Genomic DNA, 41,379 nt, shown 5'->3' on the forward strand with positions numbered 1-41,379 from the left:
AGCCCCCGGACGTGGATTCTTGTGTCACGACTTGATCAACATCCGGGGGCTCCACCACGTTCCCGTACCGCCGGTACGCAACCCAGCAAACCCCTGCGGCATAACCACAACCCACCCCGTCAAGCACCCAGACCAGCACCAACAGGATGAAAAAACCCCATTGGGGCGCATGACCGCCGGGGACTCGGGACCTCAGCGCGTGGGGCGGCCTCCGGCGTTGGCGAGCATGAAGGTCTGCCAGATGTCCGTCGGCATCGTCGCGCCGGTGATCTTCCGGCCCCGGGAATCACGGAGGCGCCAGTTGTCGTCGTCGCCGCCGATCCACACCGCGGTCACCAGCTTCGGCGTGTAGCCGATCGCCCAGGCCGCCGCGTAGTCCTGGCTGATGCCCTGCTCGAACTGCCCGGTCGCCAGCGCCGCCGGGCGGCCGTCCGGCAACGTCGTGCGCAGCGCGTCCGTCACCGCGTCGGCCAGCCGTGTGCTCGTCGCGTCGTCGCCGCTGAACGGCGACGGCCGCGAGGTGTGCTGCCAGACGATCTCGCCCTTCTCGTCCCGGATCTTCTCGACCAGGTAAGGCATCGCACGCACGCCCTTGGCCGCGAAAGTCGCATACGCGCCCGCCATGTCCAAGGGCCGCAAGGGATACCGCCCGATCGCGATCCCGGCGCCGATGAGATCGCTGTTGTACTCCCGCAGGGTCGCGGCACCATCCACGGCGTCCGGGATGCCGGCGTCGCGGGCCGCGGCGCTCAGCGCGTCCGCGCCCAGCCGCTTCGCCAGGCCGACGAACGGCGCGTCCGCCGCCTTGCGCAGCGCCTGCCGGTAGGTGCACGGATCACCGCAGACGTTCGGATACTTGAACCGCTCGCCGAGGAACTCCGTCTCCGAGGGCGACGCCGCGGGCTGGTCGACCCCGACTCCCGCGCGCAGCCCGGCGAGCATGCTGAACGGGTAGAACGCCGAACCCGCCGGGTGCGCGACGCCCGCGTAGTCACGCAGGCCGTCGTCGCCGCCGTCGTAGACCCGCACCGCACCCGTCCCCGGATCGACGGACACGAGCGCGCCACGCAGCTCACGCGGTTCGCCCGCCAGCCGGTCCTTGACCGTCTTGCGCGCGCTTTCCTGCGCCCGCCGGTCCAGGGTCGTCTCGACGCGCAAAGTCCCCTGCCGCAACCGGTTCAGCGGGAAACCGGCGCGTTCGAGTTCGGCGAGCACGGCCTGTTTGACGTGGTACTGCTCGTAGTCCAGCTGACCCGCCCTGGTCTCCGACGGCGGCTGGATTTCCTTGCCGGGATAGGACATCCTGCCGATCTCGTCGCCCTTGACGTACCCTCGCTCGACGAGCTTGTCCCGTACGTACTCCCAGCGCCTCGCCGCGTGCTCGTCGCCGGAGACGGCCGGATCGTGCACCGACGGCGACTGGATCATCCCGGCCAGGAACGCCGCCTCGCTCCAGGTGAGGGACTCGTCGAGACCGCGGCCGAAGAACGCGTTCATCGCCGCGGCCGGGCCGAAAGTGTTGCGCCCGAAGGAAATGATGTTCACGTAGCTCTCGAAGATCTTCTCCTTCGACTGCTCCTGCGTGATCTTCGTGGCGAGCACCAGCTCGGTGAGCTTGCGCGTGATCGCGTGCTCGTCGTCCCCGGTGGACTTCTTGATGTACTGCTGCGTGATGCCGGATCCGCCGCCGAAACCGGTCAGCAGCGCGCGGCCGACGCCTGTCGGGTCGAAGCCCTGGTTGTCCCAGAACGTCGGATCCTCGGTCGCGACGATCGCGTCCCGCAGCTTGGCGGGGATCCGCGCGTAGGGCACGAAGAGCCGGTCGCCGTCGGGCGGGACGACCTTGAGCAGTTCCGAACCGTCCGAATAGTCCAGTGTGACGGTCTTGTCGAGCCCGGCGAGCACCTCCTGCGGACTGCGCACATCGAGCACCAGGTAGGCGATCCAGAAGGCGAGGAGCGGGATGCCGGCCCCGAGTCCGGCGGTCCAGCAGGCGATCCGGCGGACACGCCGCCACCGGCCAGGCCTCTTCTCGCCGGTTTCGGACTCGGATTCCCCAGAAATCTCATCCACATCACGTCCGACGCTCGAAAGAGTGACGAGGTTGAGGCGGGCCGGATCACTGAAACAGGATCATGACATTTCAGAGGAACGCGCGCAGCAGCGACGCGGTGCCCTCGATGTGCTCGGCCATCGCGCGGCGCGCGGCGACCGGGTCACCCGCCAGGATCGCGTCGACGATCTCCTCGTGCTGAGCGTTGGAGTGCTCCAGATTCGGCTCCAGCAACGGGATCCGGTCGAGCAGCTGGTTGACCCGCGTCCGCGCGTCGGCCATCGCGGTGGTCAGCGAGCCGGACGCGGTCACCTCGGCGATCGCCAGGTGCAGCCGGGAATCCTTGCGCCGGTAGTCGGCGAGGTCCGAGGCCGACGCGTCGGCGAGCGTGCTGGTCAGGTGCTGCCGGTCGGCCGGGCTCAGCGAGCGCGCCGCCGCCAGCTCGGCGGCCCCGGTCTCCAGCACGTACCGCAAGCTCAGCGCGTCTTCCAGCGCGACAACCGGACGCTCCCCCACGGGGTGGCCCGGTTCGGGGAGGTTCTCGTTGACGAATGTGCCGCCGTAGCGCCCTCTCCGCGATTCGACGTACCCAGCGTCGGACAGCGCCCGGATCGCCTCGCGCAGCGTGACGCGGCTGACGCCGAGGCGTTCGGCCAGCTCCCGCTCGGACGGCAGGCGCTCCCCCGCGCCGACCACCCCGAGCCGGATGGCCTGCAGGAGCCGCTCGACGGTCTCCTCGAAGGCGTTGCCCGTCCGCACCGGACGGAACAACGCTTCACCGGCATTCGCCGCCGAGGTCGACTCCACCCAGCGAGTTTATGCCGACTCCGGTGATCAACGCTGTCCATCACAACCACAGAGAACCCTTTGCAAAGCTCCCTCTGCGTTCTAGAGTGTGCCCATGACCGGGAAACGACGGACGCGGCCGATCGACGCGCGGATGCTCCGCGCGCTGGCCCATCCGTTGCGCATGCGGATGCTCGAACTCCTGCACGCCGACGGTCCGGCGACCGCGACAGGGCTGGGCAAGCGGGTCGGCGAAAGCTCGGGCACGACCAGCTGGCATCTGCGCATGCTGGCCGAAGCGGGCCTTGTCGAGGAGGACACCGAGCGAGGGAACAAACGCGAACGCTGGTGGCGTCCGTTGCAGGAGGCGACGCACATGCGGACCGCCGACTTCTTCGGCGACCCGGACCTGGCCGCGCCGCTGGACACCTACCTGCGGTCCGTGGTCGAGCAGCGCTACCAGGCCGAAGCACAGTTCGTCAGCGAACTCCCGCAGTGGATGGACCGCTGGTACGACAAGGCCACCTTCGGTGACGCCCGGCTTTCCCTGACGCCCGAAGAAGCCGCGGCGATGAGCGCGGAAATCCACGAGGTGGTCGACCGCTACCGCCGGGACGCGCGGCCGGGCGACGACAGCGTGATCGCGCACTGGTCGGCGTTCCCCCGGAAGGCACGTCCCGAGGAATCCGACGGCGTTCGCCCGGAGCCGACACGCGATGTTTCGTGAGAAAACCACTGGAATCATCCGGCCACGGTGAGCAACTATTGACAACGTCCAGTGAGACACCGAAGACCGAGTGGGGGCGATCCGGTGCACTTCCTGATGGCGCAGGACCTGGTCAACGAGCGGGAGGCGGAGTTACGCCGCGGCACCCGCAGGCTTCCGCGTAACGGCGGCCGGGCCTGTCTGGGCAGCACCCGGCGGCAGCGCCTCGGCTGGACACTCGTGGAGGTCGGGCTCCGGCTGGCCGTCGAGCCCGATGACCGCACCGAAAACGTTGGCGCGCGGGACTTCCGGGTGTAGAACGGAATCAGCCGGACAGGCCTCCGGCGACTGGGGATTCCATGAGCCGGTTCAGTCCTGAGCCGTTGTCGGATGACGACGAGCTACGCGAATATCGCCTCACCCGCGAGCGCTTCTCGGATTTCACGCCGCCTGTCGTGTTGTTGCTCGTGCTTCAGATCGGCCTGCTGTTCTGGCGGGCCGACGACATCCCGATGCGGATCATCGTCACCGTGCTGGTGGCCCTCCCGCTCGTCCTGATCGCCTGGTACTCGCTGGTGAGCGCGACCCACACCGATCAGGACGGCGTGACGGTCCACGGCTGGTTCCGCGCGAGGAAGACGCCGTGGACCCGGATCCAGGACATCGTCGTCGAACCGAAACACCACCGCCAGCTCAAGTCCGCGCCCTACTTCGTCACGGCGATGTACGACGACACGGGCCGCCGCATCGTCCTGCCGAACCTCAACGACCGCAACGGCCTGGACCTCGAACACGAAACCGAGATCCTGCACCGCATGTGGCTTTCCCGGCGCGGCGTGACCTGGCGATCGATTCCCGCCGTCCGGCAGTCCCACACTCCAGGACGGCCCGCACCGAAGCCGCCGTGGCGTGTCGCTCTGAAGGTGGCGGCGACCACGCTGTTGCTGGACATCGTGGCCTTGTTCGCCATCGCCGCCGTGGTGGCCGACGACGGCCCGTGGGCCGGGTTCTTCCTGGAAGTCGTGCTCCCGTTTCTCATCGTGTTCGGTCCGGCCACCATCGCGTTCTTCGTCACGCTGTACGTCACGCGCGCACGGCGCGCGGCCAAGGCATCGGGCCCGCCTCGGCCGCGCACCAAGAAACAGCGTTAGCTCAGCACTCGATGACGTTGACCGCGAGGCCGCCGCGCGCCGTCTCCTTGTACTTGATGCTCATGTCGGCGCCGGTCTCCCGCATCGTCTTGATCGCCTTGTCCAGCGTCACGACATGACTGCCGTCGCCGCGCATCGCCATCCGCGCGGCGTGGATGGCCTTCGACGCGCCGACGGCGTTGCGCTCGATGCACGGGATCTGCACGAGTCCGCCGACCGGGTCGCAGGTCAGCCCCAGGTGGTGTTCGACGCCGATCTCGGCGGCGTTCTCCACCTGTGCCGGGCTGCCGCCGAGCACCTCGGTGAGCCCGGCGGCGGCCATCGCGGACGCCGAGCCGACCTCGCCCTGGCAGCCGACCTCGGCCCCGGAGATCGACCCGGTCTGCTTGAGGATCGACCCGATCGCGCCCGCGGTGAGCAGGAACGTCACGATCCCGTCGTCCGAAGCGCCGCGGATGAACCGCTGGTAGTAGTGCAGCACGGCGGGGATGATCCCGGCCGCGCCGTTGGTGGGCGCGGTGACGACCCGGCCGCCCGCGGCGTTCTCCTCGTTCACCGCGAGCGCGTACAGGCTGACCCAGTCCATCGCGTACAGCGGGTCCTCGACGCCGTCCTCGGCGAGCAGCTTGTCGTGCAACGCCTTCGCCCGCCGCGGCACCTTGAGCCCGCCCGGCAGGACGCCCTCGTGCGCACATCCATTGTGGACACATTCGGCCATGACCGCCCAGATCCCGAGCAGCCCCTCACGGATCTCTTCCCTGGTACGCCAGGCGAGTTCGTTGCGGAACATGATCTCGCTGATCGGCAGGCCGGTCGACGCGCAGTGCGCGAGCAGGTCGGCGCCGGTGCGGAACGGGTACGGCACCGGGGTCGAGTCCTCGACCACGACCGTGTCCGTCTCGTACGACTCGTCCCGCACGAACCCGCCGCCGACCGAGTAGTACGTCCGCTCGCGCAGCAGGACGCCGTCGCCGTCGAACGCGCGGAAGATCATGCCGTTCGGATGCGCGGGCAGGGATTTGCGGCGATGCATGGTGAGGTCGGTGTCCTCGGTGAACACGATCTCGTGCTCGCCGCCCAGCTTCAGGCTGCCGGACTCGCGGATCTCCGCGATCTTGCCCGGCACGGTGTCGGTGTCGACCTCCTCCGGCCGCTCACCGGACAGCCCGAGCAGCACGGCCTTGTCGCTGCCGTGCCCGAACCCGGTCGCGCCCAGCGAACCGAACAGTTCACTTTGGACACGCGTGGTGCGGCTCAGCAGGTTCTCGTCGACGAGACCGTCCACAAAGGTCCGCGCGGCCCGCATCGGACCGACCGTGTGGGAGCTCGACGGCCCGATGCCGATCGAAAACAGGTCGAAGACGCTGATCGCCATTGATCCGCCCCTTCCCTTAGTTCCGGCCCGAAGTAATTTTTACCGCTGAGGGCCCATTGGATACAGCCAGAAGCGAGCTGGCCTCTTGTGCGGCCGGCCCCTTGTCGGCGAGGTGCCTCAGGTTGTCCGGCAGCTCTTCTCCACGGTAACTCTTCGTCTGCGCGTAGAGGCGTCCGGCGCGGTAGGAGGACCGCACGAGCGGCCCCGCCATGACCCCGGCGAAGCCCATCGCCTCGGCCGCCTTCGAGTGCTCCACGAACTCCTCCGGCTTCACCCAACGGTCCACCGGATGATGCCGCGGCGACGGCCGCAGATACTGCGTGATCGTCAGAATCTCACAACCCGCGTCCACCAGATCCCGCATCGCCGGGGCGACCTCGTCCGGGGTCTCGCCCATCCCGAGGATCAGGTTCGACTTCGTCACCAACCCCGCCTCACGCGCCTTCGTGATCACCTCAAGCGACCGCGCGTACCGGAACCCAGGCCGGATCCGCTTGAAAATCCGCGGCACCGTCTCCACGTTGTGCGCCAACACCTCCGGCCGCGACCCGAACACCTCCGCCAACTGCGCGGGATCGGCGTTGAAATCCGGGATCAACAACTCGACACCAGTACCGGGGTTGAGCGCGTGAATCTGGCGCACCGTCTCGGCATAGAGCCAGGCGCCACCATCCGCCAGATCATCGCGAGCGACCCCGGTCACCGTCGAATACCGCAGCCCCATCGCCTGAACGCTCTCAGCCACCTTCCGCGGCTCGGTGCGATCCAGCGCGGCGGGCTTACCGGTGTCGATCTGGCAGAAATCGCAACGCCGGGTGCACTGATCGCCACCGATCAGGAACGTGGCCTCACGGTCTTCCCAGCACTCGTAGATGTTGGGACACCCGGCCTCTTCACAGACCGTGTGCAAACCCTCACGACGGACAAGACCCTTGAGTTCGGTGAACTCCGGCCCCATCTTCGCCCGCGTCTTGATCCACGAAGGCTTCTTCTCGATCGGCGTCTGGCTATTGCGGACCTCGAGCCGCAACAGCTTCCGACCCTCCGGCGCCGCGGTCATCGCGCGAGGTCGGCGTAGAGGGGGTGCTTCTTGGCGAGCAGCTCGACACGGGCACGCAGCGTCTGCCGCACGTCGTCGTCGAAGTCCGGTTTGAGTGCCTCGGCGATGATGTCGGCGACCTCGGTGAAGTCCTCGGCGCCGAAGCCGCGGGTGGCCAGCGCCGGGGTGCCGATGCGCAGCCCCGAGGTCACCATCGGCGGGCGTGGGTCGAACGGGACCGCGTTGCGGTTGACCGTGATCCCGACCGAGTGCAGCCGGTCCTCGGCCTGCTGACCGTCCAAAGCGGACTGGACGAGGTCGACGAGCACGAGGTGCACGTCGGTACCGCCGGTGAGCACCCGGACACCCGCCTCCGCGGTGTCCGAACGCGACAGCCGGTCGGCGAGGATCTTCGCGCCTTCCAGCACACGCTGCTGACGCTCGCGGAACTCCTCGCTCGCGGCGATCTTCAGCGCGACGGCCTTGGCGGCGATGACGTGCTCCAGCGGCCCGCCCTGCTGACCGGGGAACACCGCCGAGTTGATCTTCTTCGCCAGCTCCTGACGGCACAGGATCAAGCCGCCGCGCGGGCCGCCGAGGGTCTTGTGCGTGGTCGTGGTGACGATGTCGGCGTGCGGCACCGGCGAGGGGTGCAGCCCGGCCGCGACCAGGCCGGCGAAGTGGGCCATGTCGACCATGAGCTTGGCGTCCACCGCGTCGGCGATGCGCCGGAACTCGGCGAAGTCGAGCTGACGCGGATAGGCGGACCAGCCGGCGATGATCAGCTTCGGCTTGTGCTGGACGGCCAGGCGTTCGATCTCGGCGAGGTCGACGATGCCGGTCTCTTTGTCGACATGGTAGGCGACGACGTTGTAGAGCTTGCCGGAGAAGTTGATCTTCATCCCGTGCGTCAGGTGGCCGCCATGCGCCAGGTCGAGGCCGAGAATGGTGTCGCCCGGCTTCAACACGGCGAACATCGCGGCCGCGTTGGCCTGCGCGCCCGAATGCGGCTGGACGTTGACGTGCTCTGCGCCGAAGAGCGCCTTCGCGCGCTCGATCGCGAGCTGCTCGACGACGTCGACGTGCTCGCAGCCGCCGTAGTAGCGGCGGCCGGGGTACCCCTCGGCGTACTTGTTGGTCAGCACCGAACCCTGCGCCTCGAGTACGCCCTGCGGGGCGAAGTTCTCCGAGGCGATCATCTCCAGGGTGGTCTGCTGGCGGGTCAGCTCGTCGGCGACCGCGGCGGCGACCTCCGGGTCCACTTCGGACAGCGGCGCGTCGAACGTGGTCATGGGTCAGGCCTCCTGGGTCAAAACCGCGTAGGCGGCGGCGTCGAGCAACTCCGGCAGGTCACCGCTGGTGCGTACCCGCAGCAGCCAACCCTGGCCGAACGCGTCGTCGTTGATGACCTCGGGGGTGTCCGAAGTGGCCTCGTTCACCTCGACGACCTCACCGCTGACCGGCGAGTACAGCTCGCTGACCGACTTGGTCGACTCGACCTCGCCGAACACCTCGCCCGCGGTGACCTTGTCGCCGACCGACGGGAGCTGGACGAAGACGATGTCGCCGAGCGACTCGGCGGCGAAGGCGGTGATCCCGACCGTGGCGACGCCGTCGGCGACGCTCAGCCACTCGTGATCCTTGGTGTAGGACAGGTCCTGGGGAATGCTGGTCATGAGAAAGCCTTTCGATGTGCCCGGCTGGTCAGGGCGGTCAGGAACGCTTGTAGAACGGGAGGGCGACGACCTCGACGGGCTCGATCCGCCCGCGGATGTCGACGGAAAGCCCGGTGCCGGGCTCGCTGTGTTCCCGGTCGACGTAGGCCATGGCGATCGGGTAACCCAGCGTCGGCGACAGCGCACCACTGGTGACCTCGCCGATCTCGGTCTCGCCCGCCAGCACTCGGTACCCGTGCCGCGGCGCGCGGCGCCCGGTGCCCTTGAGGCCGACGCGCACGCGCGGGACGTCGGCCTTGGCCAGCTCTTCGAGTGCGGCCTTCCCGACGAAGTCGCCGGGCTTCTCGAACTTCACGACCCGGCCCAGCCCGGCCGCGAACGGGTTCAGCGCACGGGTGAGTTCGTTGCCGTACAACGGCATTCCCGCTTCGAGCCGCAGTGTGTCGCGGCAGGCGAGGCCGGCCGGGAGCAGCCCGTGCTCCTGTCCCGCCTCGGTCAGCAGGCGCCACAACGCCGGTGCCTCGGCGGCGGGGACGAACAACTCGAAGCCGTCCTCGCCGGTGTAACCGGTGCGGGCGAGAAGGACCTCATGCCCCTTCACCGTGGCCGGGACGCTCGCGTAGTACTTCAGCGAGTCCAGATCCGCGTCGGTGACGGAGCGGAGGATCGCCACCGCGTTCGGGCCCTGGACGGCGATCAGTGCGACGCTCTCGGAGCGGTTGTCGACCACGGCGTCGAACCCGGCGACCCGCTCGGCCAGCGCCTCGGCGACGACGTCCGCGTTGCCCGCGTTCGCCACCACCAGGAACTTCTCGTCGGCGAGCCGGTAGACGACCAGGTCGTCGAGCACGCCGCCGTCGGCGTCGCAGATCATCGTGTAGCGGGCGCGGCCCGGCTTGACCCCGGACAGGTTGCCCACCAGCGCGTAGTCCAGCGTCGCCGCGGCCTGCGGGCCGGTGACCTCGATCTCCGCCATGTGCGAGAGGTCGAACAGCCCGGCCGCGGTGCGCACGGCTTTATGCTCGGCCAGTTCGCTGCTGTACCGGACCGGCATCGACCAGCCCGCGAAATCGGTGAACAGCGCACCGAGTCCTTTGTGGACTTCGTGCAGGGAGGTTTCCTTCGACACGGGTTCAGCCTTCGTAAGCGTTGAGGGGCGGGCAGGAGCAGACGAGGTTGCGGTCGCCGTGGGCACCGTCGATCCGGCGCACCGGCGGCCAGTACTTCGTCTTGCGCGAAACCCCGGCGGGGAACACGGCGAGCTCGCGGTCGTACGGTTTGTCCCACTCGCCGACCAGCGCGCCGGCGGTGTGCGGGGCGTTGCGCAGCGGACTGTTCTCCGCGGTCCAGCGGCCCTGCGCCACGCCATCGATCTCCTCGCGGATGGCGATCATCGCGTCGCAGAACCGGTCGATCTCGGTGAGGTCCTCGCTCTCGGTCGGCTCGACCATGAGCGTGCCTGCCACCGGGAACGACATCGTCGGCGCGTGGAAACCGTAGTCGATCAGGCGCTTCGCGACGTCGTCGACGGTGACGCCGGTTTCCTTCGTGATACCGCGAAGATCGAGGATGCACTCGTGGGCGACGAGGCCGTCCTGCCCGGTGTAGAGAACCGGGTAGTGCGGGCCGAGCCGCGAGGCGACGTAGTTCGCGGCGAGCACCGCGACCTCGGTGGCCGCGGTGAGGCCGGGCGCGCCCATCATCCGGACGTAGGCCCACGAGATCGGCAGGATCGAGGCCGAGCCGTAGGGCGCGGCGCTGATCGGGCCGACGCCGGTGTCCGGCCCCGCGACGTCCAGCAGCGGGTGGTTGGGCAGGTACGGCGCGAGGTGCGCGCGCACCGCGACCGGGCCGACGCCGGGGCCACCGCCGCCGTGCGGGATGCAGAACGTCTTGTGCAGGTTCAGATGCGAGACGTCGCCGCCGAACTCGCCCGGCTTGGCCAGCCCCAGCAGAGCGTTGAGGTTCGCACCGTCCACATAGACCTGTCCGCCGCCGTCGTGCACGATCTTGGCGAGCCGCTCGATGCCGTGCTCGTAGACCCCATGCGTGGACGGGTAGGTGACCATGATCGCGGCCAGCGTGTCCTTGTGCGCGTCCACTTTGGACTGGAGGTCGTCGAGGTCGACGTTGCCCTCGGCGGTGCACTTGACCACGACCACGCGCATCCCGGCGAGCACCGCCGAGGCGGCGTTGGTGCCGTGCGCGGACGACGGGATCAGGCACACGTCGCGGGCGTCGTCGCCGTTGGCGCGGTGGTAGGCGCGGATGGCCAGTAGCCCGGCGAGTTCGCCCTGGCTGCCCGCGTTCGGCTGGAGCGACACCTTGTCGTAGCCGGTGACCTCGGCCAGCCAGCCCGACAGCTGCTCGACGAGCACGTGGTAGCCCTCGGCGTCGCCGGCGGGCGCGAACGGGTGGATACCCGCGAACTCGCGCCAGCTGATCGGCTCCATCTCGGTGGTGGCGTTGAGCTTCATGGTGCACGAGCCAAGCGGGATCATGCCGCGGTCGAGCGCGTAGTCCTGATCGGACAGACGACGCAGGTACCGCAGCATCGCCGTCTCGGACCGGTGCGAGCCGAAGACCTCGTGGCTCAGGTAGCCGCTCTCGCGGGCAAGCCCGTTCGGCAGCGCCTTCTTGCTCTCCTCCGGCGCGGCTTCGACGCCGAACGCACGCAGCACCTTCGCGAGGACGTCCGGGCGGGTGACCTCGTCGCAGGCGACGCGGACGTGGTCGGCGTCGACGTGGCCGAGGTTGATGCCGCTTTCCCTCGCCGCGGCGTGGATTTCGGCCGCCTTGCCGGGCACGCGCGCGACGACGGTGTCGAAGAAGCCCTCGTGCACGACCTCGACGCCGCCCTGCCGCAACGCCTCGGCGAACCCGGCGGCCAGGCCGTGCACCCGGGCGGCGATGCGCTGCAGGCCGTCCGGACCGTGGTAGACCGCGTACATCGCGGCGAGCACGGCGGGCAGCACCTGCGCGGTACAGATGTTGGACGTCGCCTTCTCGCGGCGGATGTGCTGCTCGCGGGTCTGCAACGCGAGGCGGTACGCCGGATTGCCGTCCGTGTCGACGGAGACCCCGACGAGACGGCCGGGCAGCGAACGCTCCAGTCCACTTCGGACGGACATGTACCCGGCGTGCGGGCCGCCGTAGCCGAGCGGGACACCGAAGCGCTGCGTCGAGCCGGCCGCGACGTCGGCGCCGAACTCACCCGGCGAGGTGATGAGGGTCAGGGCCAGCAGGTCGGCGGCGACGGTGAACAGCGCGCCCGCGGCCTTCGCCGAACCGGAGATCGCGTGGTAGAAGCCGGGACCGCGCAGCACTCCGGACGCGCCGGGATACTGGACGACGACGCCGAAGAACTCCTCGGGCAGCCCGGTCAGCAGGTCGCGGACCTGGACCTCGATGCCCAGCGCCTCGGCGCGGGTGCGGACCACGGCGATGGTCTGCGGCAGGCATTCGGCGTCGAGGACGACGACGTTCGACTTGGACTTCGAGGCGCGCCGCATGAGCGTGACCGCCTCGGCGACGGCGGTGGCCTCGTCGAGCAGGGAGGCGTTCGCGGTGGCCAGGCCGGTGAGGTCGGCGACCATGGTCTGGAAGTTGAGCAGGGCTTCGAGACGGCCCTGCGAGATCTCCGGCTGGTAGGGCGTGTACGCGGTGTACCAGGCCGGGTTCTCCAGCACGTTGCGGCGGATCACCGGCGGGGTCACGGTGTCGTGGTAGCCGAGGCCGATCATCTGCGTCATCGGACGGTTACGCGCGGCGAGCGCGCGCAGTTCGGCGGTGGCGTCCTCTTCGGACGCGGCGGCGGGGAGATCGAGGCCGTGAGCACTGCGGATGGCGGACGGGACCGCGGCGGCGACGAGCGCGTCGAGGCTGCCGTAACCGCATTCGGCCAGCATCTTGGCCTGTTCGGCCACCGATGGGCCGATATGCCGGGTGTCGAACGGTGTCGATGTGATGGGGAGCTCCTCGGGCCGGGCACTGGGTAGACCGGTGCGCTGGAACTCCCCCTCTGTCATGGCACCTGAGAGTTTCACCGTGCGTTCCTGATCGAACACAGCACGGCTTTCACCTTGGGTGAGGCGTGGGTACGCCTGCTTTCCAGAGTGGCCTCGCACGAAGCGGTAGTGGATACCTGAGAGATTCCGGGGAGTTTGCTCCTTCGGTGCCCCACCACGTTCGTGAGGACTCTCCCGCTCCGGCTCGACGGCCCGATCTGTAGTTGTCGCGCATACCGTACCCGGCGGCTTCACCCCCCGTCCACTTCTCCCCGCCCACACCACACCGGCGATCTCACGTGATTGAACGGCGACCTCACGTGACTGAACGGAGATCTCGCGTGTTTGGCCGGGGTCCCCGTCCGATCACGCGAGATCTCCGTCTGATCACGCCAGGTCGCTGTCGGATCACGCGAGATTGCCGTTACAGCGGGGTGACGTAGGCGCCGGAGATGCCGCCGTCCACGAGGAACTGGGAGGCGGTGATGAAGCTGGCGTCGTCGCTGGCGAGGAAGGCGACGGCGGCGGCGATCTCCTCCGGCTCGGCGAACCGGCCGACCGGGACGTGCACGAGGCGCCGCGCGGCCCGTTCGGGGTCCTTCGCGAACAGCTCCTTGAGCAGCGGGGTGTTCACCGGCCCGGGGCACAGCGCGTTGACCCGGATGTTCTCGCGGGCGAACTGGACGCCCAGTTCGCGGCTCATCGCGAGCACGCCGCCCTTGGACGCGGTGTAGGAGATCTGCGAGGTCGCCGCGCCCAGCACCGCCACGAACGACGCCGTGTTGATGATCGAGCCCTTCCCCTGCCGCTGCATATGCGGCAGGACGGCCTTGCAGCACAGGTACACCGAGGTCAGGTTGACCTGCTGGACCTTCTGCCACGCGTCGATGCCGGTGGTGAGGATCGAGTCGTCGTCCGGCGGCGAGATCCCGGCGTTGTTGAACGCGACGTCGACCGAGCCGAACTGGTCCACTGTGGACTGGAACAGGGCCTCGACCTGCTCGGCGTCGGTGACGTCGGTCTGCACGAACACGCCGCCGACCTCGTCCGCCGCGGCCTTGCCCGGCTCCGGCGCGACGTCGGCGATGACGATCTTCGCGCCTTCGCTCGCCAGGCGCCGCGCGGACGCCAGACCGATCCCGCTGGCCCCGCCGGTGATCACCGCGACGCGGCCCTCGAAACGCTGCACCATCCCTATTCCTCCGTGCTCAGAAAGACGTTCTTGGTCTCGGTGAACGCCGTCGCGGCGTCCGGCCCGAGCTCACGGCCGAGACCGGACTGCTTGAACCCGCCGAACGGGGTCCAGTACCGCACCGACGAATGCGAGTTGACCGAGAGGTTCCCCGACTCGACGCCGCGGGAGACCCGGAACGCGCGGCCGACGTCGCGGGTCCAGATCGACCCGGACAGTCCGTACTCGGTGTAGTTGGCCATGTCGACCGCGTCGGCCTCCTCTGCGAACGGGACGACGGCGACGACCGGGCCGAAGATCTCGTCCGTGGCCAGGGGGTCTTGGAGATTCGGCGGGGTGACGACGGTCGGCGCGAACCAGAACCCCGGCCCGTCCGGCGCGCTCCCCCGGAAGGCCACCGGCGTCCCGGCACCGACGTAGGACGCCACCTTCGCGTGATGCGCGGCCGAGATGAGCGGTCCCATCTCGGTCTTCTCCGACCCCGGATCGCCGACGACCACGCCACGCACGGCGGGTTCGAGCAGCTCCATGAACCGGTCGTACACGCTCGCCTGCACGAGGATCAGCGAACGCGCGCAGCAGTCCTGACCCGCGTTGTCGAAGACCCCGTACGGCGCCGTCGCGGCAGCTTTTTCGACGTCGGCGTCGGCGAAGACGATGTTCGCGTTCTTCCCGCCCAGCTCCAGCGTCACGCGCTTCACCCTCGCCGCGCAGCCCGCCATGATCCGCTTGCCGACCTCGGTCGACCCGGTGAAGACGACCTTGCGTACTGCCGGATGCTCGACGAACCGTTGTCCCACAACGGATCCCTTGCCCGGCAGCACCTGGAAGACGTCCTCGGGGATACCCGCCTCGCGCGCCAGTTCGGCGAGCCGGATCGCGGTCAACGGCGTCAGCTCGGCGGGCTTGAGGACCACGGTGTTCCCGGCCGCGAGGGCGGGCGCGAAACCCCAGCCCGCGATCGGCATCGGGAAGTTCCACGGCACGATGACGCCGACGACGCCGAGCGGCTCGTGGAACGTGACGTTCACCCCGCCTGGCACCGGGATCTGCTGGCCGATCAGGCGTTCCGGCGCGGCGGCGTAGTAGTTCAGGACGTCACGGACGTTGCCTGCCTCCCAGCGCGCGTTGCCGATCGTGTGCCCGGAGTTCGTGACCTCCAACCGCGCGAGGTTCTCGATGTCGTTCTCGACGGCGTCGGCGAAACGACGCAGGATCCGGGCACGGTCGCCCGGAGCGACGTCACGCCAGGCGGGGAACGCGGCCTGCGCGCGGGCGATCGCCGCGTCGGTCTCCTCGGCGCTGGTCAGCGCGACCGACCGCACCACCTCTTCGGTGGCGGGGTTGATGACATCGAACGTCATTCGTTCTCCTTACCGGCGGCCGCCACGAGGGCCGCGAAGAGCCGAAGGTCGTCGGTGTCCTGTTCGGGATGCCATTGCACCCCGAGGACGAAGTTCCCGCCGGGCAGCTCGGCGGCCTCGACGGTGCCGTCGGCGGCCCAGCCGACCGGGACCAGCCCGTCGCCGAGCCGGTCGATGGCCTGGTGGTGGTAGCACATCGCCTTGGTTTCCGCGCCGAGGATCTCCGCCGCGCGGGACCCCTCGGCCAAGGTGATCGTGCTGGTCCCGAACGTGGCGGGCGCGGGCTGGTGCTCGCGGCTCCCGGTCGCCTCCGGCATGTCCTGGGTCAGCGTGCCGCCGAGCGCGACGCTGATCACCTGGAGGCCGCGGCAGACGCCGAGCACCGGAACCCCGGCCTCGATCGCCGCGCCGAGCAGGCCGAACTCGAAGGCGTCGCGATCGGGCCTGGTGTAGGTCTTCTCGTGCGGCTCCTGGCCGTACCGCGCCGGATCGACGTCGGCGCCGCCGACAAGCACGATCCCGTCCACAGTGGACACCAGCCGATCGTAGGCGTCGGTCACCGGTGGCAGGAGCACGGGAATCCCGCCCGCAGCGGCCACGCAGTCGACGTAGACCCGGTGCAGGAGCGCGGCTTCGGTGTCCCAGACGCCGAATTTCGCGGGCTCGATGTAGGTCGTCAGGCCGATGACCGGCTTCCGCCGACGTACTTCCTCCCGCGGAGGCGGCGAAGAATCAGAGGCGCTCGAAACCACGAATGCGCTCCCAATCGGTGACGGCCTTCTCGAAGGCCTCGCGTTCGATCTTCGCCGCGTTGAGGTAGTGCCGGTGGACGTCGTCACCGAACGCCCGCTCGGCGAGTTCGCTCGCCGCGAACTCGCCGATGGCCTCGCCGATCGTGGCGGGCACCCTCGGCAGCACGGAGGAATCGTAGGCGTTGCCGGTGAACTCCTCCTCCAGCGGCAACTCGTTCTCGATGCCGTGCAGCCCGGCGGCGATGAGCGCGGCGACGGCGAGGTACGGGTTGACGTCGCCGCCGGGCACGCGGTTCTCCACCCGCAGCGAATCACCGTGGCCGACCACACGCAGCGCGCACGTGCGGTTGTCCGTGCCCCAGGCGATACCGGTCGGCGCGAAGCTGCCGCGCACGAACCGCTTGTAGGAGTTGACGTTCGGCGCGAAGAAGTAGGTCAGCTCGCGTAGCCCGGCGAGCTGACCGGCGAGGAAGTGCTCCATCAGCTGGGAAAACCCGCCCGGCCGGTCACCGGCGAGCACCGTGCCGCCTTCGGCCGAGCGCAGGCTGACGTGGATATGGCAGGAGTTGCCCTCGCGCTCGTCGTACTTCGCCATGAAGGTGAGGCTCTTGCCCTCCTGCGCGGCGATCTCCTTGGCCCCGGTCTTGTAGATGCTGTGGTTGTCGCAGGTGGTCAGCGCGTCGGCGTAGCGGAAGGCGATCTCCTGCTGGCCGGGGTTGCACTCCCCCTTGGCCGACTCGACGTACATGCCGGCGCCGCCCATCTCGCGGCGGATGCGGCGCAGCAGCGGCTCGATCCGCGCGGTGCCGAGCATCGAGTAGTCCACATTGTACTGATTGGCGGGCTTCAGCCCCTGGTAGCGCTTGTCCCACGCGGCTTCGTAACTGTCGTCGAAGACGATGAACTCCAGCTCGGTGCCGACGTACGCGGCGAGCCCGCGCTCGGCGAGCCGGTCGAGCTGGGCACGCAGGATCTGCCGCGGCGACACCGTGACCGGCCCGCCCTGCACCCGTTCCACGTCGGCGAGCACCAGCGCCGTGCCCGGCTGCCAGGGGATCAGCCGCAGCGTGTCGAAGTCGGGCCGCAGCACGAAGTCGCCGTAGCCGGTGTCCCACGACGAGATGTCGTAGCCGTCGACGGTGTTCATCTCGACGTCGACGGCTAGGAGGTAGTTGCACGCTTCGGTGGCATGCGGCACCACCTCTTCGAGGAAGTACTCCGCGGCGCAGCGCTTGCCCTGCAACCGGCCCTGCATGTCGGTCATCGCGACGAGCACCGTGTCGATCGTCCCGTCGGCGACCAGCGTGCGCAGCTGATCGAGGGTGAGCATGCCTTGTCTCCGCGCCATCGGCCACCCCAAAGGTTTGAATCGAATCCTTTGCGGGTTCTTCCTACCGGGTGGCCGCGCACGGGTCAACCGGAACAAAGGTATGAATCTGAACCTTTGAATCCTGCCACGGCAACCCTCGGACATACCGGCCGGAATGTCCGTGATGTCCGGCTGAGAAGAGTCTGTGAATCCCGCCCGCGTGGGACCATTTGGGGAGCGTCGCACGTTGTACGGGGCAGGAGAGGTGAGATCGATGACCACAGCATTCACGCAGAGCTCGGTGAACCCGCAGCAGGCACGTCCGCAGCTGCCCACGATGCCCACCGGCTGGCCGATCGGTTCCTACGAGTCGTACGAGCAGGCCCAGCGGGCGGTCGACCACCTCGCGGGCACCGACTTCCCGGTGACCGACGTGACCATCGTCGGCGTCGAACCGGTGCTCGTCGAGCGCATCGCGGGCCGGATGAACTGGCGCAGGCTGCTCGGCAACGCGGCGATGTCCGGCGCGCTGTTCGGCCTGTTCCTCGGCCTGGTGCTGAGCATGCTGAACCCCGGCGCCGGGCTCATCCCGATCGGGATCGGCCTCGTCGCCGGTATCGGGTTCAACCTGCTGTTCGGCGCGCTGGGCTACGCGGCCAGCCCGAACAAGCGGGGGTTCGTCTCGCAGAGCCAGCTGGTCGCGCGCCGGTACGACGTGCTGAGCCAGCCGCGCAACGCCGAGAAGGGCCGCGAGCTGCTCGCCGACCTCGCCGCACGTAGCGCCTTCGGCCACTGACGCGCCCGCCGGATCACCGTGCTGGGGAGCGGCCCCGACCGCCGCTCCCCAGCACGTCCGCTACCGGGTCGGCGGAGCGGAGCTGGACGGCGGTGTCGCCGGCGCCGAGGAGGACGGAGCCGCCGGGGCGCTGGAGGTCGGCGCGCCCGGGCTCGGGCTCGGCGTCGTGCCCTTCGGGATCGCGGCGCTGAACGGGATGTCGGTCCGTTCCCGGCAGACACCGCGGTAGCCGTTGTAGCCGTTGACGCGCCCTCGGTTGTCGGTGACGCCCTGGTCGAGCCACGGCCGCGGGAACTTGTTGTCCGCGCCGACCCGCATCTTGCTGCCTGTCCCCGGTTCGCAGGCGAAACGGCTCATCGTGAGCGGCCGTCCCTCCTCGTCGTAGAGGTAGACCTCGGTCAGCGGCTTGCCCTGCGCGTCGAACGCGTAGACGTTGTCGACCGACTCGTTGCCGTACTGCAACTGCTTGCTGCCGTACGAGTCGCTCGTGGTGGTCGTGGGATACGAACTCGGGCTCGAGCCCCATGAGGTCCGACCGGCGACCAGATCGACCGCGGCACCGAACCCGCCGAGCATGCCCCCGACGACGAACGCCGAGATCGGCACGGCCACCCACAGCAGCCGCCGGTCCTTGCCCAGCTTCGCACCCGCCCAGATCGCCGCGATCGCGGCGGCCAGCAGGAACGGCAGCAGCAGCGCCGCGTACCGGTGCCGCAGCATGAGCAACAACCCGAAGCCGACCAGCACGGCCGCGCACACCAGCCACCACGCCGGGCGCAGCGAACGCAGATAGCCCAGCACCTTTCCGCGGTCCCGATTGTCCTCAGTGGACACGAGCCGCTCCTTGGCCCAGACGACCTCCGGGAGCGCCAGCACGGCGGCGAGACCACGCTTGAGCAGGAAATACACGCTCAGCACGAAAACCGGCGCCAGGAAGGCCAGGCCGAGCAGCGCGTCCGGATCGACCCGCACCGCGGCGGCGAACGCGAACATCGCGAGCCCAGCCGCGCAGAACACCAAGCCCCACAAGGCGAAGCGCGGCCCGAACAGGCTCGGCGCCTTCGCTCCCGGCGTCGGCAGCACGGTCGTCGCCGCTTCGGACGGCGGTGGATACCCGCCCGCCGACCGCAGCTCCGCCGCGTAGCTCTCCGGCGTGCCGAGCCGTTCGATCAGCGCCTCGACCTTGGCGTCGGCGCCCAGCTCGGCCTCCATCTCGGCGAGATGCGGCCGGACGTCCTCCAGGATTTCCTCGATCTCACCGGCGGGCAGGTCAGCGAGCGCCGTCCGGACCCTCGCCAAATACACCCGCACGGCGGTCGGCCGCTCACTCATGCTGCCTCTCCCTGTCCCAGCAAAATGTCCATTGTGGACGCGAACCCCTGCCATACCTTCATGGACTCGGCGAGCCGGGTCCGTCCCGGTTCGTTCAGGCTGTAGTACTTGCGGTGCGGCCCTTCCTCGCTCGGAACCACGTACGACGTCAGCAGCCCCGCCTTGTACAAGCGGCGCAGCGTGCCGTACACCGACGCGTCCCCCACGTCCTCCAGGCCGGCGATTCTGAGTCTTCGCAGGACGTCGTAGCCGTATCCGTCGTCCTCGCGCAGCACCGCGAGCACGGCGAGATCGAGCACGCCCTTGAGTAGCTGACTGATCTCCACCCGATCCCTCCAGTCTTACGCGTCAGAAGGTACCACGCATTGCGCAGTAGTGTGCACAGCAGTGCGCCGATCGGCACGAGAACGTATCTCTCAGACCGGAAGGCCCAGGTCAGCACAGGTCTTGCGGCGGATCTGCTCGACGACCCCGGAGTGTCGCCAAGCATGCGTCACCTGGACGAGCCAGGCGGCCTCGGCGGCGACATCGGCCTCCGGCGACTGCCTTGCGGGGGTGTCCTCGGTTTGGTAGCGCCGATCCGCCTCGTTCGCGAGCAGCGCGGCGGCAAGCGCGGCCGCCTCGACCGTGGCGGCGATCAACCGTTCTGGCAAGCCCTCGCGACGTGCCCGCGCTTCGGCCAGCGCCGGGATCCCCGGGTCGAAGTACGGCCGCAGCGCGAGGTGTCCGTCCCGGATTTCGATGACTCGCCGGTACAACGCGAACTCGACACCACCGGGCAGGCCACGTCCGGAATCGAGGGCGATCCCCGGAGCGGCGTCGCGCAGCGCGGCCCACAACGGTTCGATGCGGCGATAAGCGTGATACGCGCGAAGCCAGCGAAGCGGCGCGCTCAGCGATGGCCCCCAGACGCTGAGCGTCGCGCCGGCGACCGCGAAGCCGACACAGCCCGCGGCGAGGATCGCCGAGTAGACGTCCTCGCTGGCGTTCACCTTTCCGGTGGCGATCAGCCTGCCGATGTCGTCGATGCCCCAGAACGTCCACGCCAGCGCGGACACCGCGCCGCCGACGATGAGCCACAGCCCGGTCCGCAGCGGCCCCGGCTCGGCGAGACGCGCGAAGCGGCCGAACACGACGATGAACGTCGAGAGGCTGACGACGCCGTAGACGATGAAGAGCATCAGGTACGCGACGAGATACCAGAGCCTGCCGGGACCCGCGACGGTGTCCTCACCCGCCCGATGCGTCCGCGCGAGGAAGAACAACACCACTTCCCCGGCGATCACGACGCAGGTGAGCAGCACGTGCCAGCCAGGCCTGGCGTGCACGCCCAGCCGCATCGAGCGGGCGAACGCCACCGCGAAGGCCATCGCGCCGATCTTGAACAGGTCCGAGGCGAGATTCACCAGGCTGGCGAACGGCTCCCGCCCCGCCACCACCGACTCCATCGCGGGCGTGAGCACGAGGATTCCCGCCGCGATGCAGATCCCGAAGCCGGACAGGCACCACATCCGCCGCGCGGGCTGGGTACGCCGTGCTTCGACGAGCTTGAAGCTGAAACCGGCGAAGCCGAGCACGCAGCAGTAGTAGGCCAGTGTTTCGATCACGAGGACCCGCGACGGGGCTTGCTCCCGAACAGGGTGTCCAGGCGGGCCATCCCACCGGCGAGGTCGCTGTCGCGTTCGTCGGACCTCGCCGGTGCGGGGGCACTTTCGCCGCGGGCCACCCGGTGCGCGATGAGCGAGGCCAGCAGTTCGGCCTCCTGCTCCTCGACGGCGGTGTACGTGGTCCTGCCGAGGACACGGCGGACGAGTTCCGGTGACAGGTTCGGCATGAGCGCCCGGCTGGCGGCGGCGTCGATCGCCGCGCCGGCGGCGCCACCACCGGGCGCGGTGGAACCGACGTGCCCGCACAGCAGATGCCCGACCTCGTGCAGCAGGATGTGCCGCCGGTGCAGGGCGGTCGTGTTGGTCGGATAGAGGATGTAGTCGGCACGCTCGGTGCTCATCAGCAGACCGCATGGCCCGCCGGACGGCGCGTTCACCGGCATCAGCTCGATCGGGCGCCCGCGCCGGGCCGCGATCGCGGCCACGAACCGTTCGGCGTCGAACGGTTCGGGCAGGGTCAGCGTGCCGGCCAGCCTGCGGCACCGCCGCCAGAGCTGCTTGCGCTGCCGGTCCCGCACGGCTCAGGCCTCCTTGTGCTGGCCGCCGCGGCCGGCCTCCCTGCGGGCGATCGCGTCGATCATGTCGCTGATCGTGTCCAGCCCGTCGGCCGAGAGGGTCACCGCGCGCAGCGCGACGTCGCGGACGCCGGCGTCGCGCAGCGCACCCAGCAGGGCCAGCTCCTCGGCGATCTTGGTGCTCTGCTCGTCGTCGAAGAAGTATGCCGGAGGAACACCGAAGAACTGCGCGAGCGCTTCGAGATGCCGTTTGGTCGGGTTGTCGCGGCGGCCGGTGCGCAGCTGCCAGAGGTAGGTGGTGGAGAAGCTCTCCCCCGTCGCCTCGCGGCAGGCCTTGGCGACCTCCTCGTGGCTGTAGGACTCACGATCCGGCCTGCGCACGACGTCGAACAGTTTGTCGATCTTGTCGGCGAGCGTCGACTTGCCGGGTTCGGTGGCCACCATCACTCCCTCAACGGCGCTGTAGTGCGCGTTTTCATCCTAGTTGATGAAGACGCTGGTCGCATCAACGCGAGTTACCACGCGGCCGCGGCTGGCATCGCGGGCAGGAGAACGACGACCGGTTCATGAACGGCTCGCGGCGGATCGCCGTGCCGCATCGGCCACACGGCAGGCCTTCCTGTCCGTAGGCGTCCAGCGACCGGTCGAAGTAGCCGGACTGGCCGTTCACGTTGACGTACAAGGCATCGAAGGACGTCCCGCCCGCGCCGAGCGCCTCGGCCATGACGTCCGAAGCCGCCGTCAGCAGCGCCCTGGTCCGGGCCGCGGTGAGCTTGTCCGTCGGCCGCGCCCAGTGCAGTTTCGAACGCCAGAGCGCCTCGTCGGCGTAGATGTTGCCGACGCCGGACACCAGCGTCTGATCCAGCAGCGCGCGTTTGACCTCGGTGCGGCGCGAACGCAGCGCCTTCACCGCGACGTCGAGATCGAACGCCGGATCCATCGGATCCCGCGCGATGTGCGCGATCGCCGAGGGCAGCCGCGTCCCGTCGACCTCGACCAGATCGTCCAGCGCGAGACCGCCGAAGGTGCGTTGATCGACGAACCGCAGCTCCGGGCCGTCGTCGGCGAAACGGATCCGGACCCGCAGATGCTTTTCGTCCGGCGCGCCCTCGGGCTGGACGAGCATCTGCCCGCTCATCCCGAGGTGCGCGAGGACGGCTTCTTCCAAGCCCGAGGTACTTTTTCCCGCCGAGGGCGCATCAGCAGAGCCGAGCTCCAGCCACAGGTACTTGCCGCGGCGGCGCACCGCGTCGATCCGGACGCCCGCGAGACGGCCGGTGAAATCCTCCGCGCCGAGCGCGTGACGACGGATCGCCCGCTCGTGGAGTACCTCGACCTTGCTGATCGTGCGACGCTCGACATGCGCCTCGAGGCCGGCGCGAACCACCTCGACCTCGGGAAGTTCAGGCATACGCCCATTCTGGCGCAAGGCTCAGGACGAGGAGCCTTCGCCGTCGCTCTCTTCGGCCTGCTTCGCGGCCGCGATCTCGTCCGTGAGCGCCCGCCACGCCATCTCGGCGGCCTTCTGCTCGGCTTCCTTCTTGGTGGAACCCGTGCCACGCCCGTAGTCCCGGCCGCCGACGAGCACCGTGGCGGTGAACTCCTTGCGGTGGTCCGGACCGGTGTCCTCGACCCGGTACTCGGGCACGCCGAAACCGGCCGACGCGGTCAGCTCCTGCAGGCTGGTCTTCCAGTCCAGCCCGGCGCCCCGCCTCGGCGCCTCGGCGAGCAGGCCGTCGAAGAGGTGGTGCACCAGCTTCCGGGCGACCTCGATGCCGTGCTGCAGGTAGACAGCACCGATGACGGCCTCGAGACCGTCGGCGAGGATGCTCGCCTTGTCCCTGCCACCGGTGAGCTCCTCGCCCTTGCCCAGCAGCAGGTGTGCCCCGAGGCCACCCTCGCCGAGCCCGCGCGCCACTCCCGCCAGTGCGTGCATGTTGACCACACTGGCGCGCAGCTTCGCGAGCTGACCCTCGGGCAGCTCGGGGTGAGTGGTGTAGAGGTGGTCGGTGACCACGAGGCCGAGCACCGCGTCGCCGAGGAACTCCAGCCGCTCGTTGGGCGGGAGGCCGCCGTTCTCGTAAGCGTAGGAACGGTGGGTCAGCGACAGCCTCAGCAGCTCGGGGTCGAGAGTGACCCCGAGCGCCTCGAGCAGTGAGGTGGGATCGACCGCGGGTCCGTTGGGTGTCTTACCCCCCATGACCGGCTACCCGGATCAGGCGGGCTCGACGACCTGGCGGCCGTTGTGCTGGCCGCACGACGGGCACGCGACGTGCTGGAGCTTCGGCTGCTTGCAGGCGCGGTTGGAGCAGGGCACCAGCTGAACCGGAGCCGCCTTCCACTGGCTGCGGCGCGCGCGCGTGTTGGATCGCGACATCTTCCGCTTCGGGACGGCCACGAGTAGATCTCCTTAAGACGGTCTGCCCGCGGTCAGGCGAGCGAAACTAGGCTTGCTGTCCGGGGCCGTCCACGGGCTTTTCACCCGCGTTCTCGTCGAAACGCTCGACCAGTGCGGCCCACCGAGGGTCTATCTTCTCATGCCCGTGTCCGGGCTCGAGATCGGCCCACTTGACGCCGCATTCGGTGCAGAGTCCGGCGCAGTCCTCGGTGCACAGCGGGGCCAGCGGCAGGGCCAGCACGATCGCGTCGCGGACGATCGGCTCCAGGTCGATCCGGTCGTCGACCAGGCGGGGAATCTCTTCCTCCTCCGTGGTCTCCTCGGTCGACGAGCCGGGGTAGGCGAAGAGCTCGGTGAGCTCGACCTCGACGTCCTCGGTGATCGGGTCGAGGCAGCGCGAGCAGGCGCCGCTCGCCGTCGCCGTGGCGGTGCCGGTGACCAGCACGCCCTCGACGACCGACTCGAGCAGCAGATCCAGCTCCAGCTCGGCCCCGGCCGCGATGGTGATCACCTCGGGCACGCCGAGCTCGGTGTCCAGCGGCACGGTGCGCCGGACGGCGCGGCTGAGACCGGCGTGCCGGCCCAGCTCACGGGTGTCGAGCACCCACGGGCTGCGGTCGTCGAGCGACGCGGGCCGGGAGTGCGAAGTCTTGTTCTCGGACATCCTCACCAGGGTACGCAGCGCCCGCCACCCCTTTCGAGCTGGGCGGGCCTGGTCTGAAGGGCGCCTTCGGTGCGCTGGGCGCGCTGAAGGGCGCTTTCAGTGCGCTGGTTGCACTGAAAGCGCCCTTCAGCACATCGTGACCCCGGGGGAATCAGACCTGGTAGTCGTACAGGGTCGGGCGGCCACCGCCGGAGACGTTGGACGGCGTGCGCAGGTGGTTGCGGCCGGAGTCGACCGTCCGCAGCGTCGTGGCCAGCAGCTCGGAGAACTCGGCGAGCTTGCCGTCGACGTAGGCGTCGCATTCGCCGCGCTGCCGGTCGGCCTCGGCGTGGGCCTCGTCCACGATCCGCGCCGACTCCGCGTGCGCGGCCTGCACGACCTCGGTCTGCGCGACGAGCCGGGCCTGTTCGGCGCGGCCGTCCTCGATCGCGCGGTCGTAGGCGTCGCGGCCGGCCTGGATCATCCGCTCGGACTCGGCACGGGACCGCTCGGTCAGGTTCTGGAACTCCGCCTGCCCCGCCGCGACCATCCGCTCGGACTCGGCGTGCGCGTCGGCCATCATCTGCTCGGCGCGGGCGCGGGCGTCGGCAAGGATGCGCTCGGCCTCGGCGGACGCGTCCGCCACGGTGCGTTCCGCCTCGCCGTTGGCACCGGCGACGGTGTCGGACGCCTCCTTGCGCGCGGCTAGGAGCAGGTCGTCACGCTTGTCCAGGACGTCCTGCGCGTCGTCGACCTCGGCAGGGAGCGCGTCCCGCACGTCGTCGAGCAGCTCGAGGACGTCGCCACGGGGCACGACACAACTGGAGGTCATCGGCACGCCGCGTGCCTCCTCGACGATCGTGACGAGCTCGTCGAGCGCCTCGAATACCCGGTACACGGCAACTCCCTCTGCAGAGCATCCCCGTTCGCTGACCTCAAGTCTGCCCGCTGGCTCGCCTGAACCGGTGAAAGCACGCGGTACCGGGCGTGTCCTGCGTCCGAGAACACACCCGGCACCCGCGGCTCAGACGTCGATGACCTGGAACGTCTTGTAGTGGTCGCCGGTGTAGAAGTACTCGTGCTTGCTGCCGGTCACGATGCGCCGGGTGCCGCGCGTCGGGGCGTCCGGGGTGATCACCGTGTACTCGTGGTAGTAGCTCGACGCGCAGGCCGGGAGGACCTTCTCCTTGTTGGTGAACACCGAACCGTCCTTGCCCGGGTACGGGAACGGGCCGTTGGACTGGATCAGCTTGTAGGTGTCGTCGGCCTCCTTGGGCAGCGAGGCCAGCTTGACGTGCTGGTAGCCATTGAGGTCACCGCACTTGTTCTGCAGGGCGCCGAACGAGGCGGGGGCCGAAGCCGCCTCCGCGGCGGTGACCCCGCCGAACAGCCCGAGCACCAGTGCGAACAGGACAGCGAAGATGCGCGATCGGTTGTTGGTCATTTTCGGACCGTAACCCGATCGTGTGACGTACAGAACATGTCAAGGTGAACTCTCGCGGATCGCCCCGAGATTCCCTACGAACGTCGTCCGCCGATCAGGGCCGATTCGCGAATTTCTCGGACAGCCGCTCGAAGACTATGGGCGGGACCAGCGCCTCGACGTCGCCGCCGAGCCCGGCCACTTCCTTGACCAGCGAACTGGACACGAAGCCGTACGCCGGGTTGTTCGCCATCAGCAACGTCTCGAGCCCGGTCAGCTCGCGGTTCATCTGCGCCATCTGCAGCTCGTAGTCGAAGTCGCTGACCGAGCGCAGCCCCTTGGCGACCGCGGCGATGTCGTTGTCGCGGCAGTAGTCCACCAGCAGCCCCTGCCACGAGTCGACCCGCACGTTCGGCAGCTTCGCGGTGATCTCGCGCAGGATGTCCATGCGCTCCTCGACGGAGAACAGACCCTTCTTGTTCTTGTTCACCCCCACCGCAACGACCACTTCGTCGAACAGCAGGGCAGCTCGCTCGATGATGTCGAGGTGCCCGTTGGTGGCCGGGTCGTAGGACCCGGGACAGACCGCACGCCGCATGCGCGGACGCTATCAAGCCGGACGGCGCCGCGCGCGTCTGTGACGACTGCGTCACACAGGACGGCACACAGGACGTCACACCGCGCCCTCACACCGCCGCGAACTCGGCCCAATACAAGGCGGTGTCGCCGTAGCGCTTCGTCCGCGTCGCGGTGTATCCCGGCGGCCAGGCGGGTTCGCCGTCCCGGGCTGCCCGCTCGATCACCACGAGCGCGCCGTCACCGACCCAGCCGCCATCGGCCAGGGAAGCCAGCACGGTGCCGAGCCCGGCGGCGTCGACCGCGTACGGCGGATCGGCCAGCACGACGTCGAACGCCGCGGGCGCCGGAGCGGACACGACCGTCTCGACCTGTCCCGCCCGGACAGTGCCACCGAGACCCAGCGCGGCGACGTTGCCGCGCAACACGTCCACCGCGCGACGGTCCGCCTCGACGAACAACGCGTCCGCCGCGCCGCGGGAAAGCGCTTCGAGCCCGAGCGCGCCCGAGCCCGCGTAGAGGTCGAGCACGCGAACGCCGTCGAGCTCGCCCGCCACCTCAAGCGCGTTGAACAGGGCTTCCCTGACTCGCTCCGACGTCGGCCGCGTCCCCTTCGGCGGCACCTTCAGCCGCCTGCCGCCCGCCTTCCCGGCCACGATCCTGGTCACCCTCCCATTGTCGCCCGGACACCGAATGTGGCGTTGGGCAGGACTTGCTGACCCTCCGGAGGTCAACGCGTAGAGTCGTCCTTCGCCCTCGTGAGGCGATCGAGTTGTCAAGGAGCATGCGTGTCCGAACCCCGGATCAGACGGGCAGAGATCGCCAGCGAGCAGGCCCACGTCGACAGGGTGTACACCCGCCTCGCGGAATTGCGGTCCCAGGCCGAGGCGATGCGCTCAAAGGGCTACGAGATCGGACAGGGCGCGCAGCGCGAGGCGATCTTCGAGCAGGCGTCGATGCTGTTCGAGCGCGACATGATGGTCTACCACGCCAACCAGACCCTGCAGACGCTCGACGCCGAGTACGAGGGCCTGGTGTTCGGGCGGCTCGACCACCTCGACCGCGAGCACATCTACGTCGGCCGCCTCGGCATCCGCGACGCCGAGTTCGACAACCTTGTCACCGACTGGCGCGCCCCGGCCGCCGCGGCGTTCTACCAGGCCACCGCCGAGGAACCGATGGACGTCGTGCGGCGGCGCGTGATCCGCTGCTCCGGCCAGAACGTGCTCGACGTCGACGACGACGTCCTCATCGCCGACGCCGTCCCCGAAGACATGCCGATCGTCGGCGAAGGCGCGCTCATGGCCGCGCTGGGCCGTTCGCGTGGCGAGAAGATGCGCGACATCGTCGCGACCATCCAGAAGGAACAGGACGAGGTCATCCGCGCGCCGTGGCGCGGCGTCACCGAGATCACCGGCGGCCCCGGCACCGGCAAGACCGCGGTCGCGCTGCACCGCGCGGCGTACCTGCTCTACCGCCACCGCCGCCAGCTCGGCGGCGCCGGCGTGCTGGTGATCGGCCCGTCCGGGGTGTTCACCAGCTACATCTCGCGGGTGCTGCCGTCGATGGGCGAGACGAACGTCGAACTGCGCGCACTCGGCGAAGTCCTCGACGGGCTCGAAGCGACGCGTCAGGACGCGGCCCCGCTCGCGGCGATCAAGGGGTCGCTGCGGATGCGGAAGGTGCTGCTGCGCGGGCTGCGCGACACCCCGCCGGACGCTCCCGGCGAGATGCGCATCGTCTACCGCGGCGAGGTGCTGAAGCTCACGCACCGCGAGCTGGAGAAGGTACGCCGCAAGGCACACACGCACGGCGCGCCGCCGAACCGGTCGCGGGTGCGCACCGCGGAGCTGCTGCTGGAAGCGCTTGCCACGAAGGCCGAGGAGCACGCGAAGACCGACGGGCGGCAGATCGACAGGGCGGAGCTGATCACCGACCTCGGCGAGCGCATCGAGTTCCACCGGTTCCTCGTGGAGTGGTGGCCGATCCTCTACCCCGCCCAGATCCTCAGGTGGCTCGGCGACGAGAAGCGCCTCGCGTCGGCGGCCAAGGGCATCTTGTCCCGTAACGACATCACGATGCTCGCCGCGGATTTCGCGGACCGCTCGCGGGGCTGGTCGGTGGCCGACATCGCACTGCTCGACGAGCTGCGTGTCCTCATCGGACAGCCGCCGAAACGACGTCGCAGGAACCAGCCGGTGGTCGAGGTCGAACCGCAGCGCGGCGGCGCGCCCCAGCGTCCCGAGCACTACGACGAGTACTCGCACGTGGTCGTCGACGAATCGCAGGACCTGTCCCCCATGCAGTGGCGGATGGTCGGGCGGCGCGGGAAGTACGCGAGCTGGACGGTCGTCGGCGACCCGGTGCAGAGCTCGTGGCCGGACCCGGCCGAAGCGGCGCAGGCGCGCGATCAGGCGTTCGGGCTCAAGACCACGCGGCGGCGGTTCACGCTGCGGACGAACTACCGGAACTCGGCGGAGATCTTCGAACTCGCGGCACGAGTCGTCGTGGGACACGCGGAGGCGGACGAACTGCCGATCGCCGTGCGGAAGACGGGGATCACCCCGGAGGTCCGCGCCGTCGGGAAGGCCGCCCTCGAAGGGGCCACGCAGGACGCGGTGAAGGAGCTGCTCGGCGCCGTCGAGGGCACGGTCGGCGTGATCACCGCGATGGACAGGGTGCCCGAGGTGTCCGGCTGGCTGGCCGGGTACGCCGACGACCGGCTCAAGGTCGTCGGCAGCCTCGACTCGAAGGGCCTGGAGTACGACGCCGTCGTGCTCGTCGAGCCCATCGACCTGGTCACCGAGTCGACCACCGGCCGCCGCGTCCTCTACGTCGCGCTGACCCGGGCCACCCAGCACCTGACGGTCCTCGCCTCCGACCCGGACTGGCTCCCCGCCTGAGCACACGAGATCTCCGCCTGATCACGCGAGATCTCTCGCCACGCACGCGAGACCTCCGGCTCGGTACCGGGGCGGGACTGGAGACTTCGCGTGCATGCGGGGAGAACTCGTGTGATTGAGTGGAGATCTCGCGTGATCGGGAAGAGATCACGCGTGATGGGCGTTGGTCCGGGGCGTGAGTTCCGTATCAGGGGTGCCGCTGTCCGTGCTCGATCTGTCTCCCGTGGTGAGCGGGGGTGACGTCGGCACGGCGCTGCGCAACAGCATCGACCTCGCGAAGGTCGCCGAAGGGCTGGGCTTCCAGCGCTACTGGCTCGCCGAGCACCACAACATGCCGGGCATCGCCAGCTCCGCGACCGTGGTGCTGATGAGCCATGTCGCGACGGCGACCGAGCGCATCCGCGTCGGGTCCGGCGGGATCATGCTGCCCAACCACGCCCCGCTGATCGTCGCGGAGCAGTTCGGGACCCTGGAAGCCTTCCACCCCGGCCGGATCGACCTCGGCATCGGCCGCGCGCCCGGCACCGACCAGCGCACCGCGCTCGCGCTGCGCGGCCCCGGCGGCCTGAGCGCCGAGAACTTCCCCCAGCAGCTGGGCGAGCTGCTCGCCTACTTCGAGCATTCGGACACCCGTGGCGTCAACGCCGTCACCGCCGAGGGCAACCGGCCCCCGGTCTGGCTGCTCGGGTCGAGCGGGTTCAGCGCCCAGCTCGCCGGGCGCCTCGGCCTGCCCTTCTCGTTCGCACACCACTTCGCCGCCGAGAACACCATCCCCGCGGTCAGGCTCTACCGCGAGAACTTCCAGCCGTCCGAGGTGCTCGACAAGCCGTACGTCATGCTCGGCGCGTCCGTCTTCGCCGCCGACACCGACGAGCGGGCGCGGTTCATCGCCGGCCCCAGCGGCCTGACCTTCCTCAGCCTGCGCCGCGGCCGCCCGATCCCGCTGCCGACGCCGGAAGAGGCCGCCGAGTACCCGTACACCGAGATCGACCGCGTCTTCCTCGAAGACCGGTTCTCCTCCAGCATCATCGGCTCGCCCGAGACCGTCCGAAAAGGACTGGAGCAGCTGCTCGCGGACACCGATGCCGACGAGCTGATGATCACGACCATGACGCACGCGCACGAGGACCGCGTCCGGTCGTACGAGATCGTGGCCGACCTCGCTCGCTGAGCAGAATTGCGGAATTCTTTTCCGGTGGGGACAACAACCGAATAGGCGTTTATCAGGAACCAACAAGAATTTCGGGGTTACCGGGCCGTGACCACGTGATCATGCCCAAGTTCTTGTCACCGCACCGCGCGCGAAGTTAGCGTACCGACCAGTAACGAACCGCACGGTAACACCCGGCACAGCAACTCCCCGCGAAATGGCTCCACCATTCGGAGCAACCGGGAATTGCCGTACCAGGGTGTATTCGCCGTGCCGCGCGAAAAGAGGTGGCATGGTCGGGCGGACGACGGCGTCCTTTCCCGGTGCGGCCGCGCTCCGGCAGACCGGGCGGCTCTACGCGCTGGGCCTCGACGTCGTGCGGCTGACCTTCCGCCGCCCGTTCCAGGCCCGCGAACTGATCCAGCAGTTCTGGTTCATCGCCAGCGTTTCGATCCTCCCGACGGCGCTGGTCTCGATCCCGTTCGGCGCGGTCATCGCGCTGCACATCGGCTCGCTGACCACGCAGATCGGCGCGCAGTCCTTCACCGGCGCGGCCAGCGTGCTCGCGATCATCCAGCAGGCCAGCCCGATCGTGACGGCCCTGCTCATCGCCGGCGCGGGCGGCAGCGCGATGTGCGCGGACCTCGGTTCGCGGACCATCCGCGAGGAGATCGACGCGATGGAGGTCCTCGGCGTCTCGCCGATCCAGCGCCTGATCGTGCCGCGCGTGCTCGCCGCGATGGGCGTCGCGGCCTTCCTCAACGGCATGGTGAGCGTCGTCGGCGTACTCGGCGGCTACTTCTTCAACGTCATCATGCAGAACGGGACGCCGGGCGCGTACCTGGCCAGTTTCTCCGCGCTGGCCCAGCTCCCCGACCTGTGGATCAGCGAGATCAAGGCGGTCGTCTTCGGTTTCGTCGCGGCGGTCGTGGCCTCCTATCGCGGGCTCAACCCGAAAGGCGGGCCGAAAGGCGTCGGCGACGCGGTCAACCAGTCCGTGGTCATCACGTTCCTGCTGTTGTTCGTGCTGAACCTGGTGCTCACCGCGGTCTACCTGCAACTCGTCCCGCCGAAGGGGAGCTGAGCGATGGTCACCACCAGCCCGGCCACCCGCGCCGCCCGCCTGCGCGACGCCGTCGACCGCCGGTTCGGCTTCCTCGACACCCTCGGCGACCAGATCCTGTTCTTCCTGCGCGCACTGGCCTGGGTACCGCGCGCGGTGCACCGCTACCTCCGGGAAATCGTGCGGCTGCTGGCCGAAGTCAGCTTCGGTTCCGGTGCGCTCGCGGTCATCGGCGGCACGATCGGCGTGATGATCGGGATGACCGTCGCCACCGGCATGGTCGTCGGCATGCAGGGCTATTCGGCGCTGAACCAGGTCGGGACGTCCGCGTTCGCCGGGTTCGTCTCGGCCTACTTCAACACCCGCGAGATCGCCCCGCTGGTTTCTGGTCTCGCGCTGTCGGCGACCGTCGGCTGCGGGTTCACCGCGCAGCTCGGCGCGATGCGGATCTCCGAGGAGATCGACGCGCTGGAGGTCATGGGCATCCCGAGCGTGCCGTACCTGGTCACCACCCGGGTCATCGCCGGTTTCCTCGCGGTGATCCCGCTCTACGCCATCGGGCTGCTCAGCTCGTACATCGCCTCGCGCCAGGTCACGGTGTGGTTGTTCGGCCAGTCCGCGGGCACCTACGACCACTACTTCCTGCTGTTCCTGCCGCCCGGCGACGTGCTGTGGTCCTTCGGGAAGGTGCTGGTGTTCAGCGTCGTCGTCGTGCTGGCGCACTGCTACTACGGGTTCCGCGCCAGCGGCGGGCCCGCCGGTGTCGGCGTCGCGGTCGGCCGAGGGGTCCGTACCGCGATCGTCGCCATCAGCGTGCTCGACTTCTTCCTCAGCCTCGCGATCTGGGGCGCCACAACGACTGTGCAGGTCGCCGGATGAGACACACGGGGCTGCGCAAGACCGGGGTCCGGGCCGCCGGGGCGATGTTCCTCGTCGTGATGGTCGGGCTCGCCTGGCTCTCGGTCATGGTCTACGACAAGGACTTCGTGACGTCGGTGCCGGTGACGCTCAGGGCCGACCGCATCGGCAACCAGCTCAAGGCGGGCGGGCAGGTCAAGGCCCGCGGCGTGGTCGTCGGCGAGATCCGCGGGGTCCGCGCGACGCCGTCGGGCGCGGAGATCGCCCTCGCACTGGAACCCTCCAAAGTAGACATGCTGCCCGGCAACGTCTCCGCGTTGCTGGTCCCGAAGACGCTCTTCGGCGAGCGCTACGTCCAACTGTCCATTCCGGACGGTCCGAGGACGCCGCACCTGAAGGCGGACGACGTCATCACCCAGGACCGCTCGGCCAACGCGATCGAGCTGGAGCGCGTCTTCGACAACCTCCTGCCGGTGCTCAAAGCCGTGCAGCCGCAGAAACTCGCGACCACCCTCACCGCCGTCGCGACCGCGCTGGACGGCCGGGGCGAACAGCTCGGGAAGACGCTGAGCACCGCGTCGGACTACCTCACCCGGTTCAACCCGAACCTTCCGCGCCTCGACCAGAACGTCCGCGATCTCGCGGCCGTGACCACGCTCTACGGCGACATCGCGCCCGATCTGCTCGACGCGCTCACCAGCTCGGCGGTCACGCTCGGCACCGTCAAGGACAAGGGCGCCGACCTCGCCGACGTCTACCAGCGCGTCACCGATTCGTCGGAGGAGATCACCACGTTCCTGAACAACAACAAGAACAACATCATCCGGCTGGCCACCGACAGCAAGGCCCCGCTGGAGATCGGCGCGAAGTACTCCCCCAGCTTCAAGTGCACGCTCGACCGGATGGTGGAACTGAAAGGCTGGATGGACACGGTGCTGGGCGCGGGCACGAACCAGCCGGGGCTGCACGCCGACATCACGATCACCGGGACACGCGGGAAATACGTGCCGGGCAAGGACGATCCGGCCTACCGCGCCGACAGCGGCCCGCGCTGCTATCCCAACGGCGTCCTGCCGGTCGCCGGGACGCCCGCGCTCGCGCCGGGCACCGCGCACACGCCGCTGGTCCCCGGCGGCGCCGGTGACCTCGGCCTCGCGAACTCCCCGCAGGAGCAAGGATTGCTGACCACCCTCGTCGCGCCGCAGCTCGGGGTACCGCCGTCGGACGTCCCCGCGTGGGGCAGCGTGCTCGTCGGCCCGCTCTATCGCGGCACGGAGGTGACGCTGCGATGAGGAAGTTCGTCCCCGCCCTGCTCAAGAGCCTCGTCTTCATCCTGGTCACCGGGCTGGCCACGGCGCTGCTGGCCATCTCCATCACCAACACCGGAGTCGGCGACACGCATCTCTACGGGGCCACGTTCACCGACGCGACCGCGCTGAACGTCGGCGACGACGTCCGTATCTCCGGCGTCCGGGTCGGCCAGGTCGAGAAACTGGAGATCGCGGACCGGAACCTCGCGCACATCCGGTTCTCCCTCGACTCCGAGCGCGTCCTGCCCGCCGACGTCGGCGCGGTGATCAAGTACCGCAACATGGTCGGCCAGCGCTACATCGCGCTGGAGCGCGGTAAAAGCGGCGCGGGCGAACTCCCGAAGGGCGGCGAGATCCCGATCCAGCGCACCACCGCCGCGCTCGATCTGACCGATCTCTTCAACGGCTTCAAACCGCTGTTCCAGGCCCTTTCGCCGAACGACGTCAACCAGCTCTCCGGCGAGATCGTGCAGGTGCTGCAGGGCGAGGGCGGGACCGTCGAAAGCCTGCTCGCGCACACCGGCTCGCTCACCAGCACGCTCGCCGGGCGGGACAAGGTGATCGGCGAGGTGATCGGCAATCTCAACACCGTGCTGACAACCGTCAACGGCAAGGGGGACGCGCTGGCGGACCTGATCTCCACGCTGCGCAAGCTGGTCTCCGGGCTGGCCGGGGACCGGGCCGCGATCGGCGACGCGATCAGCGGGCTGGCCGACCTCTCGGACGCCACCGCCGGCCTGTTCGAGCAGGCCCGCCCGGGCCTGAAGGACAGCATCGCCGGGCTGAACGCGTTGTCCGAGCAGCTGGTGAAGGGGAAGTCCGATGTGGACAAAGCGCTGACCACCCTGCCGGAGAAGTACAACGCGCTCGGCAGGACGGCCTCGTACGCGTCGTGGGTGAACTTCTACCTGTGCAGCGCGACCCTGCTGACCGATCCCCCGCGCGGCGTGCGCCAGACGGCGGCGAGGTGCGGATCGTGAAGTCGTTCAAGGAACGCAACCCGCTCACCATCGGCATCCTCGGCAGCCTCGGCCTCGCCGCGGTGCTGACCGTGACACTGAACTGGGACAACCTGCCGGTCGTCGGCGGGGGCACCACCTACGCCGCCGAGTTCTCCGAGGCCGCCGGGTTGCAGCCCGACGACGAGGTCCGCGTCGCGGGGATCAAGGTCGGCGAGGTCACCGGCGTCGCGCTCGCCGACGACCACGTGAACGTGACGTTCCGGGTCAAGGGCGCGTGGGTCGGTGACCGGACCTCGGCCGAAATCAAGATCAAGACGTTGCTGGGCCGCAAGTTCCTCGCGCTGCACCCGACCGGCGCCGGCGTGCAGGACCCCGACCGGCCGATCGGGCGGGACCGCACGGTCACGCCGTTCGACGTCACCGACGCCTTCAACGGGCTCGCCGACACCGTGGGCCAGATCGACACGAAACAGCTCGCGGACAGTTTCGGGTCGATCAGCGACACCTTCCGCAACTCGCCGGAGCACATCCGCACCGCGCTCGACGGGCTGAGCGCGTTGTCGAAGACGGTTTCCTCGCGGGACAACCAGATCGCCGAGCTGCTGGCCAACGCCCGGCGCCTGACCACGACACTGGCGAACTCCAACGACGACTTCGAGGCGCTGGTCAAGGACGGGAACCTGTTGCTGACCGAGCTCAACAGCCGCCGCGACGCCATTCACGAACTGCTCACCGGAGCACAGAAGCTGGCCGAAGAGCTGTCCGGGTTCGTCAAGGACAACAAGGACCAGCTCGGCCCGGCGCTGAGCCAGCTCGGCCAGGTCACCGACCTGCTCCAGAAACAGAACGACAACCTCTCCAAGAGCCTCGAACTGGCGGGCCCGTACTTCCGGGTCGTCAACAACGCCGCGGGGAACGGGCACTGGGTCGACGGCTACCTGTGCGGGCTCATCCCGGAGAACCGCGATCCGTGCGATCCGAACAAGGTGATCGGGGGCGGCAGATGACCACGACCCGGATGGGGGTACGGCTCAACCGGTTCATCCTGTTCGCCGTGCTGCTCGCGCTCGTCGTCGTGGCCGGGCTGTGGTGGCTCTTCTCCGGCAACGGGAACCATCACGTCACGGCGTACTTCTCCCGTGCCGTCGGCGTCTACGCCGGCTCGGACGTCCGGGTGCTCGGCGTGCGGATCGGCCAGGTGGACTCGGTGATTCCGCGCGGCGAGCAGGTCGAGGTCGGCATGACCGTCGACGGCTCGGTGGGTATCGCGGCCGACACGACGGTGCTCGTCATCGCGCCCAGCGTCGTCGCCGACCGGTACGTGCAGTTCGCGAAGCTCGCGCGCGGCGGGCCCCGGCTGGCGGACAACGCCGTCATCAGCAGGAACCGCACCGGGACCCCGGTGGAACTCGACCAGCTCTACGGCAGCCTCGACACGCTTGCCAAGGCTCTCGGGCCGAAAGGGGCGAACAAGGACGGCGCGCTCTCGGACCTGCTGCACACCGGCGCGCGGAACCTGGGCGGCAACGGCAAGTCGTTCAACGAGTCCGTGCGCAACTTCGCGGAACTGGCCCGCACGCTGGCCGGGAACTCGAGCGATCTGTTCGGCACCGTCGACGAGTTGCAGAAGTTCACCACCATGCTCGCCACCAACGACCGGCAGGTCTCCGACGTCAACCGCCAGCTCGCGCAGATCTCGGACACCCTGGCGAAGAACAAGGGCGAGCTGACCGGCGCGCTCAAGGGGCTCGGCGGCGCGCTCGGCGACATCCAGGCGTTCATCAGGGACAACCGGGCGCAGATCAAGTCCAATGTGGACAAGCTGGCGGTGACGACGAAGACGCTGGTGGACAAGCGCGCGTCGCTGGCCGAGGTGCTCGACGTCGCACCGCTGGCGGCGAGCAACGTGATCAACGCCGTCGACCCGGCCACCGGGACGCTGCAGGGCCGCGGCAATCTGAACGAGTACTTCGGGCTGCCGCTCACCGGCCCCGTCTACAGTGGACAGGCGGGCGGGCGATGACCGGGACGCGGCGGATCCGGCGGGTACTGACCACGATGGCCGTGTGCTGCCTGGTGGCCACGGGCTGCTCTTCCGGGGAGTTCAAGGGTGTCTACGACCTCCCGCTGCCGGGCGGCGCCGACCTCGGGCAGCGTCCGTACCGCGTGACCGTGCAGTTCGCCGACGTGCTCGACCTGGTCCCGCAGGCCGCGGTCAAGGTGGGCGACGTCCCGGTCGGGCGGGTCGAGTCGATCAGGCTGGGCAAGGACGGCTGGACCGCCGAAGCGGTGGTGGCGGTCAACGGCGACGTCGTGCTTCCCGCGAACGCGATCGCGCGGCTGCGGCAGTCGAGCCTGCTCGGCGAGAAGTTCGTCGAACTCGCGGCCGCCGATGGCGTGGGCGGCGGTGCCGCGACGGGCAGGCCGTCCGAGCGCCTCGCCGACGGCGCCACGATCACCGCGGACCGGACCAACCGAAACCCGGAGTTCGAGGAGATCTTCGGCGCGTTGTCGCTGCTGCTCAACGGCGGCGGGATCGGGCAGCTGCAGACGATCAACCGCGAGCTGTCGAAGGTGATGACCGGCAACGAGACGCAGATCCGGGACTTCCTGTCCGGACTGGACAAACTGATGTCCAATTTGGACGCGCACCGGTCCGACATCACCGCGGCCATCGACGGGCTCAACCGGCTGTCGGCGACGCTGGCCCACCGGGACAAGCAGGTCGCGGGCGCGCTCACCGACCTCACCCCCGGCCTGAAGACGCTGTCGGACCAGCGCGCCCAGCTGGTCACGATGCTCCAGTCGCTCGACCGGCTTTCCGGGGTGGCCACCGACGTGATCCACCGGAGCCGCGACGACCTCGTCGCGGACCTGCGGGCGCTCGCCCCCATCCTGCGGAGCCTGGCCGCCGCGGAGGAGAACCTGCCGAAGTCGCTGGAGATCCTGCCGACCTTCCCGTTCACCGATCGTGTGCTCGACGCGGTCAAGGGCGACTACCTCAACGTGTACGCCGCCTTGCTGCCCGCACCGGGTGTCCCCCTCCCGCCGCCGGGTGAGGGCGTCCCGCCCGGCCTGCCGACGTTCCCGTTGCCGACGACGTCCCCGGCACCGCCCACGACCGGGACGGGAGGCCGCTGATGCTCACCACCCGTGCCCGCGTCCAGGTCCTCGCGTTCGTCGTCATCGCGCTCGCGACGACGGCGTTCGTCGGCGCGAACTACGCCGGCCTCGGCAGGCTGTTCGGCGGCGGCGGGTACACCGTGCGGCTGCAGCTGGCCGAGGGCGGCGGCCTGTTCACCAACGGCGAGGTGACCTACCGCGGTGTCGCCGTCGGTCGCGTCGGCGAGCTGCGGCTCACCACCGCCGGGATGGAGGCCGATCTGCTCATCGACTCCTCGGCACCGCCGATCCCGGCGAACTCCCGTGCCGTGGTGGCGAACCGGTCGGCCGTCGGCGAGCAGTACGTCGACCTCCAGCCGCGCACCGGGGACAAGCCCTACCTCACCGACGGGGCGACGATCCCGCGTGAGGAGGCCAGCCTGCCGCTCCCGGTACCGAACCTGCTGTCCGATTTGGACTCGTTGACCGCGTCCGTGCCGACCCAGGACCTGCGCACAGTCGTCGACGAACTCGACAAGGCGCTCCAAGGCGCCGGACCCGACCTGCGGCTGCTGACCGACACCGCGATGTCGTTCACCCAGTCCGCCGCCCAGCACCTGCCGGAGACGACCCAGCTGATCGACGACGGCGCGACCGTGCTGCGCACACAGCTGGACTCCTCGCAGGCGTGGCGCCAGTTCAGCGCGAACGCCAAGGAGTTCGCCGGGCAGCTGGCCGGGGCCGACGGCGACCTGCGCAGGCTGATCGCGTCGGCTCCCCCGGCCGCCACCGAACTCGGCAAGCTGATCAAGGAGACCAATCCCGGCCTGCCGATCCTGCTGGCGAACCTGCTCACCACGGCGCAGGTCTTCGACGCGCGGACCGAAGGACTGCGCGAGCTGCTGGTCAACGTCCCGAAGGCCGTCGCGGCCACGTCGATGGCGATCACCAAGGACGGCGGACGGCTCTCGCTGGCGCTGACCTTCAACGACCCGCCGCCGTGCAAACAGGGCTACGAAAGCACTCCGCGCCGCCCCAGTACCGATCTCTCGCCGCTGCCGTTCACCACCGCCGCCGCGTGCACCCTGCCGCACGGGGACGCGAGTTCGGTGCGTGGCTCGCAGAACGCACCGCACGCCGGTGTCCCACCCGCCGCCGTCCCCGGCGTGCTGGGCGGGCTGCCGACCGCCAAGGACCTCCCGGAGATGTTATGGCTACGGAACTAGTGCCCAGGAAAGCGCTGAAGGCGCTGACGACCCGGCCGCTGCTCGCGATCGCCACGGCGCTGGTGGCCGTGGCCGCGGTGTTCGCGGGCTGGTCGGGCTATGCGTGGTTCAGCGCGGCGAACGACCCCGCCGTGGCGTACGGCGCCACCCGGGACGAGGTGCTGCGCACCGGCCGCGAACTCGTCGCCGTCCTGAACACGCTCGACTCCCACCGGATCGACCAGGATCTGACCCGCTGGCGGGACTCCTCGACCGGTCCGCTGCACGAGCAGCTCTCCCGGACCGACGACGCGACGAAGAAGACGCTCGCGCAGAACGCCGCGGTGTCGACCGGCAAGGTGCTCGACGCCGCGGTGAGCGAACTGGACACGCACGCGGGCACGGCGAAGATGCTGGTCTCGGTGGAGATCAGCGTGACGAAGGCCGGGGCGGCCCCGGCGGCCAAACGCAACCGGTTCGCGGCCGCGCTGGCCAGGACCGAAGCGGGCTGGAAACTCAGCGCGCTCGACCAGCTTCCGGTGGGGGCACGATGAGCGACGCTTGCGAGCGAATCATGGATATCATGCGCCAAAAACGATCAGACACTGCCTCGCGAAGCGAGTCGATCGCATGAGCACCAAAACCGTCCCTGCCACGGACGAGGTCCCGGAGGAAATCCGCGAAGAACTCCCTGAAGAAGAGACCGAGGAGACCTCGCAGGCACCTCGGAAGCGGTTCCGGCTGCCGGTGATCCTGCTGGCCGTCGCGGTGCTGCTGGCGGGCGCGGGCGTGTGGTTCACCCTCGAAGCCCGCGCGCGCACCTCGAGCACGGCCACCGCCAACCACGCGCTGACCGACGTCGGCGCGACCGCGGACGTCACCTCGGTGGTGACCCTCGCGCTGAACAAGATCTTCTCGTACTCCTACGACAAGACCGACATCACCGAAAAGGCGGCCGCCGCGGTGCTGCGCGGCCCCGCCCGCGATTCCTACGACAAGCTGTTCGCCCAGGTCAGGGAAAAGGCACCTCAGCAGAAACTGATCCTCACCTCGCGGGTTTCCTCCGCCGCGGTGCAATTCTTGGACAAGGATCGCGCCACGTTGCTCGTCTTTCTCGATCAATCCGCCGTCCGCGCCGACAACAACGCGGCCGATTCGGCGGCGGCCCAGCTTTCGGTGACCGCGGAACGGTCCGGCGGAACCTGGGTCGTCACCGATCTTTCCCCGCGCTGAAGACCATTTACCTGCCGGTTCCGTTCCGAACCCGGCCCGGTGAAGGAAACCGTAAGGAGAACAGGTATGTCCGCTGTTGCACGTACCAGAAGAACCGGTCTGCGCAGGCTCGCCGTCCTCACCGCCGCGACAGCGCTGGGCCTTTCCACGATCGCCGTCGCCCCCGCGTCGGCCGACGAAGTCGAGTTCCCGGTCTCCTACCAGGTGAGCGGCAGCACGACGGTCAAGAAGACCGGCAGCACCATGCGGCTCGGCCCCGGCTCGCTCGACGGCGCGCTGATCGTCAACACCGACACCAACGCCGTCTCGCTCAAGGCGAACCTGAAACTGCCCGACTCGCAGGCCGACATCTCCCTGCTGGCCGGGCTGTTCCGGGTGAAGGCCAAGGTCAGGATCACGCCGACCGGCCCGGTCACCGGCACCCTCACCGACGGCACGCTGACCACGCACGCCACGGCGAACATGGAGATCAGCGACATCTGGGCGGGGCCGATCGTGCCGATCTTCCCACTGCCCACGGTGCCTGGCAGCTGCAGGACGGTCAAACCGATCGAGATGAACCTGACCGCGAAGAACGTGGACATCTTCAACCCGCCCATCAAGGTGAGCGGCAGCTACACGATCCCCGAGTTCACCAACTGCTTCATCGCCGACGTCGCGCTCGGCGCGATGGTGTCCGGACCGGACAACGCCCTGACACTGGAGATGAACGCCGCGAGCTGAAATCCGCCGTGGGGGGGGCGCCCGGCGGGGGGCCCCCCCCCCCGGCACCCCCCCAGGGCGGCCCCCCCCCGGAGGGGGGGGCGCCCCCCCAGAAAGACAACCCCCCAGGA

The 41,379-nt window shown here is 69.2% G+C and carries 41 protein-coding genes, 1 pseudogene and 1 riboswitch; of the genes and pseudogenes, 17 read left to right on the forward strand and 25 right to left on the reverse strand.

The features are described from left to right. Positions 1 to 192: 192 nt before the first annotated feature. Entirely contained in the window at positions 193 to 2,073 is a 1,881-nt protein-coding gene (locus ACFWY9_RS25710) for a transglycosylase domain-containing protein (RefSeq protein WP_378340118.1), read from the reverse strand. A 70-nt stretch (positions 2,074 to 2,143) separates the two neighbouring features. Further along, positions 2,144 to 2,860, reverse strand: coding sequence for a FadR/GntR family transcriptional regulator (locus ACFWY9_RS25715; RefSeq protein ID WP_378340119.1), 717 nt, complete (start codon positions 2,858 to 2,860; stop codon positions 2,144 to 2,146). 94 nt (positions 2,861 to 2,954) lie between these two features. Here ACFWY9_RS25715 and ACFWY9_RS25720 point away from each other — a divergent pair, with 94 nt between their 5' ends. The 3 genes from ACFWY9_RS25720 to ACFWY9_RS25730 all read left to right on the forward strand — a co-directional run bounded on the left by ACFWY9_RS25720 (position 2,955) and on the right by ACFWY9_RS25730 (position 4,696). Next, positions 2,955 to 3,566: an ArsR/SmtB family transcription factor gene (locus tag ACFWY9_RS25720; RefSeq protein ID WP_378340120.1), complete on the forward strand. Its 612-nt coding sequence runs from the start codon at positions 2,955 to 2,957 to the stop codon at positions 3,564 to 3,566. A gap of 84 nt (positions 3,567 to 3,650) precedes the next feature. Then, positions 3,651 to 3,863 (forward strand): hypothetical protein, encoded by a 213-nt coding sequence (locus tag ACFWY9_RS25725; protein WP_378329065.1) that lies wholly within the window; start codon positions 3,651 to 3,653, stop codon positions 3,861 to 3,863. Positions 3,864 to 3,904: 41 nt separating this feature from the next. Beyond that, the gene (locus ACFWY9_RS25730) at positions 3,905 to 4,696 is read left to right on the forward strand and encodes a hypothetical protein (protein WP_378329064.1); all 792 of its coding nucleotides are present in this window, start codon (positions 3,905 to 3,907) and stop codon (positions 4,694 to 4,696) included. 1 nt (position 4,697) lies between these two features. On the opposite strand, the gene ACFWY9_RS25735 is transcribed toward ACFWY9_RS25730, so the two are convergent. The 10 genes from ACFWY9_RS25735 to ACFWY9_RS25780 form a co-directional block, all read right to left on the reverse strand. Continuing rightward, positions 4,698 to 6,071: an L-serine ammonia-lyase gene (locus ACFWY9_RS25735; protein WP_378329063.1), complete on the reverse strand. Its 1,374-nt coding sequence runs from the start codon at positions 6,069 to 6,071 to the stop codon at positions 4,698 to 4,700. Between the two features lie 16 nt (positions 6,072 to 6,087). Beyond that, entirely contained in the window at positions 6,088 to 7,131 is a 1,044-nt protein-coding gene (gene lipA / locus ACFWY9_RS25740) for a lipoyl synthase (RefSeq protein ID WP_378340121.1), read from the reverse strand. Continuing rightward, the gene (glyA, locus tag ACFWY9_RS25745) at positions 7,128 to 8,402 is read right to left on the reverse strand and encodes a serine hydroxymethyltransferase (RefSeq protein ID WP_378340122.1); all 1,275 of its coding nucleotides are present in this window, start codon (positions 8,400 to 8,402) and stop codon (positions 7,128 to 7,130) included. The genes lipA and glyA overlap by 4 nt, the downstream gene beginning before the upstream one ends. Before the next feature lie 3 nt (positions 8,403 to 8,405). Next, positions 8,406 to 8,786: a glycine cleavage system protein GcvH gene (gcvH, locus tag ACFWY9_RS25750; RefSeq protein WP_378328898.1), complete on the reverse strand. Its 381-nt coding sequence runs from the start codon at positions 8,784 to 8,786 to the stop codon at positions 8,406 to 8,408. A gap of 37 nt (positions 8,787 to 8,823) precedes the next feature. Next, positions 8,824 to 9,915, reverse strand: a complete 1,092-nt coding sequence (gene gcvT, locus ACFWY9_RS25755) for a glycine cleavage system aminomethyltransferase GcvT (protein ID WP_378328899.1) — start codon at positions 9,913 to 9,915, stop codon at positions 8,824 to 8,826. A 4-nt stretch (positions 9,916 to 9,919) separates the two neighbouring features. Then, entirely contained in the window at positions 9,920 to 12,754 is a 2,835-nt protein-coding gene (gene gcvP, locus ACFWY9_RS25760) for an aminomethyl-transferring glycine dehydrogenase (protein WP_378328981.1), read from the reverse strand. A 153-nt stretch (positions 12,755 to 12,907) separates the two neighbouring features. Further along, positions 12,908 to 13,001: riboswitch (glycine riboswitch) on the reverse strand. A 216-nt stretch (positions 13,002 to 13,217) separates the two neighbouring features. Further along, the gene (locus tag ACFWY9_RS25765; RefSeq protein ID WP_378328900.1) at positions 13,218 to 13,985 is read right to left on the reverse strand and encodes a 3-oxoacyl-ACP reductase; all 768 of its coding nucleotides are present in this window, start codon (positions 13,983 to 13,985) and stop codon (positions 13,218 to 13,220) included. Between the two features lie 2 nt (positions 13,986 to 13,987). Then, positions 13,988 to 15,349 (reverse strand): aldehyde dehydrogenase family protein, encoded by a 1,362-nt coding sequence (locus ACFWY9_RS25770; protein ID WP_378340123.1) that lies wholly within the window; start codon positions 15,347 to 15,349, stop codon positions 13,988 to 13,990. Next, positions 15,346 to 16,101: a gamma-glutamyl-gamma-aminobutyrate hydrolase family protein gene (locus ACFWY9_RS25775; protein WP_378340124.1), complete on the reverse strand. Its 756-nt coding sequence runs from the start codon at positions 16,099 to 16,101 to the stop codon at positions 15,346 to 15,348. The genes ACFWY9_RS25770 and ACFWY9_RS25775 overlap by 4 nt, the downstream gene beginning before the upstream one ends. Then, positions 16,082 to 17,431 carry a glutamine synthetase family protein gene (locus ACFWY9_RS25780; RefSeq protein ID WP_378340125.1) on the reverse strand — a complete coding sequence of 450 codons (1,350 nt, stop codon included), beginning with the start codon at positions 17,429 to 17,431 and terminating at the stop codon, positions 16,082 to 16,084. Before ACFWY9_RS25780 ends, ACFWY9_RS25775 begins: the two co-directional genes overlap by 20 nt. 253 nt (positions 17,432 to 17,684) lie before the next feature. Between ACFWY9_RS25780 and ACFWY9_RS25785 the strand changes: the two genes are divergently transcribed. Further along, the gene (locus ACFWY9_RS25785; RefSeq protein WP_378328904.1) at positions 17,685 to 18,206 is read left to right on the forward strand and encodes a general stress protein; all 522 of its coding nucleotides are present in this window, start codon (positions 17,685 to 17,687) and stop codon (positions 18,204 to 18,206) included. A 60-nt stretch (positions 18,207 to 18,266) separates the two neighbouring features. On the opposite strand, the gene ACFWY9_RS25790 is transcribed toward ACFWY9_RS25785, so the two are convergent. The 13 genes and pseudogenes from ACFWY9_RS25790 to rsmD form a co-directional block, all read right to left on the reverse strand. Beyond that, on the reverse strand, positions 18,267 to 19,538 hold the full coding sequence (locus tag ACFWY9_RS25790) for a DUF1700 domain-containing protein (protein WP_378340126.1): 1,272 nt from the start codon (positions 19,536 to 19,538) through the stop codon (positions 18,267 to 18,269). Next, positions 19,535 to 19,864 (reverse strand): PadR family transcriptional regulator, encoded by a 330-nt coding sequence (locus tag ACFWY9_RS25795; RefSeq protein WP_378328906.1) that lies wholly within the window; start codon positions 19,862 to 19,864, stop codon positions 19,535 to 19,537. Before ACFWY9_RS25795 ends, ACFWY9_RS25790 begins: the two co-directional genes overlap by 4 nt. A 90-nt stretch (positions 19,865 to 19,954) precedes the next feature. Beyond that, positions 19,955 to 21,145: an MAB_1171c family putative transporter gene (locus ACFWY9_RS25800; RefSeq protein WP_378340127.1), complete on the reverse strand. Its 1,191-nt coding sequence runs from the start codon at positions 21,143 to 21,145 to the stop codon at positions 19,955 to 19,957. Next, positions 21,142 to 21,723 (reverse strand): hypothetical protein, encoded by a 582-nt coding sequence (locus ACFWY9_RS25805; RefSeq protein ID WP_378328908.1) that lies wholly within the window; start codon positions 21,721 to 21,723, stop codon positions 21,142 to 21,144. Before ACFWY9_RS25805 ends, ACFWY9_RS25800 begins: the two co-directional genes overlap by 4 nt. Positions 21,724 to 21,726: 3 nt before the next feature. Further along, positions 21,727 to 22,164: a helix-turn-helix domain-containing protein gene (locus tag ACFWY9_RS25810; protein ID WP_378340128.1), complete on the reverse strand. Its 438-nt coding sequence runs from the start codon at positions 22,162 to 22,164 to the stop codon at positions 21,727 to 21,729. Between the two features lie 61 nt (positions 22,165 to 22,225). Further along, entirely contained in the window at positions 22,226 to 23,131 is a 906-nt protein-coding gene (mutM, locus tag ACFWY9_RS25815; RefSeq protein WP_378340129.1) for a bifunctional DNA-formamidopyrimidine glycosylase/DNA-(apurinic or apyrimidinic site) lyase, read from the reverse strand. A gap of 21 nt (positions 23,132 to 23,152) precedes the next feature. Further along, positions 23,153 to 23,920, reverse strand: a complete 768-nt coding sequence (rnc, locus tag ACFWY9_RS25820) for a ribonuclease III (protein ID WP_378340130.1) — start codon at positions 23,918 to 23,920, stop codon at positions 23,153 to 23,155. Between the two features lie 15 nt (positions 23,921 to 23,935). Continuing rightward, the gene (rpmF, locus tag ACFWY9_RS25825) at positions 23,936 to 24,118 is read right to left on the reverse strand and encodes a 50S ribosomal protein L32 (protein WP_345389129.1); all 183 of its coding nucleotides are present in this window, start codon (positions 24,116 to 24,118) and stop codon (positions 23,936 to 23,938) included. A gap of 46 nt (positions 24,119 to 24,164) precedes the next feature. Then, the gene (locus ACFWY9_RS25830; RefSeq protein ID WP_378328912.1) at positions 24,165 to 24,782 is read right to left on the reverse strand and encodes a YceD family protein; all 618 of its coding nucleotides are present in this window, start codon (positions 24,780 to 24,782) and stop codon (positions 24,165 to 24,167) included. 151 nt (positions 24,783 to 24,933) lie between these two features. Next, positions 24,934 to 25,659, reverse strand: a complete 726-nt coding sequence (locus ACFWY9_RS25835; RefSeq protein ID WP_378328913.1) for a DivIVA domain-containing protein — start codon at positions 25,657 to 25,659, stop codon at positions 24,934 to 24,936. A gap of 129 nt (positions 25,660 to 25,788) precedes the next feature. Then, positions 25,789 to 26,205, reverse strand: a pseudogene (locus tag ACFWY9_RS25840) (ribonuclease domain-containing protein); the annotation flags it as partial. Between the two features lie 94 nt (positions 26,206 to 26,299). After that, positions 26,300 to 26,782: a pantetheine-phosphate adenylyltransferase gene (gene coaD / locus ACFWY9_RS25845; protein ID WP_378328914.1), complete on the reverse strand. Its 483-nt coding sequence runs from the start codon at positions 26,780 to 26,782 to the stop codon at positions 26,300 to 26,302. An 88-nt stretch (positions 26,783 to 26,870) separates the two neighbouring features. Beyond that, positions 26,871 to 27,428, reverse strand: coding sequence for a 16S rRNA (guanine(966)-N(2))-methyltransferase RsmD (gene rsmD / locus ACFWY9_RS25850; protein WP_378340131.1), 558 nt, complete (start codon positions 27,426 to 27,428; stop codon positions 26,871 to 26,873). 120 nt (positions 27,429 to 27,548) lie between these two features. Here rsmD and ACFWY9_RS25855 point away from each other — a divergent pair, with 120 nt between their 5' ends. From ACFWY9_RS25855 to ACFWY9_RS25915, 13 genes are all read left to right on the forward strand, one after another. Further along, a complete protein-coding gene (locus tag ACFWY9_RS25855; RefSeq protein ID WP_378340132.1) occupies positions 27,549 to 29,663 on the forward strand; it encodes a HelD family protein in 2,115 nt (704 codons plus the stop codon). Positions 29,664 to 29,838: 175 nt separating this feature from the next. Next, positions 29,839 to 30,834 carry an LLM class flavin-dependent oxidoreductase gene (locus tag ACFWY9_RS25860; protein WP_378340133.1) on the forward strand — a complete coding sequence of 332 codons (996 nt, stop codon included), beginning with the start codon at positions 29,839 to 29,841 and terminating at the stop codon, positions 30,832 to 30,834. A 271-nt stretch (positions 30,835 to 31,105) separates the two neighbouring features. Beyond that, positions 31,106 to 31,897, forward strand: a complete 792-nt coding sequence (locus ACFWY9_RS25865) for an MlaE family ABC transporter permease (RefSeq protein WP_378340134.1) — start codon at positions 31,106 to 31,108, stop codon at positions 31,895 to 31,897. 3 nt (positions 31,898 to 31,900) lie between these two features. Further along, the gene (locus ACFWY9_RS25870) at positions 31,901 to 32,755 is read left to right on the forward strand and encodes an MlaE family ABC transporter permease (protein WP_378328919.1); all 855 of its coding nucleotides are present in this window, start codon (positions 31,901 to 31,903) and stop codon (positions 32,753 to 32,755) included. After that, on the forward strand, positions 32,752 to 34,026 hold the full coding sequence (locus ACFWY9_RS25875) for an MCE family protein (protein WP_378340135.1): 1,275 nt from the start codon (positions 32,752 to 32,754) through the stop codon (positions 34,024 to 34,026). The genes ACFWY9_RS25870 and ACFWY9_RS25875 overlap by 4 nt, the downstream gene beginning before the upstream one ends. Further along, positions 34,023 to 35,024, forward strand: coding sequence for an MCE family protein (locus tag ACFWY9_RS25880; protein WP_378340136.1), 1,002 nt, complete (start codon positions 34,023 to 34,025; stop codon positions 35,022 to 35,024). The genes ACFWY9_RS25875 and ACFWY9_RS25880 overlap by 4 nt, the downstream gene beginning before the upstream one ends. Continuing rightward, complete coding sequence (locus ACFWY9_RS25885; RefSeq protein WP_378328922.1) at positions 35,021 to 36,013, forward strand: MCE family protein; 993 nt, start codon at positions 35,021 to 35,023, stop codon at positions 36,011 to 36,013. Before ACFWY9_RS25880 ends, ACFWY9_RS25885 begins: the two co-directional genes overlap by 4 nt. Continuing rightward, positions 36,010 to 37,029, forward strand: a complete 1,020-nt coding sequence (locus tag ACFWY9_RS25890) for an MCE family protein (RefSeq protein ID WP_378328923.1) — start codon at positions 36,010 to 36,012, stop codon at positions 37,027 to 37,029. Before ACFWY9_RS25885 ends, ACFWY9_RS25890 begins: the two co-directional genes overlap by 4 nt. Beyond that, positions 37,026 to 38,147 (forward strand): MCE family protein, encoded by a 1,122-nt coding sequence (locus ACFWY9_RS25895; protein WP_378340137.1) that lies wholly within the window; start codon positions 37,026 to 37,028, stop codon positions 38,145 to 38,147. Before ACFWY9_RS25890 ends, ACFWY9_RS25895 begins: the two co-directional genes overlap by 4 nt. Next, positions 38,147 to 39,334 carry an MlaD family protein gene (locus ACFWY9_RS25900; RefSeq protein WP_378328925.1) on the forward strand — a complete coding sequence of 396 codons (1,188 nt, stop codon included), beginning with the start codon at positions 38,147 to 38,149 and terminating at the stop codon, positions 39,332 to 39,334. Before ACFWY9_RS25895 ends, ACFWY9_RS25900 begins: the two co-directional genes overlap by 1 nt. Beyond that, positions 39,319 to 39,867 carry a hypothetical protein gene (locus tag ACFWY9_RS25905; RefSeq protein ID WP_378328926.1) on the forward strand — a complete coding sequence of 183 codons (549 nt, stop codon included), beginning with the start codon at positions 39,319 to 39,321 and terminating at the stop codon, positions 39,865 to 39,867. Before ACFWY9_RS25900 ends, ACFWY9_RS25905 begins: the two co-directional genes overlap by 16 nt. 76 nt (positions 39,868 to 39,943) lie before the next feature. Next, a complete protein-coding gene (locus tag ACFWY9_RS25910; RefSeq protein ID WP_378328927.1) occupies positions 39,944 to 40,546 on the forward strand; it encodes a hypothetical protein in 603 nt (200 codons plus the stop codon). Between the two features lie 66 nt (positions 40,547 to 40,612). Then, positions 40,613 to 41,269, forward strand: a complete 657-nt coding sequence (locus ACFWY9_RS25915; protein ID WP_378328928.1) for a hypothetical protein — start codon at positions 40,613 to 40,615, stop codon at positions 41,267 to 41,269. Positions 41,270 to 41,379: the final 110 nt, after the last annotated feature.

Origin of the sequence: Amycolatopsis sp. NPDC059027, from assembly GCF_042739735.1 — a bacterium.
Classification (GTDB): domain Bacteria; phylum Actinomycetota; class Actinomycetes; order Mycobacteriales; family Pseudonocardiaceae; genus Amycolatopsis.

Bases quoted from the DNA above. Each gene is read 5' to 3' on its own strand.
- ACFWY9_RS25915 (WP_378328928.1), top strand. From the start codon at position 40,613: ATGTCCGCTGTTGCACGTACCAGAAGAACCGGTCTGCGCAGGCTCGCC.
- ACFWY9_RS25765 (WP_378328900.1), bottom strand. From the start codon at position 13,985: ATGGTGCAGCGTTTCGAGGGCCGCGTCGCGGTGATCACCGGCGGGGCC.
- mutM (WP_378340129.1), bottom strand. From the start codon at position 23,131: ATGCCTGAACTTCCCGAGGTCGAGGTGGTTCGCGCCGGCCTCGAGGCG.
- ACFWY9_RS25870 (WP_378328919.1), top strand. From the start codon at position 31,901: ATGGTCACCACCAGCCCGGCCACCCGCGCCGCCCGCCTGCGCGACGCC.
- ACFWY9_RS25770 (WP_378340123.1), bottom strand. From the start codon at position 15,349: ATGACGTTCGATGTCATCAACCCCGCCACCGAAGAGGTGGTGCGGTCG.
- ACFWY9_RS25895 (WP_378340137.1), top strand. From the start codon at position 37,026: ATGACCGGGACGCGGCGGATCCGGCGGGTACTGACCACGATGGCCGTG.
- ACFWY9_RS25810 (WP_378340128.1), bottom strand. From the start codon at position 22,164: ATGGTGGCCACCGAACCCGGCAAGTCGACGCTCGCCGACAAGATCGAC.
- lipA (WP_378340121.1), bottom strand. From the start codon at position 7,131: ATGACCGCGGCGCCGGAGGGTCGGAAGCTGTTGCGGCTCGAGGTCCGC.
- ACFWY9_RS25730 (WP_378329064.1), top strand. From the start codon at position 3,905: ATGAGCCGGTTCAGTCCTGAGCCGTTGTCGGATGACGACGAGCTACGC.
- ACFWY9_RS25880 (WP_378340136.1), top strand. From the start codon at position 34,023: ATGAGGAAGTTCGTCCCCGCCCTGCTCAAGAGCCTCGTCTTCATCCTG.
- ACFWY9_RS25735 (WP_378329063.1), bottom strand. From the start codon at position 6,071: ATGGCGATCAGCGTCTTCGACCTGTTTTCGATCGGCATCGGGCCGTCG.
- ACFWY9_RS25900 (WP_378328925.1), top strand. From the start codon at position 38,147: ATGCTCACCACCCGTGCCCGCGTCCAGGTCCTCGCGTTCGTCGTCATC.
- gcvH (WP_378328898.1), bottom strand. From the start codon at position 8,786: ATGACCAGCATTCCCCAGGACCTGTCCTACACCAAGGATCACGAGTGG.
- rnc (WP_378340130.1), bottom strand. From the start codon at position 23,920: ATGGGGGGTAAGACACCCAACGGACCCGCGGTCGATCCCACCTCACTG.
- ACFWY9_RS25785 (WP_378328904.1), top strand. From the start codon at position 17,685: ATGACCACAGCATTCACGCAGAGCTCGGTGAACCCGCAGCAGGCACGT.
- coaD (WP_378328914.1), bottom strand. From the start codon at position 26,782: ATGCGGCGTGCGGTCTGTCCCGGGTCCTACGACCCGGCCACCAACGGG.
- ACFWY9_RS25865 (WP_378340134.1), top strand. From the start codon at position 31,106: ATGGTCGGGCGGACGACGGCGTCCTTTCCCGGTGCGGCCGCGCTCCGG.
- ACFWY9_RS25790 (WP_378340126.1), bottom strand. From the start codon at position 19,538: ATGAGTGAGCGGCCGACCGCCGTGCGGGTGTATTTGGCGAGGGTCCGG.
- ACFWY9_RS25875 (WP_378340135.1), top strand. From the start codon at position 32,752: ATGAGACACACGGGGCTGCGCAAGACCGGGGTCCGGGCCGCCGGGGCG.
- ACFWY9_RS25890 (WP_378328923.1), top strand. From the start codon at position 36,010: ATGACCACGACCCGGATGGGGGTACGGCTCAACCGGTTCATCCTGTTC.
- ACFWY9_RS25910 (WP_378328927.1), top strand. From the start codon at position 39,944: ATGAGCACCAAAACCGTCCCTGCCACGGACGAGGTCCCGGAGGAAATC.
- ACFWY9_RS25720 (WP_378340120.1), top strand. From the start codon at position 2,955: ATGACCGGGAAACGACGGACGCGGCCGATCGACGCGCGGATGCTCCGC.
- ACFWY9_RS25780 (WP_378340125.1), bottom strand. From the start codon at position 17,431: ATGCTCACCCTCGATCAGCTGCGCACGCTGGTCGCCGACGGGACGATC.
- glyA (WP_378340122.1), bottom strand. From the start codon at position 8,402: ATGACCACGTTCGACGCGCCGCTGTCCGAAGTGGACCCGGAGGTCGCC.
- ACFWY9_RS25830 (WP_378328912.1), bottom strand. From the start codon at position 24,782: ATGTCCGAGAACAAGACTTCGCACTCCCGGCCCGCGTCGCTCGACGAC.
- ACFWY9_RS25905 (WP_378328926.1), top strand. From the start codon at position 39,319: ATGGCTACGGAACTAGTGCCCAGGAAAGCGCTGAAGGCGCTGACGACC.